At 72.5% G+C, this 57,671-nt stretch carries 48 protein-coding genes (1 of these 48 running past the window's edge); 23 read left to right on the top strand and 25 right to left on the bottom strand.

Annotated elements, in window-relative coordinates; all coding sequences use genetic code 11:
• Positions 1-267 precede the first annotated feature (267 nt).
• On the bottom strand, positions 268-3,750 hold the full coding sequence (locus tag Ade02nite_RS26415; protein ID WP_203769418.1) for an ATP-binding cassette domain-containing protein: 3,483 nt from the start codon (positions 3,748-3,750) through the stop codon (positions 268-270).
• Between the two features lie 120 nt (positions 3,751-3,870).
• Here Ade02nite_RS26415 and Ade02nite_RS26420 point away from each other — a divergent pair, with 120 nt between their 5' ends.
• Positions 3,871-4,914: an aminoglycoside phosphotransferase family protein gene (locus Ade02nite_RS26420; RefSeq protein ID WP_203769426.1), complete on the top strand. Its 1,044-nt coding sequence runs from the start codon at positions 3,871-3,873 to the stop codon at positions 4,912-4,914.
• A gap of 3 nt (positions 4,915-4,917) precedes the next feature.
• Here Ade02nite_RS26420 and fabV read toward each other — a convergent pair whose 3' ends face one another.
• From fabV to Ade02nite_RS26435, 3 genes are read right to left on the bottom strand one after another with little or no spacing between them, the layout of a single operon-like run.
• A complete protein-coding gene (fabV, locus tag Ade02nite_RS26425) occupies positions 4,918-6,075 on the bottom strand; it encodes an enoyl-[acyl-carrier-protein] reductase FabV (RefSeq protein ID WP_203769433.1) in 1,158 nt (385 codons plus the stop codon).
• Positions 6,076-6,085: 10 nt separating this feature from the next.
• The gene (locus Ade02nite_RS26430; protein ID WP_203769435.1) at positions 6,086-6,673 is read right to left on the bottom strand and encodes a 3'-5' exonuclease family protein; all 588 of its coding nucleotides are present in this window, start codon (positions 6,671-6,673) and stop codon (positions 6,086-6,088) included.
• Positions 6,670-7,044: a DUF6223 family protein gene (locus Ade02nite_RS26435; protein ID WP_203769437.1), complete on the bottom strand. Its 375-nt coding sequence runs from the start codon at positions 7,042-7,044 to the stop codon at positions 6,670-6,672. The genes Ade02nite_RS26430 and Ade02nite_RS26435 overlap by 4 nt, the downstream gene beginning before the upstream one ends.
• Before the next feature lie 190 nt (positions 7,045-7,234).
• On the opposite strand from Ade02nite_RS26435, the gene Ade02nite_RS26440 reads away from it, so the two are divergent.
• Both Ade02nite_RS26440 and Ade02nite_RS26445 read left to right on the top strand, forming a co-directional pair.
• Positions 7,235-8,698, top strand: coding sequence for a sensor histidine kinase (locus Ade02nite_RS26440; protein ID WP_203769439.1), 1,464 nt, complete (start codon positions 7,235-7,237; stop codon positions 8,696-8,698).
• Between the two features lie 22 nt (positions 8,699-8,720).
• Complete coding sequence (locus tag Ade02nite_RS26445) at positions 8,721-9,395, top strand: response regulator (RefSeq protein ID WP_203769441.1); 675 nt, start codon at positions 8,721-8,723, stop codon at positions 9,393-9,395.
• Here the strand turns inward: Ade02nite_RS26445 and Ade02nite_RS26450 are convergent.
• The 3 genes from Ade02nite_RS26450 to Ade02nite_RS26460 all read right to left on the bottom strand — a co-directional run bounded on the left by Ade02nite_RS26450 (position 9,347) and on the right by Ade02nite_RS26460 (position 12,320).
• On the bottom strand, positions 9,347-9,991 hold the full coding sequence (locus tag Ade02nite_RS26450; RefSeq protein ID WP_203769443.1) for a hypothetical protein: 645 nt from the start codon (positions 9,989-9,991) through the stop codon (positions 9,347-9,349). The genes Ade02nite_RS26445 and Ade02nite_RS26450 overlap by 49 nt on opposite strands.
• Positions 9,992-10,437: 446 nt before the next feature.
• Complete coding sequence (locus tag Ade02nite_RS26455; protein ID WP_203769445.1) at positions 10,438-11,622, bottom strand: metallophosphoesterase; 1,185 nt, start codon at positions 11,620-11,622, stop codon at positions 10,438-10,440.
• Positions 11,623-11,639: 17 nt separating this feature from the next.
• Positions 11,640-12,320 (bottom strand): nucleoside/nucleotide kinase family protein, encoded by a 681-nt coding sequence (locus Ade02nite_RS26460; protein WP_203769447.1) that lies wholly within the window; start codon positions 12,318-12,320, stop codon positions 11,640-11,642.
• Positions 12,321-12,404: 84 nt separating this feature from the next.
• On the opposite strand from Ade02nite_RS26460, the gene Ade02nite_RS26465 reads away from it, so the two are divergent.
• Positions 12,405-12,830, top strand: coding sequence for a hypothetical protein (locus Ade02nite_RS26465; RefSeq protein ID WP_203769449.1), 426 nt, complete (start codon positions 12,405-12,407; stop codon positions 12,828-12,830).
• Here Ade02nite_RS26465 and Ade02nite_RS26470 read toward each other — a convergent pair.
• Positions 12,819-13,475, bottom strand: a complete 657-nt coding sequence (locus Ade02nite_RS26470) for a hypothetical protein (protein WP_203769451.1) — start codon at positions 13,473-13,475, stop codon at positions 12,819-12,821. The genes Ade02nite_RS26465 and Ade02nite_RS26470 overlap by 12 nt on opposite strands.
• A 398-nt stretch (positions 13,476-13,873) precedes the next feature.
• On the opposite strand from Ade02nite_RS26470, the gene Ade02nite_RS26475 reads away from it, so the two are divergent.
• From Ade02nite_RS26475 to Ade02nite_RS26485, 3 genes are read left to right on the top strand one after another with little or no spacing between them, the layout of a single operon-like run.
• Entirely contained in the window at positions 13,874-14,662 is a 789-nt protein-coding gene (locus Ade02nite_RS26475; RefSeq protein WP_203769453.1) for a polysaccharide deacetylase family protein, read from the top strand.
• Positions 14,659-15,606 (top strand): glycoside hydrolase family 26 protein, encoded by a 948-nt coding sequence (locus tag Ade02nite_RS26480; protein ID WP_203769455.1) that lies wholly within the window; start codon positions 14,659-14,661, stop codon positions 15,604-15,606. Before Ade02nite_RS26475 ends, Ade02nite_RS26480 begins: the two co-directional genes overlap by 4 nt.
• Positions 15,603-16,955 (top strand): right-handed parallel beta-helix repeat-containing protein, encoded by a 1,353-nt coding sequence (locus Ade02nite_RS26485; protein WP_203769457.1) that lies wholly within the window; start codon positions 15,603-15,605, stop codon positions 16,953-16,955. Before Ade02nite_RS26480 ends, Ade02nite_RS26485 begins: the two co-directional genes overlap by 4 nt.
• Before the next feature lie 273 nt (positions 16,956-17,228).
• Here the strand turns inward: Ade02nite_RS26485 and Ade02nite_RS26490 are convergent, their stop codons facing one another.
• The 5 genes from Ade02nite_RS26490 to Ade02nite_RS26510 form a co-directional block, all read right to left on the bottom strand.
• The gene (locus Ade02nite_RS26490) at positions 17,229-17,516 is read right to left on the bottom strand and encodes a hypothetical protein (protein ID WP_203769458.1); all 288 of its coding nucleotides are present in this window, start codon (positions 17,514-17,516) and stop codon (positions 17,229-17,231) included.
• Between the two features lie 917 nt (positions 17,517-18,433).
• On the bottom strand, positions 18,434-20,788 hold the full coding sequence (locus Ade02nite_RS26495) for a hypothetical protein (protein WP_203769460.1): 2,355 nt from the start codon (positions 20,786-20,788) through the stop codon (positions 18,434-18,436).
• Positions 20,788-22,053 carry a glycosyltransferase family 2 protein gene (locus Ade02nite_RS26500; RefSeq protein WP_203769462.1) on the bottom strand — a complete coding sequence of 422 codons (1,266 nt, stop codon included), beginning with the start codon at positions 22,051-22,053 and terminating at the stop codon, positions 20,788-20,790. Before Ade02nite_RS26500 ends, Ade02nite_RS26495 begins: the two co-directional genes overlap by 1 nt.
• Entirely contained in the window at positions 22,050-22,988 is a 939-nt protein-coding gene (locus tag Ade02nite_RS26505; RefSeq protein ID WP_203769464.1) for a glycosyltransferase family 2 protein, read from the bottom strand. Before Ade02nite_RS26505 ends, Ade02nite_RS26500 begins: the two co-directional genes overlap by 4 nt.
• Positions 22,989-23,036: 48 nt before the next feature.
• On the bottom strand, positions 23,037-23,876 hold the full coding sequence (locus Ade02nite_RS26510) for a glycosyltransferase family 2 protein (protein WP_239169068.1): 840 nt from the start codon (positions 23,874-23,876) through the stop codon (positions 23,037-23,039).
• A gap of 730 nt (positions 23,877-24,606) precedes the next feature.
• On the opposite strand from Ade02nite_RS26510, the gene Ade02nite_RS26515 reads away from it, so the two are divergent.
• The 3 genes from Ade02nite_RS26515 to Ade02nite_RS26525 all read left to right on the top strand — a co-directional run bounded on the left by Ade02nite_RS26515 (position 24,607) and on the right by Ade02nite_RS26525 (position 27,281).
• Positions 24,607-25,560 (top strand): sulfotransferase family protein, encoded by a 954-nt coding sequence (locus tag Ade02nite_RS26515; RefSeq protein WP_203769469.1) that lies wholly within the window; start codon positions 24,607-24,609, stop codon positions 25,558-25,560.
• Between the two features lie 124 nt (positions 25,561-25,684).
• On the top strand, positions 25,685-26,596 hold the full coding sequence (locus Ade02nite_RS26520; protein ID WP_203769471.1) for a hypothetical protein: 912 nt from the start codon (positions 25,685-25,687) through the stop codon (positions 26,594-26,596).
• Positions 26,597-26,843: 247 nt separating this feature from the next.
• On the top strand, positions 26,844-27,281 hold the full coding sequence (locus Ade02nite_RS26525) for a response regulator transcription factor (protein WP_203769473.1): 438 nt from the start codon (positions 26,844-26,846) through the stop codon (positions 27,279-27,281).
• Here Ade02nite_RS26525 and Ade02nite_RS26530 read toward each other — a convergent pair.
• On the bottom strand, positions 27,262-28,365 hold the full coding sequence (locus tag Ade02nite_RS26530) for a M20 family metallopeptidase (RefSeq protein WP_203769475.1): 1,104 nt from the start codon (positions 28,363-28,365) through the stop codon (positions 27,262-27,264). The two genes, Ade02nite_RS26525 and Ade02nite_RS26530, sit on opposite strands and share 20 nt — an antisense overlap.
• 763 nt (positions 28,366-29,128) lie before the next feature.
• Between Ade02nite_RS26530 and Ade02nite_RS26535 the strand changes: the two genes are divergently transcribed.
• Positions 29,129-29,641 (top strand): GntR family transcriptional regulator, encoded by a 513-nt coding sequence (locus tag Ade02nite_RS26535; protein WP_203769477.1) that lies wholly within the window; start codon positions 29,129-29,131, stop codon positions 29,639-29,641.
• Here the strand turns inward: Ade02nite_RS26535 and Ade02nite_RS26540 are convergent.
• On the bottom strand, positions 29,632-30,459 hold the full coding sequence (locus tag Ade02nite_RS26540) for a TetR/AcrR family transcriptional regulator (protein WP_203769479.1): 828 nt from the start codon (positions 30,457-30,459) through the stop codon (positions 29,632-29,634). The two genes, Ade02nite_RS26535 and Ade02nite_RS26540, sit on opposite strands and share 10 nt — an antisense overlap.
• Positions 30,460-30,742: 283 nt before the next feature.
• Complete coding sequence (speB, locus tag Ade02nite_RS26545) at positions 30,743-31,849, bottom strand: agmatinase (RefSeq protein WP_203769481.1); 1,107 nt, start codon at positions 31,847-31,849, stop codon at positions 30,743-30,745.
• 88 nt (positions 31,850-31,937) lie between these two features.
• Between speB and Ade02nite_RS26550 the strand changes: the two genes are divergently transcribed.
• On the top strand, positions 31,938-32,906 hold the full coding sequence (locus Ade02nite_RS26550; protein WP_203769483.1) for a serine/threonine-protein kinase: 969 nt from the start codon (positions 31,938-31,940) through the stop codon (positions 32,904-32,906).
• On the opposite strand, the gene Ade02nite_RS26555 is transcribed toward Ade02nite_RS26550, so the two are convergent.
• Both Ade02nite_RS26555 and Ade02nite_RS26560 read right to left on the bottom strand, forming a co-directional pair.
• Positions 32,903-33,757, bottom strand: a complete 855-nt coding sequence (locus Ade02nite_RS26555) for a universal stress protein (protein ID WP_203769485.1) — start codon at positions 33,755-33,757, stop codon at positions 32,903-32,905. The genes Ade02nite_RS26550 and Ade02nite_RS26555 overlap by 4 nt on opposite strands.
• Positions 33,754-35,223 carry an amino acid permease gene (locus Ade02nite_RS26560; RefSeq protein ID WP_203769493.1) on the bottom strand — a complete coding sequence of 490 codons (1,470 nt, stop codon included), beginning with the start codon at positions 35,221-35,223 and terminating at the stop codon, positions 33,754-33,756. The genes Ade02nite_RS26555 and Ade02nite_RS26560 overlap by 4 nt, the downstream gene beginning before the upstream one ends.
• 187 nt (positions 35,224-35,410) lie before the next feature.
• On the opposite strand from Ade02nite_RS26560, the gene Ade02nite_RS26565 reads away from it, so the two are divergent.
• From Ade02nite_RS26565 to Ade02nite_RS26595, 7 genes are all read left to right on the top strand, one after another.
• Positions 35,411-35,761 carry an STAS domain-containing protein gene (locus Ade02nite_RS26565; RefSeq protein WP_203769495.1) on the top strand — a complete coding sequence of 117 codons (351 nt, stop codon included), beginning with the start codon at positions 35,411-35,413 and terminating at the stop codon, positions 35,759-35,761.
• Positions 35,762-35,800: 39 nt separating this feature from the next.
• The gene (locus tag Ade02nite_RS26570) at positions 35,801-36,541 is read left to right on the top strand and encodes an alpha/beta hydrolase (RefSeq protein ID WP_203769497.1); all 741 of its coding nucleotides are present in this window, start codon (positions 35,801-35,803) and stop codon (positions 36,539-36,541) included.
• A 19-nt stretch (positions 36,542-36,560) separates the two neighbouring features.
• Entirely contained in the window at positions 36,561-37,808 is a 1,248-nt protein-coding gene (locus tag Ade02nite_RS26575; protein ID WP_203769499.1) for an ATP-grasp domain-containing protein, read from the top strand.
• A gap of 9 nt (positions 37,809-37,817) precedes the next feature.
• On the top strand, positions 37,818-38,249 hold the full coding sequence (locus Ade02nite_RS26580) for a DUF5990 family protein (protein ID WP_203769501.1): 432 nt from the start codon (positions 37,818-37,820) through the stop codon (positions 38,247-38,249).
• On the top strand, positions 38,246-41,182 hold the full coding sequence (locus tag Ade02nite_RS26585; protein WP_203769503.1) for a DEAD/DEAH box helicase: 2,937 nt from the start codon (positions 38,246-38,248) through the stop codon (positions 41,180-41,182). The genes Ade02nite_RS26580 and Ade02nite_RS26585 overlap by 4 nt, the downstream gene beginning before the upstream one ends.
• Positions 41,175-41,951, top strand: coding sequence for an SWIM zinc finger family protein (locus tag Ade02nite_RS26590; RefSeq protein ID WP_203769505.1), 777 nt, complete (start codon positions 41,175-41,177; stop codon positions 41,949-41,951). The genes Ade02nite_RS26585 and Ade02nite_RS26590 overlap by 8 nt, the downstream gene beginning before the upstream one ends.
• 111 nt (positions 41,952-42,062) lie before the next feature.
• Entirely contained in the window at positions 42,063-42,467 is a 405-nt protein-coding gene (locus tag Ade02nite_RS26595; RefSeq protein WP_203769507.1) for a hypothetical protein, read from the top strand.
• Positions 42,468-42,528: 61 nt separating this feature from the next.
• Here the strand turns inward: Ade02nite_RS26595 and Ade02nite_RS26600 are convergent, their stop codons facing one another.
• Both Ade02nite_RS26600 and Ade02nite_RS26605 read right to left on the bottom strand, forming a co-directional pair.
• Positions 42,529-43,929 carry an SDR family NAD(P)-dependent oxidoreductase gene (locus Ade02nite_RS26600; protein ID WP_203769522.1) on the bottom strand — a complete coding sequence of 467 codons (1,401 nt, stop codon included), beginning with the start codon at positions 43,927-43,929 and terminating at the stop codon, positions 42,529-42,531.
• Between the two features lie 42 nt (positions 43,930-43,971).
• The gene (locus tag Ade02nite_RS26605; protein ID WP_203769531.1) at positions 43,972-44,859 is read right to left on the bottom strand and encodes a LysR family transcriptional regulator; all 888 of its coding nucleotides are present in this window, start codon (positions 44,857-44,859) and stop codon (positions 43,972-43,974) included.
• A 70-nt stretch (positions 44,860-44,929) separates the two neighbouring features.
• Here Ade02nite_RS26605 and Ade02nite_RS26610 point away from each other — a divergent pair, with 70 nt between their 5' ends.
• On the top strand, positions 44,930-45,832 hold the full coding sequence (locus Ade02nite_RS26610) for a DMT family transporter (protein ID WP_203769533.1): 903 nt from the start codon (positions 44,930-44,932) through the stop codon (positions 45,830-45,832).
• Positions 45,833-46,050: 218 nt separating this feature from the next.
• Positions 46,051-46,782, top strand: a complete 732-nt coding sequence (locus tag Ade02nite_RS26615) for an SDR family NAD(P)-dependent oxidoreductase (protein WP_203769536.1) — start codon at positions 46,051-46,053, stop codon at positions 46,780-46,782.
• Positions 46,783-46,787: 5 nt separating this feature from the next.
• Here Ade02nite_RS26615 and Ade02nite_RS50375 read toward each other — a convergent pair whose 3' ends face one another.
• Both Ade02nite_RS50375 and Ade02nite_RS26625 read right to left on the bottom strand, forming a co-directional pair.
• Positions 46,788-51,863 carry an MMPL family transporter gene (locus Ade02nite_RS50375; protein ID WP_275409944.1) on the bottom strand — a complete coding sequence of 1,692 codons (5,076 nt, stop codon included), beginning with the start codon at positions 51,861-51,863 and terminating at the stop codon, positions 46,788-46,790.
• Between the two features lie 58 nt (positions 51,864-51,921).
• A complete protein-coding gene (locus Ade02nite_RS26625; RefSeq protein WP_239169069.1) occupies positions 51,922-52,812 on the bottom strand; it encodes a hypothetical protein in 891 nt (296 codons plus the stop codon).
• Positions 52,813-53,023: 211 nt separating this feature from the next.
• Here Ade02nite_RS26625 and Ade02nite_RS26630 point away from each other — a divergent pair, with 211 nt between their 5' ends.
• A complete protein-coding gene (locus tag Ade02nite_RS26630) occupies positions 53,024-53,632 on the top strand; it encodes an FKBP-type peptidyl-prolyl cis-trans isomerase (protein ID WP_203769538.1) in 609 nt (202 codons plus the stop codon).
• Between the two features lie 7 nt (positions 53,633-53,639).
• Here Ade02nite_RS26630 and yaaA read toward each other — a convergent pair whose 3' ends face one another.
• Genes yaaA through Ade02nite_RS26645 form a run of 3 tightly spaced genes read right to left on the bottom strand, consistent with a single transcriptional unit; the run spans position 53,640 to position 56,494 of the window.
• The gene (gene yaaA / locus Ade02nite_RS26635) at positions 53,640-54,431 is read right to left on the bottom strand and encodes a peroxide stress protein YaaA (RefSeq protein ID WP_203769540.1); all 792 of its coding nucleotides are present in this window, start codon (positions 54,429-54,431) and stop codon (positions 53,640-53,642) included.
• Positions 54,432-54,440: 9 nt separating this feature from the next.
• Positions 54,441-54,812, bottom strand: coding sequence for an STAS domain-containing protein (locus tag Ade02nite_RS26640; protein ID WP_239169070.1), 372 nt, complete (start codon positions 54,810-54,812; stop codon positions 54,441-54,443).
• 38 nt (positions 54,813-54,850) lie between these two features.
• The gene (locus Ade02nite_RS26645; RefSeq protein ID WP_203769542.1) at positions 54,851-56,494 is read right to left on the bottom strand and encodes a copper resistance CopC/CopD family protein; all 1,644 of its coding nucleotides are present in this window, start codon (positions 56,492-56,494) and stop codon (positions 54,851-54,853) included.
• A gap of 117 nt (positions 56,495-56,611) precedes the next feature.
• On the opposite strand from Ade02nite_RS26645, the gene pgm reads away from it, so the two are divergent.
• Positions 56,612-57,671 carry the 5' portion of a phosphoglucomutase (alpha-D-glucose-1,6-bisphosphate-dependent) gene (pgm, locus tag Ade02nite_RS26650; RefSeq protein ID WP_203769544.1) on the top strand. It continues 578 nt past the right edge of the window, so only the first 1,060 of its 1,638 coding nucleotides appear in the window; its start codon is at positions 56,612-56,614; the stop codon falls past the right edge of the window.

The raw sequence follows: 57,671 nt of genomic DNA on the forward strand, positions 1-57,671 counted from the left end.
GCGGAGTGCAGGCGGCCCGGGGTGAAGGCGGGGCGGGGGCGAGACGAGCGCGAGGCGAAACCAGCGCGAGGCGGTCGAAGGGCTCGCGCGGCTCCGCCGCAAGCGAGTGCCGCAAGACAGAACGTTCGTTCTACCCACGCACCGTCGGGACTCAGGCCGCGGAGGCGTCGCACCCCTCGGAAGCTAGGGCGCTGGGAAAAGCAGCCCTCGGTGCGCGAAGAGGCGCCCTCCCCACGGAAGGCGCCTCTCAGCCTCGGTGGTGCTTGTTCAGCCGGCCAGGTGGCCCCAGCGGTCTTCCAAGTCGTGCCAGGTGCCCTGGTCCTCGACCTTGCCGGCGATCAGGACGACCACGTGGTCGGCCTGGCTCAGGGCGGCTCGTTTGGACGTGGAGCCTACGACGGTGACGCCGTGGGTGCGCAGGGCCTTCCACAGCTCCAGCTCTGTCGTCACGTCGAGGGCCGACGAGACGTCGTCGGCGATCAGGAGCTCGGTGCGGGGGGCCAGGGCTCGGGCCAGGGCCAGGCGTTGCAGCTGGCCGCCGGAGAGGCGGGTGCCCTTGTGGCCGATCAGCAGCTGGAGGCCGCCGCCGGCCGCGGCCAGGTCGTGTTCCAGCTGGGCCGTGGAGACCGCGTCGGCGGCGTCGACCTCGTGGCCGAGCTGGATGTTGTCGGCGACCGTGCCGGACAGCACGCGGGGGAGCTGGGCCACGTAGCCGACCTGGTTGGGGCGCAGGAACACCTCCGGCTCGTTGACCGGGGTCTCGTTCCACACCAGCTCGCCGGTGTGGTGGACGATGCCGGCCAGCGCGCGAAGCAGCGACGACTTGCCGGAGCCGACCGGGCCGACCACCAGCACGAGCTGGCCGCGCTCCACTGTCAGGTCGACGTCCTGGGCGCCGACCGTGCCGTTCTCGTGGACGGCGCTGAAGTGGCGCAGCTCGAGACGGCGCAGTGGGTTGCGCGGGGCGCTCGGCGGGGCCGGGGCCGTGCCGGCCGACAGGTCGACGCCGGGGACGTCCGCCGAGTACTCGGCCACGCCGGTCATCGCGACCGTCCGCTTCGTCCACACCCGGGCCGACGGGAACTGGGAGACCAGTGACGCCGTCGTCCAGGCGAACCAGCGGGCCGAGCCGAGCGTCGCCACCGCGATCAGCGTGGCCGCCGACGACAGCGAGCCGGCCAGGTAGAGCGCCCACGCGGCGATCGGCAGCAGGCCGCTGGCGATCGACGGCGTCGAGCGCGCCCACACCTGAATGGCGATCTCACGCCGCTGGAGCTCGCTGCGGGTGCCGTCGAGGCGGGCCAGGTGGGCCAGCACCGGCTCGGTCGCGCCGGCCAGCTTCACCGTGCGCGCCGCCGACAGCGACGAGACCAGCGACGTGGCGAACGCGGCGCGCGCGGCCACCGTACGGCGGGCTGCCTTTTCGAGGCGGGGGCCGAACAGCGTCGCGGCCAGGCCCGACAGCACCATCGTGCCGATGAAGAAGAGCGCGGGCACGATCGACTGCGACGCCAGCGTCATCGCCACGATCATGACGAGGCTGGTGGCGTTGTCGATCAGGTTGTCGGCGAGCATGACCACCCGCTCGGTGTCGCCGCCCTGGGCGACCACCTCGGCCGGCGTGTGCTTGCTGACCCGGCGCGGGCCGATCTGGCCGTGCACCAGGCGCAGGCTGATCCGCAGCATCTGCCGGACCCACCACTCCGGGAACCAGGCGCCCGTGTAGTAGAGCGTCGGGATGGCCACCAGCAGGCCGGCCGCGATGCCGACCGCCGGGTAGAGCGGGTTGCCGACGCCGTCGACCACGTTCGACCAGAGCAGCGGCAGGATCGCGCCGTCGAGCCCGAGCAGCACGAGGATCGCGAACAGCGCGACCGCGCCCAGACCGTACCGCTTGTCGTTGGTCGTCAATCGCGCGATCTCACGGAACGTGCGGGCCTTGGGCGGCTCGGGCAGCGGCGGCGGGTCGACCGGCGGCAGCTTGTTGGCCAGGGCCTCGGCGCCGAGCTCGACCTGGGCGGCCGTGTCCCAGTCGTGCTCCTCGACCAGCACCCCGCCCCCGCCGGACGGGGCCGCCGGCACGGTCAGCGCGCTGCTCGCCATCAGCTCGGCGAAGCGCCGCGACTCGCGCAGCGGGCCGGCCTCGAGCACCTCGCCGTCGGCGAGCACGACCACCTCGTCGCAGCGCTGCACCGAGGAGAGCCGGTGCGCCACGATCACGCCGATGCGCCCGGTGAGCAGCCGGTCGGTGGCGCGCTGCACCCACGACTCGGTGACCGGGTCCATGCGGGCGGTGGCCTCGTCGAGGATCACCACATGCGGGTCGCGGACGAGGATGCGGGCGAACGCGACGAGCTGCTCCTGCCCGGCCGACAGTTTGTACCCGTTCTCGCCCAGGCGGGTGTCGATGCCGTCGGGCAGGCTGCTCACCCAGGCGCCGAGGCCCAGCTCGTCGAGCGCGCCGGGCGCCTTGGGCAGCAGCTCGGGGTCGAACAGCGCGATGTTCTCGGCCAGGGTGCCGGCGAGGATCTCGGTGCGCTGCGGCACGATCGCCGTCCACCGGCGCAGGCCCTCGACGTTCATGTCGTTGAGGTCGACGCCGCCGAGGAACACCGTGCCGCGCGGCACGTCGACCGCCCGGGTCAGCACCTTGGCCAGCGTCGACTTGCCCGAGCCGGTGCGGCCGATCAACGCGTACGAGCGCCCGCGCGCGAAGGTGAGGCTGACGTCGCGCAGCGCCGGGGGCCGCCCGCTGTCGGACTCGCCGTAGCGGAACGTCAGATCCCGTACGACAAGATCGCCGTCGACCGGGGCCACGCCCTCCGTCGGCTCCTGGGGCACGTCCTGCAGCAGTTGGACGCGGCTCCAGGCGCCCAGCGCGTTCTGCAGCTCGGGGACCATGCGGGTGACGTGCTCGAGCGTGCCGCCGAAGCCGAGCGCCAGCAGCCAGACCGCGGTCAGCCGCGCGCCGTCGATGTGGCCGGTGAACAGCGCCCACGCGCCGACGACCACGAGCACGGCGATCAGCGACCGGGTGATCGAGCCGGCGCCCATGGTGATGCGCGCCGAGGACCGCCACACGAGCCGGCCGCGGCGCAGCACCTCGGCGGCGCGGCGGGCGTAGAGCTGCCGGACGTACGGGGCGGCGAGGCTCGTCCGCACGTCGTCCTGCCCGTGGATCGACTCCTCCATGACCGCCGCGAGGTCGGACCAGGACTCCTCCTCCGAGATGCGCAGCGGGGAGATGCGCTGGATCGGCTTGCTCATCGTGACGTAGAGCAGGATCGACACCAGCACCATGCCGACGCCGGCCGGCCACCAGACGAAGAACGCGGTGACGATCGAGAAGACCGCCACGGCCACCGACTGGGCGATCCGCACGCCGCTGCCGCGCAGTTGGGCGCCCACCTCGTACACGTCGGAGTCGATGCGGTCGAGCAGCTCGCCGACGGGCGTGTTCTCCAGGGTCGGGAGGTCCTGGCCGAACGCGACGCGGTTGAGCCCGCGGCGCACCTTGGCGGCCCAGTCGGCGGTGAGCCGGGAGGCGACGAGGCCGACGAACACGTCGCTCAGCACGGACGCGACGAGCGCGGCGGCGAGCACCGTGAACAGCGGCATGGAACGGTCGACGAGCACGGCGCCGGCCAGCGCGAGAGCACCCGCCTGCCCGGCCGCACCGAGCAGGATGAGGGTCGCCACGAGGCCGGTGCGGCCTCTCGACGTGACCCACAGGTCGCGAAGCAGACGCATTGACTAGTCCTTTTGGGAGGGGGTGAACCGGGGGCGGTCTGTCCATCCTTGTCGGCGGCCGGAAGCTCTTCAACGGAATTACGTGGACGCCATATATCGCCTGTGTCACCCTCGGCAGTCGTGCGAGATCTTCCTGCGGCGGTACGGGCGAAGGCCGTGCACACCGGTGCGACGGGCTGGCTCGACGGCCTCCCGGCGCTGGTGGCGTCGATGGCGCGCGAGTGGGGGCTGACGGCCGGGCCCGCGTACGGCGACGCGACGGAGGCGTACGTCCTCGAAGTGACCCGGGCCGGCGGCGAACCCGCCGTGCTGAAGCTGCACCCGTCCCCGCGTGCCGCGGCCGGCGAGATCACCGTGCTGCGGCTGGCCGGGGGAGTGGGGTGCGCGCGGCTGCTGCGCTCCGACGGTGATCGTGGCGCGCTGCTGATCGAGCGACTGGGCACGCCCATGTCGGACATGTCGCTTCCGCAGCCCCGGCGGCTGGAGATCCTCTGCGACCTGGCGGCCGCCCTGTGGCAGGTCGATGCCGCCGCCGAGCCGCCGATGACCGCCGGGCCGTCGATGGGCGCCGGGCCGTCGATGGGTGCCGGGCCGTCGATGGGTGCCGGGCCGCCGATGACCGCCGGGCCGTCGATGGGCGCCGGGCCGTCGATGGGCGCCGAGCCGCCGGCGGGCGCCCGCTTGCCGGCGAGTGCCGGGCTGCCGACGGGTGCCGATTGGGCGGTCCGGCTGGCCGGGACGATCACGCGCCGCTGGGACGAACTGGGCAAACCGTGCAGTCGCGCGGCGGTGGACCAGGCCCTGCGTGCCGCCGAGAGCCGCGGGCGGGGACCGGCGCGGACCCTCTGTCACGGCGACGTGCATCAGTGGAATGCGCTGCGTGACGGCGACGGGTTCAAGCTGGTCGACCCGGACGGCGTCCTGGCCGAGCCGGAGCTCGATCTCGGCGTGCTCATGCGGGAGGACCCGGCCGAGCTGATGACCGGCGACCCGCGCGACCGCGCCCGGTGGCTGGCCGCCCGTACCGGCACCGATCCTCAGGCGATCTGGGAGTGGGGCCTCGCGGACCGCGTCGCCACCGGGCTGATCCTCACCGCCGGCGGCGTGCAACCGGTCGCGTCCCAGATGCTCGCCGCCGCCGACCTGATCGCCGCCCGCTGGTGACGATCAGGGCCAGGGCAGCTCCACCTCGACCGGCGCGCCGTAGTCGACGCCCGGCACGTCGAACCCGTACAGGGCACGGAACTGCGACCGGAACCAGTCGACGTCGCCGATCTCGCCGGCCGCCCACCGCTCGGCCACCTCGCCCTGCACGCGCGGATCGAGCTCCCAGCGGTCGAGCCGGATGCGGCCCGCCTCGTCCAGGTCGAACGGCTCGGCGCCGGTGAGCTGGTCCCAGAGCCGCACCGACTGCGCCACCGGCGACTCGAGCCGGTCGCCGAGCACCGCACGCAGCAGGCTCACGTAGAGCGCGATGCCCGGAATGGCCGTGGACGCCTGGGTGACCGCGGCCCCGTTCACCGAGGTCAGCGCCCGGCCCGCCAGCCGCTTGTCGAGGTCGAGGGCGGTGGCCTCGAGGTGCGCCTTGGCCGCGCCGATCGTGCCGGCGCGGTAGATCGCCGACGTCAGCTCCGACCCGATGTACGACAGCGCGACCGTCCGGAACCCGTCGTGCAGCAGCCCCCGCTCGGCCAGCGCCGTCATCCAGAGCGACCAGTCCTCGCCGCCCATGACACGGACCGTCGCCTCTGTCTCGGCCTCGGTCGCCGGCGCCACGCTGATTTCACGCGCCTCCGGGGTGCCGTCCCGGTCGAACTCCAGCGTCCGCGTCGTGTGCACCGCGCCGATCGGCTTGATCACCGACTGGAACGTCTCGCCGCTGCCCGGGTCGGCGCGCCGCGGCGCCGCCACGCTGTAGATCAGGTAGTCGAGCCGGCCGAACCGCTCGGCGATCAGGTCGAGCGTCTCGGTCTTGGTGGCGTCGGCGAACGCGTCCCCGTTCCGGAAGACGAAGTCGTGCCCGAGCTCGCGCGCCAGGGCGTCGGCGGCGACGGCGCGGTACCAGCCCGCGGTGGCCGTACGCCGTCCCGCGGGCCGCTCGAAGCCGATGCCCACACCCCGGATGCCGTGCCGCACCAGGCCCGCCACGGTGGCCGCCAGCCCGTACCCCGCCGTCGCCCCGACGATCAGCGCGACCGGCCCGGCACCGTCGCGCACCTCCCCGGCCTCGGCCCGCATCCGCGCGACCGTCTCGAAACACCCCGCCGGGTGCGAGTCGAGCAGCAGAAAACCGCGCCCGGTGGCGCCCACGATCCGTTCCGGCATGGAGTGGACCTTATCGCCCGGCCATCCGGAAGAGCACCCCGAGGAGATGGGCGTAGCCGCGCGCGTCGTCGATCGCCCGATGGGTGTGCTCGATGTTGCCGAGCCACTCCGCGGGTAGCTTGGCCGGCGGCACGTCCATCACCGGACGGCCGGTGATCGCCGCGGAATAACTGCGCAGGCAGAGTCCCGGGCGGCCGTCAAAGAGCACATCCTTCTCGTACGGGCCCTGCACCAGCCCGTAGCGCGTGAAGCGCCGCAGGTAGTAGTCGATCCACATCCCGTCGAACGCGATCGGTGAAGCGGTGAAGACGCACGGGCCCGGCAGCGCCTTCACCCAGTCGGCGAAGCGCGCCATCTCCGCGCCGGCCGGCTGAGGGTTCTCGGTCGCGGCCGCCCAGGCCTCGGGAAAGGTCTGGAACCACGCGTACGTGTCCGGGTTCGGCGCGGCGCCGGGCAGCGGTTCGAGAACCGTCTCGAACGTGCCCAGCTCCGTACCGTCGCCGGTCACCGCGACGCTGGCGAACGAGCGCATCGAGTTCGGCCCCGGCCACGGCCCGTCCGCCTCGATGTCGGTCACCACATAGATCCAGTCGGTCAAGACGATCTCCCTCGGACGTCGGCCCCCACATGATCGACCCCGCCGTCAAGGAACCCGCGGCGCCGGCGGAGCAGGGCGAGGGCCCCGAGAGTGGCCGAGGACAGGCCGAACACGATGGCCGCCCAGCCGCCGACGATGCCGTTGCCGGTGCCCGGTCCGCCGTCCGCCAGGGCCACCACCAGGATCCCGGTGATCGTGCCGGCCAGTCCGGTGGCCAGGGCGATGCCGGGCTTCAGCGACCCGGCGGGGCGGACCATCGCCAGGATCCCGGCGACGACACCGGCGAGGGTCGCCAGGGCGGCGGTGGTGGCGATGAGGCGATCTGCGGTCAAGCCGTACGCGTCGGCGGCCAGGATTTCTGCGGCGCTCATGAGTGTCTCCCTCTGTTCGATGGCGTTGCTTGATGCTGTCCGGCGAGGGTGGGGCCGCGCGTCGTGCCGATGTGGACTCTTCGATCTGCTGCGCGCGTGGGAGAAAACGGCGGACTACCGCGTTCGTGGTAGGCGGCGGGGACCACGCCGGTGGGATTCGCCGGCCGCGATGTCCGGCTAGGGTGCCCGCATGGGCAGTGCGCGTGTCGACGCGGCGATCGCGGCGGGGGTCGCCGGCGTCCTGCTGACCGCGGGGCTGGTCGAGCAGCGGCCCGGGGCCGAGACCCATCCGATCGGGTACGCGTTGCTGGTCGCCGCCGGCCTGGCGCTGGCCGTGCGCCGGCGCGCACCCGTGGCCGTGCTGATCGCCGTCGGGGTGTGCACGGTGGGCTACCAGGCGGCCGGGTTCGACGTGGTCGCCGTCGCCTTCCTGGTCGGCGTCTATTCGGCCGTGCGCGCCGGCCATCGCCTCGCCACCGTCGTGACCAGCGTGGCCATGCTGGCCGCGCTGCCCGTCGTCGCGCTCGTGGCCGGTCCGCTCGTGGCCGGTCCGCCCGCGGCCGCGACGGTGAGCGTGACCGAGGCGCTGGCCCAGGCTCGCGGCGTCCTTGAGATCGCCTGGCTGGTCGCCGCCGGCGCCGCGGGCGAGGCGCTGCGGCAGGCCGAGCGCCGAGCCGACGAGGCCGAGCGCACCCGCGAGGAGATCGCCCTGCGCCGCGCCGACGAGGAACGCCTGCACATCGCCCGCGAACTGCACGACTCGCTCACCCACCAGATCTCGGTGATCAAGGTGCAGTCCGAGGCCGCCGTCCACGTGGCCGAGCGCAAGGGCGAACCGGTCCCCGACGCGCTCCTGGCCATCCGCGAGGCCGGCCGCCAGGCGTCCCGCGAGCTGCGCGCGACCTTGGAGGCCCTGCGCGACGACGGCCTGGCCCCGCCGTACGGCATCGATCAGATCCCCGACCTGGTCGAGCAGTCCCGCGCCGCCGGCGTCGACGCGACCCTGACGGTCGAGGGCAGCCCGGCGGACGTGCCCGCGGCGGTGGAGCGCACCGCCTACCGCATCGTCCAGGAGTCCCTGACCAACGTCGCCCGCCACGCGGCCCCCGCCGCCGCGACGGTCAGCGTGCGCTACCGACCCACTGCGATGACCATCCAGGTGGACGACAACGGCGCGGCATCGCGCGGTGCGGCCGCGCCACCACCCGGCATCGGCCTGCTCGGCATGCGCGAACGCGTCACCGCCCTCGGCGGCCACCTGCACGCCGGCCCCCGCCCCGAGGGCGGCTTCCGCGTCAGGGCCGAGCTACCCCTCGAAGGCGACCGCCCACCACGCCGCGAGGTCGGCCGCCTACCGCATCCTGGGGGCGACGGCTCACGGGATCGCGAGGTCGGCCGCCTACCGCATCCTGGGGGCGACGGCTCACGGGATCGCGAGGCCGCCGGCGCCGCGAGCCCCGAGGGTGACCGGGCAGTGGGCAGCGGTGCAGGAAGCCGCGAAGTCGCACGCGCAGCGGGCCGCCAGGCGTTGAGCCGCGAGGTTCAGCGCGGACAGAAGCGTGACGGCGATCCCGCCGACGGCGCGCGCGGAGGCGATGGTGCACAAGGCCGCAGCGGAGAGTGGGCGGAAGATGCCACGGGGAGCGTGGGATGACGCTGGGAGGGGATCGGGGCCTGTGATCCGGGTGCTGCTTGTCGACGATCAGCCGTTGATCCGGAGTGGGTTCCGGGCGCTGCTCGACATCGAGGACGACATCGAAGTGGTGGCGGAGGCCGCGGACGGGGCCGAGGCGGTGGAGCTGGCGCGGCTGCACCTGCCCGATGTGGCGCTGGTGGACATCCGGATGCCGGTGGCCGACGGCATCGAGGCGACACGCCGGATCGCGGCGGACCCCGGGCTGGCCGGGGTGCACGTGGTCATCCTGACCAACTACGGGCTGGACGAATATGTCTTTCAGGCGCTGCGGGCGGGCGCGGCCGGCTTCCTGGTGAAGGACGTGCACCCGGACGACTTCCTGCACGCCGTGCGGGTCGCCGCGCGCGGCGACGCGCTGCTCGCGCCGTCGATCACGCGCCGGCTGATCGACCGCTACGTCAACCAGCCGCGCCAGGCAACCTCCACGCCGGCGCTCACCGAGCTCACCAACCGCGAGCGCGAGGCCGTCGCCCTGGTCGCCCAGGGCCTGTCCAACGACCAGATCGCCGCCCACATGGTGATCAGCCCGGTGACCGCGAAAACCCACGTCAACCGCGCCATGACCAAACTGCACGCCCGCGACCGAGCCCAACTCGTCGTGATCGCCTACGAGACCGGCCTGGTCACCGCCCCGACCACGAGATCACCCGGCTGATCGAAGACCGCCGAGACCACCTGGGATCCCTGCGAGCACGCCCAGGAAGGCCGGCCGTCATACATCCGCGGTTGTCCGCCGGACGATGCGGGCCACACCCCTATTGCGGGGACGAGCGATGAAGGTCCCGAACTTGTCGCACCCTCCCGATACGATCCAGCCGAATCGTTATGGACTCCGTCGGCCGCCTCGAGACCCATATCAGCCGGCTCCAGCCCGCGGACGGCGACGTCCTCCACCGTGACCACACCGGAGGAAAGGTCACCTCCGGCGAAGGGCAGGCTGCGCGAAGCCGGTGGCTCGGACACTTGCACGGCGAGCTCTTCCAGCGGCACCACCACCACGCTCTCGGCGCGCGGCTTGAGGCCACGCAGCAGCACCGCGGCCAATTCTGTTCTTCGCGCGAACATGAGCTGGTGCGCCCACGTCACAGCCGCGACGCCGTTCTCCCGATATACCGTGCCCCGCCATCTCCGCAGGTGCGTGTCGTCGCGAAGATCGAAGCCCGCCCCGGGATTGGCCGCCAAGTCCGCCAGCCAGCCTGCGAACGACACGGCGCCGCAAGGGCTCGCCGCCCCAGCGTCCAGGTCGTCCATGGTCGCTGCCTAGCGGTCAGAGAGGGGGCACGGCGAAAGCCCCCACCAGCGGAGCGGCCGAGCGGTCAGGGGGCGAGCGCCGAAGGATCCGAGCGGTCGAGGGACTGAGCAGTCAGCGGGCCCGAGCGGCCAAGGGCCGAGCGGCCAGGGGGCCGAGCAGTTGAGACGGCGTAGCGGTCGGGGGCCGAGCGGTTGGGTGGCGGAGCGGTCAGAGGGCCGAGCGGTTCAGAGGGCGGAGCGGTCGGGGGCCGAGCGGTCGAGAGGCGGAGCAAGTGAGGGTCAAACGGTCGATGGGCCGAGCGGTCATCAGGGCCGAGCGGCCAAGGAGTCGGGCGGCCAAGGGGTCGGGCGGCCAAGGGCCGAGCGGCCAAGGAGTCGGGCGGCCAAGGAGTCGGGCGGCCAAGGGGTCGGGCGGCCAAGGGCCGAGCAGCCGAGGGGTGGAGCGGTCAGGGGGCCGCGTGGAGGGTCAGGAGGGTGATCTCGCTGGGGGCGAAGACGCGGAAGGGTGGGCCCCAGAAGCCGGTGCCTCGGCTGGTGTAGAGCTGGGTGCGGTCGGAGTGGCGGGACAGGCCCTGGAGGACCGGCTGGTCGAGGCGGACCAGGTAGTGGAAGGGCCAGATCTGGCCGCCGTGGGTGTGGCCGGAGATCTGGAGGTCGACGCCGTGGGCGATCGCGCCGGTGATCTGGGCGGGCTGGTGGGCCAGCAGCAGGATCGGCAGGGACGGGTCGGCGCCGGCGAGCGCGGCCTCGTGGTCGGCGTGGTGGCCGGGGACGCCCGAGCCGGCGGCCGTGCGGTCGTCGACGCCGGCGATGATCAGGGTGGCGCCGTCGCGGGTGACCTCGACGTAGCGGTTGTGCAGCGCCTCCCAGCCCAGCGAGGCCATGTGCTCGACCCAGCGCTGGGCGCCGCTGAAGTATTCGTGGTTGCCGGTCACGTAGACGCGGGCCATCGACGCCCGGATGTCGGCGAGCGGCGCCGCCTGGGTGCGCCGCTGGGCGACCTCGCCGTCGGCGATGTCGCCGGTGTGGGCCACCACGTCGGCGTCGAGCGTGTTGACCACCTCGGTGACCCGGCGCGACCAGCGGGACCTGTCGATCGGGCCGTAGTGGGTGTCGGTGAGCAGCACCAGCCGCAGCCCGTCGAGCCCCCGGCCCAGGCGGGGCACTGTCACGTCGACGCGCCGCACGCGGGGGACACGTCTCGCTTCCGCATACCCCCAAAGGAGCAGGACCAGGGAGACCACGGCGACCACGACGGTGGCGATGCGCGAGCGAGCCGGGGCGCCCACGCCGAAGGCCCAGAGGAGCAGGGTGAGCACCTGGCCGAACAGGGACTGGACGAACAGGACCCAGATGACGCCGAGCGTCGTGTCGGCGACGACCGCGGCGCCGTCGCGATGGTTGCGGCCGTGGCCGGTGAACATCAGCACCGGGAAGGCGGCCAGGGCCACCGCGAAGATCACCGTGCCGGTCACGAACACGCCCGTGGGCCAGTCGTTGCCGGAGCCGAGCAGCGTCCACCACGGCACGCCGAACAGCAGCGCCAGGACGGCGACCACGATCAGCGCGAATCGGACGGCCCGGCCCGGCCGCCGGCGCGGCTCGGTCTCGACTGCTTCACCAACTGACACGCCTGAAGCATGCCACTTCAGGACGGCGCGCTGCCGACCCTGTGGATAACCTCGGCCGGCACGATCAGGTCGGCCCGGGGACGGGAGGCCGCGATGAGCTGGGCGTTGCGTTCGTCGGTGCCGGTGGCCCACGCCTCGGCGTCGGACGGCGGCTTGCCGAACCGCACGTGCCGGTCGATGAGCCGCCGCATCCGGGTCGGGTGGTCCAGGTCGGCGTACCAGACCTCGGCGAACAGGCCCCGCACCGGGCGCCACAGCGGATCGTCGAGCAGCAGGTAGTTGCCCTCGCTGACGACCAGCCGGGCGTCGCGGCCGATCGGGATCGCCCCGGCGATCGGCTGCTCGATCACCCGCTCGAAGCCGGGCGCGTAGACCACGTCGTCCTCGTCGGCGAGCACCCGGCGCAGCAGGGCGGCGTAGCCGAGCGGATCGAACGTGTCCGGCGCGCCCTTGCGGTCGCGGCGGCCCAGCCGTTCCAGCTCGACGTCGGCCAGGTGGAAGCCGTCCATCGGCACGTGCGCCACCCACGCGCCCGCGACCAGCCCGGGCGGTGGCGCCGGGGCCAGCGTGGCGACCAGCTCCTCGGCGAGGGTGGTCTTGCCCGCGGCCGGGGGCCCGGCGATGCCGAGCACCGCGCGCCCGCCGCCCGCCACGAGCCCGCGCGCCCGTTCGGCGAGGCCCTGGAACGTGATGGTCATGGCCGGAACCTACCGGGCCGGCGTCGGATCAAGGACTGCGGTCCCGGCCGGCCTCGGGCAGGGTCGGCTGCACGGGGGTACAACATGATCACATTGGTTGCCCTGCTGAGCGCCGCGCTGCTGGGCGTGCCGGCTCAGCAGGAGGTCGATCCGCGCGGCCGCGTCTATGTCACCGAGGGGTCGTCGCTGGTCCGCCTGGCGCCACGCGCGCGCCGGACGACAGTGGCCGTCTTCCCGTACGCGGGACCTCTCGCCCTGCGCCCGATGGCCAGCGGCGTCGCGCGGGGACCCGACGGCGCCTTCTATGTCGGTGAGGTCGCCGCCGTGCCGGGCAGGGCGCGCCTGTGGCGGGTGGTGCCGGGTCAGGCACCTCAGGTGTACGCGGCCGGCTTCACCGCCGTCGTCGAGGTGCGCTGGTCGGGCGATCGGCTGTCCGTGCGGGAGCGCGACGGCACCCTGCTGCGCGTGCACGCGCGCGGCCGGCACAGCGCGGTCACGTCACCGCGATAGGCCGAGGCGCAGTCCGGCCACGCCCGCGGGCGAGAGCGGCCGGGCGGTGGCACGGGACAGCTCCTCGCGTACGCATGCCGGAAGCTCGTCGGCGAGCGCCCGCAACCGTGGGTAGAGGTCCAGCACGTCCCGGTGGGTCAGCGCGCCCACGCCGATGAGCAGCCCGTTGACCGCGCCGGGCGTGCGCACCAGCTCGACGCAGAGCTCCCGGCGCCAGTCCGGGTCGTCGACGTGGGTGGCCAGCTCGCGGGCGATCCGGTTGCCCGCCGGCGACGGCTCCTCGGGCGCGGCGTGCCGGCCGGCCCGTGCCGGCACCGGGGCGAGGCGGCAGGCGATGCCGAGCAGCCGGGCCAGCTCGGGCACGGTGAGCACGTCCAGCCCTGCGGCGCACGTCTCGCAGAGCCGGTGGTACGTCGCCGCGTGCACCAGGGAAGCGGGCCGCGGGCAGTCGCCGAGCGGCCCGCACAGCCGGTCCAGGATGATCTCGGCGAGCGTGCCCTCGTGGTCGAACCGGCCGACGCCGAAATACGCGGCGGGAGCGCTGCGGTATCGGGTCAGCGCGGTCCGGGCGCTGACGTAGCCGTCGGACTCGACGCTGATGCGCGGGCTGCCGCTCTCGGCGTGCAGGTAGATAAGTCGGAACATCTCGATCGCTCCCGGTGGTGCAGCGGACCGTCGTCGCCTCCAGATACGGGCGCGGCCGCGCGGGAGTTCAAAATGCGGAACGAGTCGAACGTGACCGCGTGCAGCGCGTAGATGCCCGCACTGGTGATCACGAGCATGCCGGCGAGCACCGCGCCCACCGCGCCGTCGAGGCCGCGCCACGCCACCGGAAAGACGGCGATCCCCAGCACAAATGCCGCCTGACCAGTGGCCTCCGCGCAGCGCAGTGGATCGAATGCCATGGCCTCAGCCTTCCGGGTCGGCGCTCCGCGCGCCTCTGCCCGGAGCGGGAGAGGCGACTACGACTTTCGGCAGAGGGACAAAACCGCACAAAAGCGCGGGGTGTTCCGCCTAGCGTGGACCATCAGGAGGTCAACCCCGTGACCGTATTGCCGGTGCTGATGTACCACTCCGTGTCCGCGGTCGGCGGCCCCATGCGTGATCTCGCGGTGCCGCCCGCACTGCTCCGGGAGCAGCTGAGCGCGCTGCGGGCCGCCGGTTACCGCCTGGTGGGCCTGACCGAGGCGCTCGACCTGATCGACCAGGGCAGCACCGACCGGCTGCTGGCGGTCACCTTCGACGACGGCTACCGCGACTTCCTCACCGAGGGCGTGCCCATTCTGCGGGAGACCGGCGCCGGCGCGACCCTGTACGCCTCGGTCGGCCATCTCGGCGGCACGGCCGGCTGGCTCGGCCGATGGGCGCCCGACTTCGGCCCGTTGCTCACCTGGGACGAGCTGAGCGAGGTGGCCGCCGCCGGCGTCGAGATCGGCAACCACAGCATGATCCACCACCCGCTCGACGTGCTCCCACCCCGGCAGCTGCGCGCCGAGATCCTCGACAGCCACCAGCAGCTCGAGCAGAGGCTTCAGACGCGGGTACGGTCGTTCGCCTACCCGCACGGCTACCACAGCCGCCGGGTGCGCGACCTCGTGGCGTCCGCCGGCTACGACAACGCCACGGAAGTCGGCCGCCGCCTGCACACCCCCGGCGAGAAGCGCCTCGCCGTGCCCCGCCTGCAGCCCACCCCCGGCCACCGCGGCGCCGACCTGGTCGCCCTGGCCCAGACGGGCGAGACCGGCCTGGCGCCCAGGCTCAAGCAGATCGCCCAGCCCGGCTGGCGGGTCGCGCGCCGCGTCGCGCGGGCCCTCGGGAAGAACCTGACATGAGGCGCCGCAGCCTGCTCGGCCTGAGCGCGCTGGCCGCCCTGCCCCTGGCCGGCTGCAAGACGTACCGCTCCGACGAGACCCCGCCGCCGATCGAGTCGCCCGCCACGTCCCCGTCCTCGCCGGGCGGCGGCACCGTTCCCGACCCGGGCGGCAAGGTGATGCTCGGGGCGTACACCCAGCTCAAAGGTCTCTCGACGGCGGAAGGCATCGCGCTGCGCGAGAGACAGCTGGGCCGGCCCGAACGGATCGTGCACCGGTTCTATTCGTGGACCGACACGCTGCCGGTGTCGCTGTCGTACGTGACCTCGCGCAGCACCGTGATGATGTCGTGGCGCGGGCCCGGCTACCAGCAGGTCACCAACGGCAGCGCGGACAAGCTCATCGCCAGGGCGGCCCGGCGCCTGGCCGAGCGCAAGGTGCCCACGCTCCTGCGCTGGGCGTGGGACATGAACCGCAAGGCCGTCAGTGAGAACGCCGCGAGCTACGTGCCGGCGTACCGGCGGATCCACAAGATCTTCCAGGACGAGGGCGCCGAGAACGTGAGCTGGGTGTGGAGCCCGAACTGGAACTCCTACCCCGACGAGGACTGGAACGCCTGGACGCGGTACTACCCCGGCGACGGGTACGTGGACTGGGCCGGCGTCTCCGGCTACGCCGACGGCCAGACCCCCGGCGACATGTTCGACCAGTTCTACGAGACGTACGCGGCACGCAAGCCCATCATGATCACCGAGGTCTCGGCGGTCGACCGGGGCGGCAGCACGAAACCCGACTGGATCACGGCGTTCCACGCATGGGTCAAGACCCGGCCCGCGGTCGGCGCCGTCGTCTGGTTCGACACGGACACCCACCCCGGCTCCACCGAGAAGTGGCGCATCGACTCGACCGCCGCGTCCCTGAAGGCGTACCAGGCGATGTCGGCCGACCCGGTCTTCACCGGGTGAGCGGAACGCACCGCGCCGGCCGTTCCCGCCGGTGGCTCGCCCTGATCGCGGTCCTCGTCGCCGGAGGTGCCGCGGCCGCCGGATACCGCTTCTGGCTCTACGAGGCGCCGCCGGACGTCGACGCGGCCGGGCCGGGCTACTGGGTCTCCACCCGCGGCTCCGACGACGCCGACGGCACACCCGCACACCCCTGGCGGTCCGTCGCGCACGCCGTCGAGGCCGCGCCGGCCGGATCAAAGATCTTCGTGCGAGAGGGTACGTACGACCCGTTCACGGTCGCCCGGCCGAACCTGACGGTGATGAGCGCCCCGAACGAGCACGCGACGGTCAAGGGCAGGTCCGGGGTGCGCGACGGCATCCTCGTGACGGCGAGCGGCACGACGATCGCCGGCCTCACGGTCCGCGGCTGCGTGCCGAAGCCGAACGCCGACGTCGACATCACCGGCGACCACGGCAGCGGCATCCGGGTCGACGAGACCAGCGACGTGACGGTGAGCGGCGTGACGGTGCGCGACAGCCACGGGACGAACGCGGCGGGCCTGCCCGTCGGCTGCTACGGCATCCTGGTCACCGACTCCCAGGACGTGCACGTCACCGGCTCGGAGGTGATGCGCAACGGGGCGGGCATCGTGGTCAGCGGCGGCGGCCAGGGCGTCGTGGTCGACGGCAACGACGTCCACGACCAGGACGTGATCGTCCAGAACAGCACGCAGCAGGACGACGACTTCGGCGGCTACGGCCTGGCCGCCACGTTCGTGCAGGCGAATCCGGGCCCGGTCTTCCGCAACAACACGGTCCGCGACAACCACGGCCCCTCCACCGACTACGGCACCGACGGCGGCGGCGTGGAGATCTACGACGCCGCGAACCTGACCATCACCGGCAACACGTTCGAGGCCAACGACGGCGTCCTGGAAACGGGCACGGGCGGCCGCGGAGGCTGCGCGAACAACGTCTTCACCGGCAACCGGGCGATCGGCGGCAACGGGCCGGCCGGCTTCGACAGCGACACGGGGCTGGTCCTGCGCTGCGCGGCGGGAAACACCATCAGCAACAACACCTTCAGCGGCATGCAGAAGTTCACGTTCCTGCTGGCCACGGGCAGCGACTTCGCGGGCAGCATCTCCGGCCTGAAAATCACGGGGAACACGGTGTCGCGCAATTCTGGGACGGTCGTGTATCGCTTGCAGATCGATGCGGGGAAGCCTTTGGTGACGATCGACAGCAATACGTACGACACGGGGGAGAACGCGTTTGCCGTGCTCAACGGGTCGGTGTCGGAGGCTAATGTGCCGTATGACCAGTGGCGGTCTCAGACGGGGTACGACGCGCATTCTACGTTGCGGTAGGCGGGCTGGGATTGGTTGCGGTTGACGGTGGAGGGCCGGGGGTGGGCACTCTCGGCGACAACCATCATGTTCGAGCAAGACGGGGGCGATAAGCCTGGGCGCCGACGACGTTCACGTGCGAGCCTTTCGGTGGCTTCTCGTCGATTCCGGGAAAGGCGGTCACCATGCTGAAGGCGCCTCTGGAAGTCCGGAGATTCCTCTGCGGACCGGGCCGTAAGCGGCTTTACCTGCCTGGGTGAGCGCGGGCCGGCAAGAGCTTTGCGGGATCGTATGTCAAGGCTTTACGGCGTGTCGTAAATCCATCTGGTGAACAGTCGCCATCGTGGAAGTCCGAAGCATTTTGGCATGATCCATTACTGACATTCGGCGATGCCTCCCTGAGAGAATATCGGCATGACTCAGCTGTCGTTCTTCAGTCGAGCGCAATTGGCCGCGATGCGTGATCGGACGGCCGCCCGCAACTTCTCGCCGGAGCGTGATGCGTTCCGCCGCGACCATAAGCGCCGCCGCGACCATGGCAAGGCCCGGCGTCACGCGCTGCGCATCTACCAGCAGTTCCAAGCGTCGTGCCCAGACGAGCCCCCGCCCATCCCGCCACGCCCAGCCCCGAGGCCGCCTCGGACGCGTCCAGCCGCCCTGAGGCCACCCCGACCACGCGCCGCCCCGACGTCGGATGTTCCCCATTCCGGCACGCCCTCCGGCGGCTAACGCAATCGCGCAAGACACAGGCCGAGCCGGCCGATCACCCAACGCGGCCGGCCGGCCCTGGCCTGGGGTGGTCCCTCAGGCCGACGGACAGATGCGCGGCGAGGCGCGGCCAGGCGCGGCCACGGCCAGGCGCGGCCAAGCGTGCGGCGAGAGATGCGGCCGGTGGCCAGGCGTGGCCAGGAGGGGTGGCCAGCCGCGGCCAGGAGGTGCGAGGGCTTGGGCCGGGAGGTGCGAGGGCTGGGGCCGGTAGGTGCGAGGGGTGCGGCCGGGAGGTGCGAGGGGTGCGGCCGGAAGCTGCGAGGGCTTGGGCCGGGAGGTGCGAGCGCTGGGGCCGGGGAGGTGCGAGCGCTGGGGCCGGGGAGGTGCGAGGGGTGCGGCCAGGAGGTGCGGAAGGGGGTGCGGGTCGAAGATGTATGAGACGGCCGGCGGCCGATCGCTCAGCCAAGCCATGCAGCCTGCCCCCGAGACCACCAACCCGCGCAACCGGCCTGGAATTGCCGATGGACCAACAACGAAGCGTGCCTGCGAAACCAACCTGCCCTGGCCGGACCACAGCGCGGCAGCGAACAACGACCCCGACGGCCGAATGGGGACTGCCCAGCCCGGCCACCCACACAGCGGCGAAGTACCACCGACTGGCCGTAACGGAACACCATGCGAGGTGGAGGGCCGGGGGTGGGCACTCACGGCATAAAGCGAAGCCAGCCGCGAGTGCCCACCCCCGGCCCTCCACCGTCAACCGCAACCAAGTCCACCCCCAGAAAGCGCGACTATCCGGCCGCGGACGAGCCGACCAACTGGAAGATGGCCACCCCCGGACCCTGATAGAAGACCTTCCAGTCCGGCGACGCTCGCAGCGCCTTCTCCAGGGACGCCATGGCATTGTCCGGCTCCGTGCCGAAGTAGTCGGTGTAGGCGTCCATGGCCTCGCTGACCACCAGGTAGTTGGTCTTGTAGTTCATGGCTCGGATGTACGTCTCGATCTCCGGGAGGCGGGCGCCGCTCAGGGTGTTCGTGAAGAGCGGGTCGCCGACCAGGGAGATGTCGACCGAGACGTGGCCCTTGTTGAAGGAGCCGTAGTTGCCCGTCAGCTTTGTCGGGAAGTTCGGGGCCACCAGGATCAGGCCCGAGTCGGTTTCGGCGCGGGCGTAGAAGTAGTTGGCCGCTTCGATGTCTGTCGCGCGCATCTGGTGGACGTACAGCTGGCCTTGGAGACCTTGGAGGCCGGCCAGGAGCAGGGCGGCCATCAGGAGGCCGGACAGGATCATGGTGGGGACGCCGCGCCTGCCCTTGCCGGCCCACAGCAGGCCGATGAGCAGGCCCACGAACGGCAGGGAGAAGGCGAAGACGCGGTAGATGGCCTCGCCGCCGTAGTTGCCGCCGGCCAGGGTGGCCATGGGGGCGAAGCCCAGCACCACCGGGACCAGGACGCGGCCGGCCTTCTTGCGGGTGAGGAAGACCGTCAGGAGGGCGGCCAGCCACAGGCCGATCGCCAGGACGCGGGAGACCAGGGCCGAGAACTCCTGCTCGGGGGTGCCCCAGGATTGGGCGTTGCCGCCGGCGTTGTGCAGGAAGTCGAGGCTGAACAGGCTGTACTGGCTGGCCACCGAGACCATGCGGGGGCCGATGAAGGCGACCGCGATGACGATCAGGCCGGCGGTGAGCAGGCGGGGGCGCAGCGCGCCCAGGACCGCCAGGATGATCACCGGGATCATCATGACGACCGGGGTGAGCTGGTGGGAGACCGTGATCGCGCCGTAGATGCCGGCCGCGGCCAGCGACGCACAGAGGCGGGCGCGGGCGGTCGTCTCGCGTGCCGGGGGCATGCCGTTGACCAGCCGGCGGCGCAGGCGGCCGATGCGGCCCCTCGGCTCGCCGGTGAGGACGGGCGGGGCGATCAGCCAGCGGGCCACGACGAGCCAGAAGGCCAGCATGAGCGGGAAGACGAAGGCCTGCGGCGAGAAGTAGCCGATGTCGACCCACATGCATGCCTGGAAGAGCAGCACCGCGACCGCGATGACCCGGCGGTCCTCGGTGAACTGGCGCAGCAGGGCCGCCACGATCAGCGACGTGAGCAGGGCGAAGAACAGCGAGGACCAGGCCGAGAAGGAGATCGCGTCGACGCCGGAGACGTGCGAGATCATCGCTACCACGGCGAAGAAGCCGGGCCACTGCTGGTAGATGTCGCTGCCGCTGATCAGGTGGCCGTTGTCGCGGATCAGGTCGACGACGCCGATGTGCTTGTAGGTCCACGCGTACTCGGTGGTGCCGTCGAGCAGGGGGACCGTCGCCTGCATGATGACCGGCACGATCACCAGGTGGGCGGCGAGCACGGCGCGGCGGGCCGGGCCGAACAGCTCGACGGCGAAGCCGATCAGGAGCAGGACGGCGCCGATCACGAAGGGGACGCCGAGCGCCGCGGTGAAGCCGTACAGGCCCACCTGGCCGGGCTGAAGCCGGACGAGCGCGACGATCCACAGGGCCAGGCCGGCGGCCATGGTGACGAAGGGAACCGCGCTCGCGCCGGCGGTGTCCTCGCGGGTCAGGGCGGGCGCCCACGCGTGCCGCAAGCGGGCGAGCTGCACCGCCGATCCGATCAGGCTCGCCGCGGCGAGCAGGCCGAGCCAGGCGTACGGCTGCCAGACGCGCAGCCACAGCGGCACCACCGCGACGAACGTGGTGACCGAAAGGCTGCCGGCCACGGTGAGCGCCCACGACGTCAGGCGGTTGCGCACGTCGGCGGCCGACAGCAGCGCGGCGCCGGGGCCGAGCGTCACGAAGGCCACGAGCAGCGCCACCGAGAGCGGGCCGGAGAAGGCCAGGCCGAGCAGGCCGATCACCGACGCGGCGATGCCCGCCAGCGCGAACTCGGGGCGGTGGTCGACGGTGACGGTCCGTTCCGGAGAGCCGGTGGTGATCACCGGGGCGGGCAGCATCCGGGTCTCCGACTGGTCGTCGGGGCCGAGCGGGATGCGCAGGGTCCGGTCGCCGACGTCGAGGCGGGTCGTCGCGTCCCGGTCGACGGACGTGATCACCGCCGTCTGGTCCGGGTCCGGCGCGGGGGTGCCTGCCGCGCCCAGCACGATGCGGACGGTGGTGTCCGGCTGGTCCGGCGTCTCGGCCATTACTGTCGGGCCTCCGTGTGTCTCGTGGCGGCGCGGCGGCCCTTCAGGTACGCCCGAGGCCCGGCGAGCATGCCCCGGCGGTTCGCCGACAGCAGCTCCCGAGGGAAATCGTCGCGCAGCGTGGCGGTCCGCGGGGTGTCCTTGCCCGTCATGTCCCGCAGGGCGTGCGGCGCCAGCCTGATCAGCGGGAAGATCAGCCAGGGGCGTTTCATCAGCAGGCTGGTGTACGCGGCCACGAGCCCCGTGCCGTAGCCGACCATCTGCTTCTCGAGCCCCTGGTAGTCGCGGCGGTGGTAGTGGCGGGTGACCGCCGTCGGCTGGTAGACGATCGTGCCGCCGCCGAGCAGCACCTGGGTGAACGCCAGCGTGTCCTCGGAGCCCATGGCCGGGGTGCCCGCGCCGAGCGCGGTGTCCCACATGCCGATCCGCTCGATGACGCCGGGACGGAAGGTCATGTTGGCGCCGGTGCCGAACGGCGGCAGCGGGTAGAGCGGGCTCTGCCGGTGCGCCGTGTGCGGGCCGAAGGTGTCCGGCGTGAAGCCGCGGCCCTTGCTGTGCCCGCCGAACTGCTCGAACCACATCTGGGCGCGGGTCTCCAGCTCGGCCGGGACGATCACGCCGGAGATCACGTCGGCCTCGGGGTGGTCGTGCAGGGCGCGGGCGATCTCGGCCAGCCAGTGCCGGTCGGCCACCTCGTCGTCGTCGATCCAGGCCAGGATCTGCCCGGGCGCGGCCCTGACCGCGGCGTTGCGCGCGTGCGAGAGGCCGGCGCGTGGCTCCAGCAGGTAGTCGACCGGGCCGCGCCGGGCGGCGTCGCGGACCACCCGCTCGGTGGCGCCGGTGACCGGCGCGTTGTCGACGACGAGCACGCGGAAGCTGGGGTATTCCTGGCCGAGCAGGCTGTCGAGGCAGCGGGCCAGCATCTCGGGGTGCTCGCGCGTGCAGATCACGACGGTGAGGTGCGGCGCGGTGGCGAGGACGCGGCGCCGGGACGCGAGGAACTCGGCGCCCGCGGCGAGCCTCGGCCGGATCACGTCGCCCAGCTCCGCGTCGATCGCGGCGGCCAGGGCCTCAGGATCAAGACCGTTCTTCGGTACGTCGACCAGCACGGTCCCCAGCGGCTCGGTGAACAGCCGCACCAGCACCCAGGCCTGTTCGGCGCGGCGCCCGTCGGGCCGGATCGCGGCGACGGCCGGCAGCGGCTCGGCGAGGTCGGCGTCGAGGACGACAGCGGGCAGCGTCCCGGTGCTCGTGGTGGTGCTCATCGGGCGGGCTCCAGCGCCGCCTTGGGCTGCCGCTTGGCAGCGACCGTCTCGACCGCGCCGCCCCAGCCTGCGGCGGCCACCCCGGCGAGGATGCCGCCGGCGCGCAGGAAGCGGCCCGCGCCCAGGTCGCGCAGGAACGCCTTGGGCAGCGACCACAGGTAGGAGCGCTCGGCGCCGAGCGTCTCACCGCCGTCGTGCAGGCCGGCCATCTGCACCTTGCCGCGCCCCTCGGCGTAGCAGCGGTGCACGAAGAACGAGAAGGTCGAGCGTTTCGCGGGGACCTCGTGGCGGATGACGGCGCTCGGCACGTACATCCAATGGCCGCCGTCGAGGGCGCTCATCCGCAGGCAGAGCTCGGTGTCCTCGGGGCGGTTGCGGTCGCCCAGCTTGCCGAAGCCGACCCGGAAGCCGCCGACGGCGTCGAAGGCCGAGCGGCGCACGACCATGCTCGCCGACCAGACGTTGCGGATCGGGGAGGTGACGGTGGGCATCCCGGCGTACGAGCCGCCGACCGCCCAGAGGAACTCGTCGGGCATCCAGCGGGGGCGGCTCGACTCCCACGCGGGCTCGATGCCGCCGCCGGTGCCGACGACCCGGGGGTCGGCGAACGGCGCGATCAGGTTCTCGAGCCAGTCGGGCTGGGCGGTGATGTCGTCGTCCATGAAGGCGACCAGCGGGGTCCGGGCGTGGAAGGCGCCGGTGTTGCGGTTGCCGGAGACGCCTTTGCCGTACGCGTTCTCGAGCACTGTCACGCCGGGAAGCTCGCGCCGGATGCGGCGGAACAGCGCCGGGTTGTGGTCGACGACGACGATGACGTCGGCCGGGGCGGCCCGCTGCGACCGGGCGCAGGCGATCGTGCGCACGAGCGACGGCCAGCGTTCCTCGGTGTGGGTCGGGATCACGATCGACGTGGCGAGCAGGGGGGCGGAAGGCACGGGGAGCGTCTCCTGGGGCGAGGGGAGGGGCGGAACGGGCGCGTGCCGTCAGTCGTCGAGGACCGACGCCCGCTTGGCCTCGGCGTTCACGGCGCCGGACGCGAAGCGGCGCGGGGCCGGGCGCGGGGCGGCGGCCGGGTCCTGGTGCACGACGACCCCGCCGGGGCGGCGCTCGCCGGTGCGCTTGTCGCGCCGCATGCGGCCGTACTCGCTGAAGATGGTCCGCAGGACCCGGAACCCGTCGCGGAAAGTGTTGAGGTTGGTCTCGCCGTGGATGCGGCGGTGCTCGATGCTGCCGACCTCGCCGACCTTCATGCCGTCCACAGCGGCCCGGATGTTGATCATGGTTTCGATCTCGAAGCCGTCGCCCCACAGCTTCGTGCCGTCGGTCGGCCGCGGCAGCCGGACGTCGGGGAGGTCGAGCACCGGTACGACGCTGCGCCAAAACGCGTTGTAGCCGTAGCAGAGGTCGGTGAACCGGGTCCCGAACAGCACGTTCACGACCAGGTTGAGCCCGTCGTTGCCCATCTTGCGCAACCGGGTGATGTCGTGACTGTGCCCGCCGTGGTTGAAGCGGGAGCCCTTCACGAAGTCGGCGCCGGCCACCAGCTTGGCGACGAAGAGCGGGATCTCGGCCGGGTCGGTGGAGCCGTCGGCGTCGATCATCACGATGATGTCGCCGGTGCAGGCGGCGAAGCCGCACGCGAGCGCATTGCCCTTGCCGGTGCGGGTCTGGTGCACCACGACGACGTCCGGGCGCAGCTGGCGGGCCACCTCGACGGTGCGGTCCACCGAGCCGCCGTCCACCAGAACGACCTCGTCGATGCTCGCCGGAAGCTTGGCGAACACGTGGGGGAGGTTGCGCTCCTCGTTCAGGGTCGGGATCACGACGCTCACTGTGGGTGACTTCTTGCCGTTACCGTTCGTGTCGGCAGTGGGCGTCGAGTGCTCCATGTCGATCCCTTCCCAGAAGGCCGATGCGGCAAGAGGCGTAGCGCCTTCGCTTCTGTCGCCCCACCGTAGCAAGCAGCTACGAAGCGTCAACTAGCCGAAAACCTGACCGCTCTCATCCGCCCTGACGAACCTGTGAGCAGGCTGAATTGCCGACCGTCACGCTGAACGATCTTCGTCACACTGTCACCGTCGGTAATGGTCACGGAATGTGAGCCGGGCACGAAACGCTCGGAAGGGCGATGTGCCGCGAACCGGCGCGAAGGGCTCAGCGCGGGCCATAGAAGTAATGTCCGAATACTCGGTGTGATCTGAGTCACCGCATATGAACATCACGGTGTGTGAAGGTCGAGTAGCAGCTCGGTTGCCGAGGTATCGACGAGCTGCGATCGCGGGGTCGCCGAAAGGGCTGCCGCCCGTAGCCTTCGGTCGCGCATGCCGTTGGTGAGGCGATGAACGCTGACGAAGCACTCTGTGTTTGTGGGCATCCGTTGCGCGCTCACCGGCACCACCGCCGGGGGGCGGACTGCGCGCTCTGCGAGCCGCCGGTCTGCCCGCGATTTCGGCGACTGCGGTGGTGGCACAGGCGGGGCGGCCGGGGTGCAAAAACCTACTAGATCTGTAGGCTAAGTGTCACTTGCTCGCACGACAGGCCGGAGGGACTGCCATGCCGCTGCCCGATTTCCTGATCGCCGGGGTGCCCAAGGCGGGAACGACCGCGCTGCACGCCGCCCTCGCCCGGCATCCGGAGCTGTTCCTCCCTGCGGTCAAAGAGCCGAAGTTCTTCCTCTCCGACGGCCCGCCACCCACCGCGGGCGGCCCCGGCGACGTGCAGACCTACCAGGAGCACGTCTGGCGGCAGGAGGACTACGAGGCCCTGTTCAGCCCCGCGCCCCCGGAGGCCACGCTCGGCGAGGCGACACCCTTCTACCTGTACGACCTTCAGGCGCACGAGCGCATCAAGGCGCTCATCCCGTCCGCGCGGCTGATCGTGCTGCTGCGTGACCCGGTCGACCGGGCCCACTCCAACTGGACCCACCTCTGGAACGCCGGACTCGAGCCGGAGGCCGACTTCCTCACCGCCTGCCGCGCGGAGCCGCGGCGCAAGGCGGCCGGCTGGGCGCCGTTCTGGCACTACGTCGGCCTCGGCAGGTACGGCGAGCAGGTGCGCCACCTCTACGAGCACTTCCCGCGCGAGCAGGTGCTGCTGCTGCGCTACCGCGAGCTCAAGGACGACCCGGCCGCCACGCTCGACCGGGTCTGCGCGTTCCTCGGCGTCTCGACCGGGGTGCTGACCGCCATCCCGCGCGAGAACGTCAACCGGCACGTGGTCGAGGACAACGAGGTGAACCGGATCCTGCGCTTCCTCCTGCGCGCCGGCGCCTCGCACGGCCACCGGTTCCCGGTGCCGCTGCGGCTGGCCGCCCGCGGGCCGCTGCTGACGCTGCTGCACCGCAAGAAGGGCACCCGGCCGGTGACCACGCCGCACGAGCGGGCCGAGCTGCTGCCGCTGTTCGCCGACGACATCGCGCTGCTCGAGGAGGTGACGGGGGAGCGGTACGACGACTGGCTCGCCGTCGACCGACACGCGGGCGGCGCGCAATCCCCTCAAATTCCATAGGTGACGCATACTTGAGCACTGTCCCGCCCGCTTGATCCGCGCCGCATGGTTGCCCGCTTGACCGTGGCGCTTGACCCGCCCGCTTGATCCGCCCGCTTGGTTCGCCCGCGCCGAAGGAGTCGCCTTGACCGCCGGAATCTCGACCCTCCCGCTGCCCCGCTGGGACGACGCGACCGTGGTGGTCGAGCCTCCCGGTGACGAGCCCGGCGCCTGGGCCGGCGCCCCCAGCTCGATCGTCGCCGGCCGGCACATCTATCTCGCGTACCGCCTGCGCCTGCCGATCGGCGAAGGGCGGGGCATCGCGAACGTGGTCGCCCGCTCGGACGACGGGGTGAGCTTCACGCCGGTCGCCGAGGTGACCAAGGAGCAGTTCGGCGCCGAGTCCCTGGAACGGCCCGCGCTCGTGCACACACCCGACGGCAGGTGGCGGCTCTACGTCAGCGCCGCCACGCCCGGCACGAAGCACTGGCGGGTCGAGCTGCTGGAAGCCGCCGACGTCGCGGGCCTGGCCACGGCGACACCCCGCACGGTGCTCGCCGGCGACGAGACCGCGGGCGTGAAGGACCCGGTGCTGCACCACGACGAGTTCGGCTGGCACCTCTGGGCCTCCGTGCACCCGCTGGAGAGCTGGGACGACGCGGACCGGATGACCACCGAGTACGCGACCAGCCCCGACGGCGTGCACTGGACCTGGCGGGGCACGGCGCTCGCCGGCCGGCCGGGGGAGTGGGACGCGCGCGGCGTACGCGTGTCGTCGGTGCGGGTCGACGGCGACGAGATCACCGTGGCGTACGACGGGCGGGCCACCGCGGGCGAGAACTGGGAGGAGCGCACCGGAGTCGCCCGCGGCAAGCGGCTCGCCGACGGCAGCTTCGGCGAGCTCGTCGCCGAGGACGCGGAGCCGCTGGGCAGCCCGCACGCGCCGAACGGGCTGCGCTACCTGAGCCTGGTCGCGCTCCCCGGCGGGCGGCAGCGCGTCTACTACGAGGCCACCCGGGCCGACGGCGCGCATGACCTTCGTACCGAATTGTTCTGATCTTGTGAGAGCGTCATCACGATCTCCGGGGTCCGCTCCCCACATTGATCTTGATGGCCTACCGTCGTTGACGACGCAAGGTGCGCGCGGAAAACGGCCGCACCGTCGATGGCCGGAGCCGCCCCCACAAGGGGCGGCTTCGCCATTTCCCGCACCCGATCCGCAACCGTCGTTTCCCTGAACTGTCCTCGCCCGCGGCCGATGGGGCCCACCGCTCGGCAAGCTTCGGACGGGTCAGGAGAGATCAGTGGTTCTCGCAACGGCATCGAAGGAACTCCCCTACTTCGGCGAATGGGCGACCGACGTCAGCGACCCCCGCATCCTGGTCGCCGACGACGACGAGGACATCCGCGAGCTCGTCGTGCAGAAGCTCATGGCGGCCGGCTACAACGTCATCACCACGGACAACGGCAGCAGCGCCCTGCACCTGGTCGAGGCCGAACAGCCCGACATGGTCATCCTGGACGTGGCGATGCCCGGCATGGACGGCCTGAGCGTCTGCTACGAGCTGCACTCCAAGGCGGCGACCGCGCAGATCCCGGTGCTGATGATGAGCGGCCGCGACCGCCCCATCGACATCGACCTGGGCCTCACCGTCGGCGCCGACGACTACCTGGTCAAGCCGTTCCACCCGGCCGAGCTGATCCGCCGCGTCCGCTGGCTGCTCATCGCGAACGGGGACTGACACCCCGGTCCGCCCGCAGAAAAGAGATCAAGGCTTCGCGGTACGGCGCCACGGTGGTCAGATCGGCGTACTCGTCGGCGCCGTGCTGGCCGTCCCCGCCCGGCCCGAAAATGACGGCGTCGACCCCGCGCGCGTAGTAGTGCCGGCCGTCGGCGGCGCCGTGCTTACGCAACAAGGTCCCGGGGAAGCCGGCACTGACGGCGGCCTTCCGCAATCGCTGCACGAAGTCGCTCTCCGGATCGGCCCGATGCGGCGCACCGAGCGCGACAACCTCGACGTCCAGCCCGGTGACGGCGCCCAGATGCTCGGCCACCTGCGCTTGCGTACGGCCGGTGAAGTCAGGATCCTCGGGCGGGAAACGAAGGTCCACCCAGGCGTCCGCCTCGGCCGGCACCTGGTTGATGGCGCGGTTCGGCGTGCCGATCCGCGCCACGTTGGCGGTGGTGCGCCAGGCCGCCTCGTCGGGAACGGGATATCGCGCAACGAGCCGGGCCAGCCCGTCGGCGACGGTGAGCAGCGCGTTCCGGCCCAGCCACGGATAGGCGGCGTGCGCGGAAGTGCCCTTGGCGGACAGCCGCACATGGGCGAGACCCTTGGACTCGGTCACGATCTCCAGCCGGCTCTGTTCCCCGATCACCACGAAATCGGCGGTCACCCCGCGCTCGACCTGGTGCGCGGTCCCGTGAAAGCCGCCCACCTCCTCATCGGTGACAAGCTGAAGCCCGAGCTCGTACGGGAGAACAGGCGCCAACTCGCGGAACACCAGAGCCATGACGAGCGCGGCAACCTTCATGTCCTGAGCGCCGCGGCCGTAGAGCCGGTCGCCGACCCGCCGAGCGCTGAACTGCTCGTCGCTGCCGGGCACCACGTCGAGGTGAGCGTTCAGAATGATCCGAGGACTGGTGCCGGTGTTGCGCGGCCGCACCAGGGCGCTGGGCTTCCCGCCGGACTCGAACCGCTCGACGGCGAAGCCGGGACCGACAACATCGAGCACAAAGGAGAGGGCCCGCCGAAGCTCATCCTCCCGGTCGGCGGTGGAGCGGATGGCGATCAGTTCCGAGGCCAGGTCAACGAGATCGTCCATCGGGCCACGCTAAGCGCCGGCGTCCGCGGACACCACCGTTGGGGGCGCATCCGCCTGGCAGATCGGTCCGCCGCGGTCGTCTGCCGGGAAACTACTCCGTTGGCTTCGGCAGGGTGGGACGGTGGCGGCAGGGTGCGTTGGACTTTCTTGCGGTTGACGGTGGAGGGCCGGGGGTGCGCACTCACGACTGAGGAGCACTTTTACGTCGAGAGTGCGCACCCCCGACCCTCCACCTTGCCTGGTGTCCACTGACGGCCAGTCGGTGGTCCATCGCCGCTTTGTGGCTGGCCGGGCTGGGCGGTCCCCTCACGGCCGTCGGGGTCGTTGTTCGCTGCCGCGCTGTGGCCGAGCCAGGGCAGATCGGTCACGCAGGCACGCTTCGTCGTTGGTCCATCGGCAATTCCAGGCCGGTTGCGCGGGTTGGCGGTTCGGCGGGCGCGGGTTGGCGGTTCGGCGGGCGCGGGGTGGTGGTTTTGGCGGGCGCGGGGTGGTGGTTTGGCGGGCGCGGGGTGGTGGTTTTGGCGGGCGCGGGTTGGTCGTTTTGGCGGCGCGGGGTGGTGGTTCGGCGGGCGCGCTGCAGTGGTTTTGACGGGGCCGCGGCGTGGGTGGCGGCTCGGCAAGCTGGTGCGCCGGTGGAGGTTCCCTCGTGGTGGGAGCGGGAAGCGGATAGGTGGTGGGCGCTGAGCGGATGGTTGTCCGGATCGCGCAAAGGGCACGCGGCTGCGCACTTGTCTGCACCTGACCAGCCACGCAGCATCCAATGATGCCGACCGTAGCTATCCTCGCGCCGTATCAGCAGATCGCCGCCGAGATCCGCCACGAGATCGTCAGTGGGCATCTGCCGGTGGGCGGCAAGTTGCCTTCGGAGCATGTCCTCGCCGCGGAGCATCAGGTGGCTCGCGCGACTATTCAGAGTGCCCTTCGCGTGTTGCGGACCGAGGGGCTGATCGCCTCACGCAAGGGGGCCGGCAACTATGTGACGAGCTTGGCTGCGGCGGACGCCAGTCGGTGCCCGGCGCGGATCGAGCTCGATCATGCGCAGGTGGGGTGGCTGAGCCGGCTGCCGTTGCCGCCGCAGGGGCTGGATCCGGTGCTGCACTGCGAGCTCGACCATCCGCATCCGGGTCCGCATGCGGGGCTGGCGCAGAACGCCAACGGGACCGGGTGGTGGGTGCAGTGGTCGCTCACCGCATCAGAGATCAATCCGTTCCGGGCGTGCGATGAGGAGGACTGCCCGCTCTATCACGGGCATCCCGGCCGGCATCATCAGCCATAGCCGACAAGCTTGCGCAGGGCGTCGGTGAGCAGGCCGTCCGCGAGCGAGCCGTGGATGGGTGGGTGGTCCGCGGGGTGGCGGGCGGCGGAGGATGCGGCCGCGTGTGGGGCCTCCGAGGATGCGGCCGCCAGGGGTGGGTGCGAGGTTGCGGCCGCGTGTGGGGTGTCCGAGGATGCGGCCGGGTGGCTGCGGTCGCAGCTGCGCCTCGATCCCCACCCGGCGGCGAGTGGTGGGTGCGAGGCTGCGGCCGCGGGTGGGGCGTCCTCGGGTGGGGTGGGGGCGTCGACGGGTGGGTCGCCCAGGGCCCGGGGCAGTGTCAGGCCGTCGATCAAGGCCTGGGTCTGTCGTGCGACCGCTTCGGGGGGTGCTGTGGTGGTGAAGGCGCCGCAGTCGAGGCCGGCCTCGATGGTGGTGGCTATCAGGGTGCGCCAGCGGGCTCGGTCCGCGAGCACCTCGTCTCGCAGCTCGGGGTCGCGCAGGGCCCATCGCCATGACTCGACGGAGACGCGCCAGGGGGTGTCGTCGGCCCCGGCTCTGGTCAAGTGCTGGGCGATGGTGACGAGGCGGTGCCACGGGTCGGCGATCCCGGCGGCCACGGCGACGGCGGCCTCGAAATCCTTGCGGGCGGCGTGCTGGAAGACGGCGAGCAGGAGGTCCTCGCGGCTGCCGAAGTAGTACTGGAGTGTGGAGGTCCCTGCGCCGGTCGCCGCCGTGACATCGGCCAAGCGGGTGGCCTCGGCGCCGCGATCGGCGACGATCGCGCAGGCCGCGTCGAGCAGGGTGGCGCGCTTGCCTCCAGCGGCTCGGCCATCGGTCACCGCAAATGTCTATCACGGGTTGTCGCCGGTCACGACACCGTAGGCGGGCGTCATGACGCTCCAAGAGGGTGGTCGCGAATCGGCGGAAAAGGCCGAGAAGGGCAGGTGAGGGCTTTGGCGAAGGGCGGCGAAGGGCGGCGAAGAGCGGGGAAGGGCGGCGAAGGGCGGGGAAGGGCGGGGAAGGGCGGGGAAGGGCGGCGAAGGGCGGGGAAGGGCGGCGAAGGGCGGGGAAGGAGGGCGAGGGCTCAGGGAAGGGGGAAGGCGACGGCTCGGGAAAGGGCGGTCAGGACTCTCCGGAAGGGAGGGAGGGCTGCGGGCCCCGGGGTGAGAGGGAGGGCTGGGAGTCGCGCGTGGCCAGGGGTGGGCGGTGCCGGGTGCCGCGGCCTTCGAGCAGGGGAGTGGATCGGTCCCAGCGAGGGCCGCCGGCGTCCTTGCGGCGGCGGGCCATGCCGGCGAGGGCTTCGAGGACCACGCGGTTGCCGAGCATGGCGGTGATGTCGGCGTGGTCGTGGGGTGGGGAGACCTCCACGATGTCCATGCCGACGACCGGGAGTTCGTGGCAGACGCGGGAGACGCTGTCGAGCAGTTGGCGGGCCGTGAAGCCGCCCGGCTCCGGCGTTCCTGTGCCGGGGGCGTGGCCGGGGTCGCAGACGTCGATGTCGACGGAGAGGAAGACGCCGTCGCAGCCGTCCAGCGCTGTCGCGAAGGCTTGGTCGAGGACCGTGTCGAGGCCGCGGGACACGATCTCGCTCATGTGGAACGACTGCATGCCCTGGTCGGCCATCCAGTCGAGCACGTCGGGGCCGGGCCAGTAGCCGCGCAGGCCCAGCTGGAGGAAGCGGTCGCCGCGGACCGCGCCGGACTCGATGAGGCGGCGCATCGGCTGGCCGTGGCCGTAGAGGGAGCCGAACTCGATGTCGCCGGTGTCGGCGTGCGCGTCGAAGTGGATGACCGAGACGCGGCCGGCGCCGTGGTGGCGGGCGACGCCGGCCACGTCGGGCCAGGTGATCGTGTGGTCGCCGCCGAGGATCAGCGGGACGGCGCCGTGTGACGCGACGAACGCCACCGCCTCCTCGATCGTGTCGCAGCTGCGCTGGATCTCGCCGCTGAAGACCTCGAGGTCGCCCGCGTCCTTCACGGTCAGGTCGCCGGTGAGGGCGTCGACGCGCATCGCCAGGTGGGGGCGGCTGCCGTCGTGGGGCAGGTAGTCCGTACCCCTGATGACCTGGGGTCCGAAGCGGGCGCCGGGCCGATGGGAGGTGCCGCCGTCGAAGGGCGCCCCGAGGATGACCACGTCGGCGTCCTCGTACGTCCCAGGGGTCTGCCAATCGCAGGCGGGCACGCCCAGGAACGTGTAGTCGGGGCCGAACATCGGTCCGTACCGGGTCATGAACGTCGACTGTATCGGAGGACCGGCGTTTCCCCGCCCGGTTCACCGGGTACCGCCACCCGAAGATCAGTGGGAGGTCAGTGCGGAGATGCGGACCCTGGGCGGGCGTTACGAGCTCGTACGACGGATCGGCGTCGGCGGCATGTCGGAGGTGTGGCGCGGTCACGACCAGGTGCTGGACCGGCCGGTCGCGGTGAAGATCATGGCGCCCGCCGTCGAGGGCACCCTGGGCCAGGTGGGCGTCGACCTCGTGCGCACCGAGGCCCGGTCGGCGGCTCGCCTCGCACACCCCAACGTGGCCAATGTGCACGACTTCGGCACGTCGCCGTCGGCGGGCGAGGGGCGCGACGTCCCGTACATCATCATGGAGCTCGTCGAGGGGCAGACGCTGGGCGCGCACATCGCCGCCGGGCCGCTCGACTGGCGCATCGGCGTGCGGATCTGCGCCGAGGTGGCGGCGGCGCTGGCCGCGGCGCACGCCGAGAAGGTGGTGCACCGCGACATCAAGCCGGGCAACGTCATGCTCACCCCGGCCGGGGCGAAGGTCCTCGACTTCGGGATCGCGGCGGCCATCGGCACCGCCGAGCCCGACCCGGACGAGCCGGTCATGGGTACGCCGGCCTACGTGGCCCCGGAGCGTTTCCAGGGCTGCCCGGCGACCCCGGCGACCGACATGTACGCCCTGGGGGTCCTGCTCTACCAGTGCATCGCCGGGCACCTGCCGTGGCGCGCGGACACACCCACCGAGCTGGTGCACGCCCAGCGCTACCTCGACCCGGACCCGCTGCCCGAGCTGGACGGGATGCCGCCCGAGGTGGTCGACCTGTGCTCGCGGTGCCTCAGCCGCGATCCGGCCGAGCGCCCGACGGCCCTGGTGGCGGCGCTGCTGCTCGCGGAGGCCGTGGACGCGCGCGTCTACGTACCGCTGCAGGATCTGAACCCGTCGCCGGTGCGGCCGAGGATCTCGCCGTGGGACGCGCGGGCGGCGGAGGCGCCGACGTCGGTGGCGATCGCCGCGCACGACGACGGGCGCGGCGGGCGCCACCGCGCCGATTAGCCACTTCGCGGTACGACGACCACGGGCAGCCGGGCGCGGCGGATGAGCCGCGTGGAGACGCCGCCGAGCAGCACCCGGCGGGCCGGGCCGTAGCCGCGGGAGCCGCAGAACAGCACGTCCACCTCGGTCAGCCCGGCCAGCTTCTCGACCACGTCGCCGGACTCGACGCGCCAGTCGGCGCGCAGGTCCGGCACGGTCTCGGCCGCCCGGGACAGCGACATCTCGTACGTCTCGCGGGCCGTGTCGAGGAAGGCCCGCTCGGCGTCGTCGCCCACCAGGAACGGCAGGGCCGCGTCCGCCTCCGCCACCACCGTGTAGAGCCGCAGCTCCGCGCCGGTGCCGCGGGCCACGCGCGCGGCCTGCGCGAGGGCGGCCCGGCCGTCCGGCGTGTCCACGTAGGCCACCCCGATGCGGCCGAGCTTGCCGAGCGGGGCGGTCAGCCCGGCCGGCGCCACCGCGACCGGGCACACCGTGCCGGCGAGCAGGCGCTCCGCCGTGCTGCCGCCGGTGCCGACCACCAGCACCGACGCGCTCGTCTCCTCGGCCAGGTCGTGCAGGCCGTGCGCGGCGGACGAGGACGCGACCAGCCGGTAGTCGACCTCGATGGTGGTGCCTTCGAGCACCGCCCGGGCGCCGTCGAGCACGCGGGCGGCGGCCCGGTGCCGGTCGGCGACCCATTCGGCGTCCACCCGGCCGGAGCCGAGGGCGGCGGGCGCGGGGTGGACCACGGCCACGATCAGCCGTACGCCGAGCGTCTGTGCCGTCCAGCTCGCCAGCGTGAGCGCGTCGGCGCCGGAGGGCCCGCCGTCGTACCCGGTGACCACGGGGCCGGTGACCGCGGGCCCGGTCATCGCGGCTCCTCCGGCTCGTCGTCGTGCCCGCGCGCCCAGTTCGGCGTGGACGAGGGCTCGCTGCGCAGGCGGGAGTTGCGGTAGCCGTACAGCCAGTAGATGAGGACGCCGATCGCGAGCCAGACGACGAAGCGGATCCAGGTGTCGAGCGGCAGGTCGGTCATCAGGTAGACGGCGAACGCGATGCCGAGCAGCGGCAGCACCGGCGACCACGGCACGCGGTAGGGGCGCGGCATGTCGGGCCGGGTGCGCCGCAGCACTATCACCCCGATGTTGACCAGCACGAACGCGAACAGGGTGCCGATGTTGACGAGCTTGACGATCTCGCTGAGCGGCACCAGCGCGGCCAGGATCGCGATCAGCACGCCGAGCACGATGGTGAGCCGGGCCGGGGTGCCGTACCGCTGGTTGACCTGGGCGAGGCGCTGGGGGAGGAGGCCGTCGCGGCACATGGCGAAGAAGATGCGCGTCTGCCCGTACATGATGACCAGGACGACGCTGGTGATCGCGACGACGGCGCCGAGCGCGAGCACCGCCGCGGCCCAGCTGATGCCGGCGCCCTGGTCGAGGGCGGTGGCGAGCGGCGCGTCGCTGTCCTTGATCTGGTCGGGTGAGGCGATGCCGATCGCGCCGGTCGCGGTGAGCACGTAGAAGAGCGTGCAGATCAGCAGCGACCCGATGATCGCCAGCGGCAGGTCGCGCTCGGGCCGGCGCGCCTCCTCGCTGCCGGTCGAGACCGCGTCGAAGCCGATGTACGCGAAGAAGATCACCGCCGCGGCCGCTGTCACCCCGTCGACGCCCTCCGGCGCGAACGGCTGGAAGTTGCCGGTGCCGAAGTTGGCGAACGCGACGACGATGAAGAACAGCAGCACGGCGAGCTTGATGACGACCATCACGAGGTTGACCCGCGCGCTCTCGGTGACGCCGCGGACCAGCAGGAACGTGATGGCGAGGACGACGAAGACGGCGGGCAGGTTGAAGACGCCGCCGTCCTCGGGCGACTTCGCGATGGCGTCCGGCAGGGCGAAGCCGAAGGCCGCGTCGAGGAACGCGTTGAGGTTGCCGCCCCAGCCGACGGCGATCGCCGCGACCGACACGCCGTACTCCAGGATGAGGTCCCAGCCGATGATCCACGCGACCAGTTCACCCAGGGTGGCGTACGTGTACGTGTACGCGCTGCCGGCCACCGGGATCGACGACGCCAGCTCCGCGTAGGACAGCGCCGAGAACGCGCACGCGACCGCGGCCAGCACGAACGACAGGATCACCGCGGGCCCGGCTATGCCCGCCCCCTCGCCGATCACCACGAAGATGCCGGTACCGATGATCGCGCCGACGCCCATGGCGGTCAGGTGGGTGGCACCGACCGCCTTCTTGAGCCCGTGGCCCTCTTCCGCCGTCTCGGTGATCAGGGAGCGGACGTCTCGGACCGCGAAGATGCCCGGCCGCCCCGAAGTCGTCGCCATACCGCGTTCACCTCCCGTTATCGGTTCCCGCCGATGTAACGATGTGCCGACACCCGGTCGCGCGCAACCGGAGGGCGAAATCGGACACGCACCGGCTGTCCGCTGTGGCGGCGGAAACACGCGGCAGCCTGCGAGGGTCCGTTCCCCCGGGGTACGGTGTGGCCACGGGAAAGAGAGGTTCTCAGCCATGGGCGAGGCGGTCATGACGGCGCGGCGGCAGGCCGACGGCGCGATCGTCGTCGACGTCCGCGGCAGCCTCGACGCCGCGACCGTCGGCGCGCTTCGTGACCTCCTGCTGGGCACGGTGCAGCGCGAGCGGCCGGTCAGCCTGATCGTCGACCTGACCTTCGTGGTCTTCATGGACTCCCAGGGCATCGGCACCCTGGTCACCGGATACAACGCGGCCCGCGAGGTCGGCACCCGGTTCGTCCTGCGCAACCCGAGCGAGTTCGTGCACCGCCAGCTGCGGGTCACCGGGCTGACCGAGATGTTCGGCCTGCCGCCCTCGTCCTCGTCGACGCAGACCTATACGCCCTGAGCGCGCGCGGTCCCGCCGCCCGGCGGTTAGGGTGCGGAGATGGAGCGCTCGGCCGGCCGTGAACCCGACTGGCTGAGCCTGCCCGCGGCGGCCGGGCGGTGGGACGAGACCGAGCTCAAGGCCCCGCGCCTCGGCGCCGCGCTGACCGTCCGGAGCTGGACGCCGGCCCAGGCCACCAGCCGGGTGCTCGTCGCGCACGACGGCCCCGACTACGACGGCCGCGCGGGGCTCGGGCGCTACGTCGCCGCCTCCATCACCGCCGGGCGCATCCCGCCCTGCCGGCTCGTGCTGCTGCCGGCCGGCGACCGCTTCGAGTGGTACTCGGCCTCACCCGCGTACGCCCGCAGCCTGAGCGGCGAGATCCTGCCGCAGGTGGCGGACGGCCCGGTGGTGGGCGTGGGCGCCAGCCTCGGCGCCCTGGCGATGCTGCACTGCCAGCGGCGCCATCCGGAGCCGTTCGCGGGGCTGTTCCTGCAGTCCGGCAGCTTCTTCCAGCCGCGCTTCGACAAGCAGGAGTCGGGGTTCGCGCGGTGGCTGCGGATCGTGCGGTTCACCGGCCGGGTGCTGCGGGCGGGCGACGGGCCGGCGGTGCCGGCGGCGATGACCTGCGGGCGCGGCGAGGAGAACCTGGCGAACAACCGGAGCATGGCCGTCGCGCTTCGCGAGCAGGGTTATCCGCTGAGTTTCGCGGAAATTGAGGGTGGTCACGACTGGCCGGCGTGGCGAGACGCTTTCGACCCGCATCTGACTTCGCTGTTGCAGAGGGTTTGGCCGCGCTGAATTTCAAGGAGGCATCGCCGTGGCTGACGTCGAGCACACCATCGGACTGCTGCTGGGAACCGAGGACGACTGGCCGCGCGCGTACGAGGCGCTGCTGCGCAGGCTGGGCACGATCACCGGGGCGGACGGCAAGACGCACCGGGTGAACGCCGAGCGCGTCACGATCGAGCCGTTCAACCTGCGCTACAAGCCCCGCCACGAGCTGGTGATCGACCGCCTCGCCTACTGGTACTACCACCCGCGCGAGTGGCTCAAGAAGATCGCGCTGATGGACGACGTGTACCTGCTGAACAGCCCTTTCACGTTCCAGTCGATGGAGAAGCACGCGGCGTACTGCGCGATGATGCGGCTCGGCCTCAAGGTGCCGGAGACGGTGCTGGTCCCGTACAAGAATCCCTTGGACAACAGCCGGTACGCCTACACGGCGGCGCGCTACAACCAGCCCTTCGACCTCGACCGTACGGCCGAGCAGGTGGGCTTCCCGATGTACATGAAGCCCTACGACGGCGGCGCCTGGGTCGGCGTCTCCAAGATCCGTAACCCGGACGAGCTGCACGCCGCCTACGACGCGTCCGGCGAGCGGCTCATGCACCTGCAGGCCTCGGTCGAGGGGTACGACGTCTTCACGCGCTCGCTGAGCATCGGCCCCGAGACGATGGTGATGAAGTTCCGTCCCGAGCAGCCGATGCACGCGCGCTACGAGGTCGACCACAGCTTCCTCTCCGCCGAGGTGGGCGACGAGGTGGTGACGATCTCGCGGCTGGTCAACGCGTTCTTCCGCTGGGAGTTCAACTCCTGCGAGTCGCTCGTACGCGGCGCCGACGTGCACCCGATCGACTATGCGAACGCCTGCCCGGACGTCGCGATCACCTCGTTGCACTACTACTTCCCGTGGGCGATGGCCGCCCTCATGCGCTGGACGGTCTACTGCGTCGTGACCGAGCGCCGCCCGCGCCTCGACACGGACACGGCGGCCTATTTCGCCGTCTCCGACGACCCTTCCCTGTCGTACGCGGAGCGCCTGGGCGAATACCGGCGGCTCGCCGACGCCTACTTCGAGGTCGACCGCTACCAGGACTTCTGCGCGCGCTACCTGGGCCACGTCGACGAGATGGTGTACGAGTGGGTCACCTCCGAGGAGTTCCGGTCGCTGCTGCGCGAGACGGTCCGCGCCACCTATCCGGTGCACGAGCACGAGAAGTTCCTCGCCCACTTCGGCGGCCTCATCGACGCCTGGGTGCGCGATCATGTCGTACCCTCGGCCTAGTCTTGCCGGGTGCGGATCCGCCTCGAAGGACACGACCTGCCCGGTCAGCGTGCCGGGGAGCGCGCTCATGCGCTGCGGCTGGCCGGCGTCCACGTGGGCGTGCAGCGCAAGGCGTCGGCCGAGCTGCTGGTGCCGGCCTGGGCGCCGTCGGCCGTGTGGGAGCTCGAGGTCACGGCCCGCGAGGTCGACGGCCTGCTCGACGTCGGCGGGCCGTGGGTGCACGGGCGGCCCGGCGCCCGGTTCCTCTATGTGACCTGGGGCAACCTCTCCGGCGACACGTTCGCGATGTTCCGGCGGGCCAAGCTGATGTTCGGTGACGTGCCGACGGCGACGCTGCGTGCCGCCTACGAGGGTGCGCTGCTGGTGGGCTCGCTGGGCTTGACCGACGAGCACGGCGACCCCGTCTGCGCCCGCGTGCGGCCCGCCTGGAGCGTCGCATGACCGCCGTCGTCCAGGCCACGGTCCGGGTCCTGCACGGCTTCGTCGGGCGCGACGGCTCGCTGGGCCTGTGGGGCGAGTCGTCCGACCGGCAGGCGTTCGCGCTGCCCGCCTCGGAGCTGCCGGCGGGCGAGGCGCGGCCCCCGGTGACGCTGATCCTGCCCTCGACCAGCGCGGGCCCGCTGCCGTCGCCCCAGCTCGGGCTGCCGCCGCGGCGGGGCACGCCCAAGCTGCGTGCCTGGCAGGTGCCGGCGGTGACCGTGCCGTTCCTCGACGACGACCTGGCCGACTCGTGGGACGGCCGCCTCGGGCAGTCGGTGCTCTGGCTGGTCGAGCTGTGCTCGTTCGCCGCCGACCTGGTGCGGCGCGGCCGGGTGCTGCCGGCTGTCCACCCGCACGGGCCGGTCGCGCGCTGGCGCCCGGTGATCACCGGATTCGACGCGGTCCACCACGCCGACCTGCTGCGCCGGCTGCCCCCGGCCGCCCGCGCCGAGCGCGCCCGCCCCGGCGACGTGGCCGGCCTGCCCGCCGAGGACGCGCTGGCCGCCGCGCTCGCCCGCCTCGTCGACGGCCTGGTCCGCACCCGCCTCGCCGAGGCCGGCGTGCGCATCGGCGACGGCTGGCTCGCCGCGCTCACCGACGAGCCGCGCTTCGTGGCCGCGCCCGCGCTCGCCGACGACCTCGCCGACAAGCTCGACGCGTGGCACGCGGGGGCCGTCTCCGGCGCGGCGGTGCGGCTCTGCTTCCGGCTCAGCCACGTCTCCGACGAGGGCGAGGAGCCCGACGCGGTCAACCCGGCCGGCACCCCGCCGCGCGACGCGTGGCTGCTGGAGTTCCTGCTCCAGGCGGTCGACGAGCCCAGCGCGCTGGTCACCGCCGCCGACGTCTGGCGCGACGACTACGCGCCGCTGCGCCGCTGGACCCGGCACCCCCAGGAGAGGTTGCTCGGCGGCCTCGGCCGGGCGGCCCGGCTCTACCCCGACCTCGAGGCCGCGCTGCGCGTGCCGCGTCCCGTCGACATGGTCCTCGACACCGAGGAGGCCCATCGCTTCCTCACCCACGCCGCCACGCTGGAGGAGGCGGGCTACGGCGTGCTGCTGCCGGCCTGGTGGCGCGGGCGGCCGGGGCTCGGCCTCGGGCTCACGCTGCGGCCCCGCGAGGCGGTGCCGGCGGTGCTGCGCGACCAGGCCGCCGACCTGGGGCACATGGTCGACTACCACTGGGGGCTGGCGCTCGGCGGCGAGATGCTCACCGAGGCCGAGGTGACCGACCTGGCCCGGGCCAAGGTGCCGCTGGTGCGGCTGCGCGGCCGGTGGGTCTACCTCGACGCCGAGCGCCTCGACGCCGGGCTGCGGTTCCTGGCCCGCGGCGGCGGCACGATGACCGCCGGCGACGCGCTGCGCACGATCCGGCTGCTGCCGCCCGAGGAGCTGCCGCTGCCGGTGACCGCGACGAGCGGCTCCGGGTGGATGGCCGACCTGCTCTCCGGAGACCTTCCGCAGACGCTCACGCTGCTCGACCCGCCGGCGGCCCTGCGTGGATCGCTGCGGCCCTACCAGGCGCGCGGCTTCTCGTGGCTGGCGTTCCTCGACGGTCTCGGCCTGGGCGCGTGCCTGGCCGACGACATGGGGCTGGGCAAGACCGTGCAGCTGCTGGCGCTGCTGCTGCACCGGCGCCCGGGGCCGGTGCTGCTGATCTGCCCGCTGTCGGTGCTCGGCAACTGGCAGCGCGAGATCGACCGGTTCGCGCCGTCGCTGCGGGTCTCCGTGCTGCACGGTTCCGAGCGCGTCGTCCCGGCGGACGCCGACGTCGTGCTCACCACCTACGCCACCGCGGTGCGCGACGCCGACCAGCTCGCCGCCGTGCGGTGGGACAGGGTGGTGCTCGACGAGGCGCAAAACGTCAAGAACAGCGCCGGCGCGGCCGCCAAGGCGGTGCGGCGCTTCCCGGCACGGGTGCGGATAGCGCTGACCGGCACCCCGGTGGAGAACAGGCTCGCCGAGCTCTGGTCGATCCTCGACTTCGTCAACCCGGGCGTGCTCGCGTCGGCGCACACGTTCCGCGCCCGCTTCGCCGTGCCCATCGAGCGGTACGCGGACGAGGAGGCCGCCGCGCGCCTGCGCCAGGCCACCCGGCCCTACCTGCTGCGCCGGGTCAAGTCCGACCCGGTCGTCGCCGGCGAGCTGCCCGACAAGCGCCACGTGCGCCACCTGTGCGGGCTGACCGGCGAGCAGAGCACGCTCTACAAGGCGATCCTCGAGGAGATGACCACCCGGCTCGACGAGTCGACCGACCGCTGGAACAAGGGCATCGTGCTGGCCGGCATGACCAAGCTCAAGCAGGCCTGCGTCCACCCTGCGCTGCTGCTCGGCGACAACTCGCCGCTGCCCGGCCGCTCCGGCAAGCTCGAACGCCTCGAGGAGATCGTCGACCAGGCCCTGGGGCAGGGCGAGAGCCTGCTCTGCTTCACCCAGTTCGCCCGCTTCGGCGCGATGCTGACGCCGCACCTGGCGGCCCGCTTCGGCGCGCCCGTGCGCTACCTGCACGGCGGCACCCCCAAGGCCGCCCGCGACGAGATGGTGGCCTCGTTCCAGGCCGACACCCGGCCCAGCGTCTTCGTGCTGTCGCTCAAGGCGGGCGGCACCGGCCTCAACCTGACGGCGGCCAACCATGTCGTGCACGTCGACCGCTGGTGGAACCCGGCGACCGAGGAGCAGGCCACCGACCGCGCGTTCCGCCTCGGCCAGACGCGCGACGTGCGCGTGCACACCCTGGTCTGCCTGGGCACGCTGGAGGAGCGCATCGACCGCCTGCTCGCCGACAAGGGCGTGCTCGCGGCCCGGGTGGTCGGCAACGGCGAGGGGTGGCTCACCTCGCTGTCCACCACCGAGCTGCGCGACCTGCTGCTCCTCGCCCCGGAGGCGATCAGTGACTGACCCCCGGCTCTCGCTGGCCTTCCTCGGCACGTTCGAGTCGCTGCGGATGGGCCCCACCTTCGCGCGCGGGCGGCGCGACGAGCGGGCCGGCCACGTGCGCAGCCTGACCATCTCGGGCAGCCTCGTGGTGGCGCTGGTGCGCGGGCCCGACGACCCCCAGGCGTTCCGGTCGCGCATCGCCGTGCGGGCCTTCGGCGCCTCGGAGTGGGCCCGGGTCGAGGAGGACCTCGTGCGCGAGGCGCGCTACGCGGCCGACCTGCTCGCGGGGCGCATGCCGGCGGGCATCGGCGGCGTGTTCCAGGCGGCCGGGCTGTCGCTGGTGCCGCTGTCGCTCGACGAGGTGGCGATGGACTGCACCTGCGAGCGCTGGCCGATGCCGTGCGTCCACCTGGCAGCGACCACCTATGCGCTGGCGCGCAGCTTCGAGGAGGACCCGTTCGGCGTCTTCACCTGGCGTGGCCGGGGCCGCGACGAGCTGCTGCTGCGCCTGCGGGAGCTGCGCAGCGCCCGGGCGGTCACCGCGGCGCCGGCCCAGGACGAGGCCGGCGAGGCCCGGGCGGAGGACGACCTGGGGGAGCGGCTCGGCGACCCGGCGGCCTTCTGGGGCGAGACGCTGCCCGCCGCCGCGGCACCGGCCGGTGGCCGCCCCGGGGCCGTCACGAGGCCCGACGCGCTGCTCGACCAGCTCGACCCGCCGCCGTTAGCACACGAGGGGCGCCCGATTGTGGACCTGTTGCGCCCGGCCTACCTGGCGCTGCCGGAAGAGTAGCCCAAGTCTGTTCTTCCACGATCGGGTTACACGTAACGAAACCGACCCGTGACAATCCGTAAACGTGATCTCCTTCTTGCGACACAGCGTTTTGTCAAGAGAAGGTGTGAGATGAACCGAATCACCCGTATGCTCACGGTCTCCGGTCTGGGTCTCGTCGCCGCCGCCACGCTGGGCGCCGGGCCCGCCATGGCCGCCACCGGCAGCAGCAGCGCCGGTGTCGCGCCGCAGGCGAGCCAGGGCACGACCCAGCACTGGTACGACGACGATGACGACTCGCGCGTCGTCGGCTACTACCGCAGCCTGCGTCGTTGCATCATCGCCGGCCGCATCGGCGAGCGCTTCGACCGCTGGGACGACTCCGAGTGCGTGCGCGTCGGCTACGGCTTCCACCGCCGCTACGCCCTCGTTGTCGAGTTCGACGACAACGACTGGGACAACGACTGGTACAACTGGGACGACGACGACTACAACGACAACGGCCCGTGGTGGTTCCACAAGTACCACAAGCACTGACACCAGTCAGTCGCCGCACCACCCGAGCCACGGCCCCGCAGGGTCGTGGCTCACCTATTTCTCACCAGGGCATCGGCTCGTAGTCCTTGAGGAAGCATCCGTACAGGTCCTCGCCCTGCTCGCCGCGGACGATCGGGTCGTAGACGCGGGCGGCGCCGTCGACCAGGTCGAGCGGCGCGTGGAAGCCCTCGTCGGCCAGGCGCATCTTGGTGGGATGCGGCCGCTCGTCGGTGATCCAGCCGGTGTCGACGCTGGTCATCAGGATGTTGTCGGTGAACAGATCCACGGCGCTGGTGCGGGTGAGCATGTTGAGCGCGGCCTTGGCCATGTTGGTGTGCGGGTGACCGGCGCCCTTGTAGCCGCGGCTGAAGACGCCCTCCATGGCGGACACGTTGACCACGTAGCGGCGCGGGTAGGGCGAGCGGGTCATCGCCTCGCGCAGGCGGCTGACCAGGACGAACGGGGCCGTCACGTTGCAGAGCTGGACCTCCAGCAGCTCCAGCGGATCCACCTCGTGGACGCGGTCGCTCCAGCTGTTCGTCGAGGTGGTGTCGGGGACCAGGCCGCCGGCGTCGATGGCCGTGGACCGTGCGGTCAACGCCAGGGTGGTGATCTCGCCGGGGGACAGAACGGACTCTATGCCGCTGGTCAGGGCGGCCGCCGGGGAGGTCTGCGCGCCGCCGAAGTACTCCAGCTCGGGCAGGTCGCCGGACGGCAGGGGCTCCTTCTCGGCGGCGGTGATGGCGGAGTACGAGCCGGGCGTACGGCGTACCGTCTGGGCCGCGTTGTTGATCAGGATGTCGAGCGGGCCGCGGGCGGCGACCGAGTCGGCGAGGCCCACGACCTGTGCCGGGTCGCGCAGGTCGATGCCGACGACGTGCAGGCGCTTGAGCCAGTCGGCGCTGTCCGGCATCGCCTTGAAGCGGCGGACCGCGTCGTGCGGGAAGCGCGTCGTGATCGTCAGGTCGGCGCCGTCGCGCAGCAGCCGCAGCGCGATGTACATGCCGATCTTCGCGCGGCCGCCGGTGAGCAGCGCGCGGCGGCCGGTCAGGTCGGTGCGGGCGTCGCGGCGGGCGTGGTTCTTCTCGGCGCACGACGGGCAGAGCTGGTGATAGAACGCGTCGACCTGCGTGTAGCGCTGCTTGCAGATGTAGCAGCCGCGCGCCTGGCGCAGCACGCCGGCGACGGCCGACCGCACGCTGGTCTTGAGCGGGATGCCGGCGGTCTCGTCGTCGATGCGGCCGGGCGCGCCGGTCGCGGTGGCCTCGGTCACGGCCCGGTCGTTGGCGAGGATGGCCTCCCGGCGGTCGCGGCGGCGCTGCTGCTTGACGGCCTTGTAGATGCCGGCGGTGGCCCGGCGCACGGCGACGGCGTCGGGGTGCTCGGGCGGAAGGGACTCGACCTCGGCGAGCACGGCGAGGCAGAGCGCCAGGCGCTCGGGGTCGACCCTGGTGTCCGTCATGTGGCTCTTATCCCTCTGGTAACCCAACCTTCGCACGGCACTCTACTTATCGAGTGCGGAGACCGTCTTGTGAAGGGCATCGCCGAGAATCTCCGCGAGCGGGTTGGGACGGCGTTTGGGCATGATCAGGCCGATGTAGCGGGTGGGGCACGGCGGCGCCAGCGGCACGCAGGCGGCGCCGTGGGTCAGGGCCACCCGGGGGATCATGCTGATGCCGACGCCGGCGGCCACGAGCGACTGGGCGAAGACGTAGTCGGTGCCCCGGCAGGCCACCCGCGGTTCGAAGCCGGCCATCGCCGCGTAGTGCTCCAGCAGGTCGCCGACGACCAGGCAGCCGTGCACCCAGCGCTCGCCGGCCAGCTCGGCGACGGTGAGCTCGTCGCGGCCGGCCAGCCGGTGCCCTGGCGGCAGCACGATCCAGAAGGGGTCGTCCATCAGCGGGAGGTAGGCGAGGCCCGGCGGCGCGGGCGGCGGCCCGTCGAAGTGGTAGATCAGCGCGACGTCGGCGGCGCCCTCACGGACCAGCGCGATGGCGTCCTCGGGCTCGTTCTCGAGCACGGCCAGCTCGACGCCGGGCCGCTCCTCGGCGAACCGGGTCAGCGCCGGCGGTAACAGGCGCTGGCCGCCGCTGGTGAACGTGGCGACGGTGAGCGTGCCGCTGTCCGCCTGCGCCAGCCGGCCGATCTCGTGCTCGGCGCTGGCCAGCTCGGCCGCGATCGCGTCGCCGGCGTCGACCAGCACCCGGCCGGCGTCGGTGAGCTCCACGCCGCGGGTGCTGCGCCGGGCCACTGCCGTGCCGAGCGAGCGCTCCAGGGCGCTGATCTGCTGGGACACGGCCGACGGGGTGATGCGCAACGTGGCGGCGGCCCGGTTGAAGCTGCCGAGCCGCGCCACCTCACGCAGGACTTGCAGTCGTCGCACGTCGATCATAAGTATTCCTAATCGATACATCAGCAGGCTGGTACTACCGCTTACTACCGTAGGCGACGAGGCTCGAGGTGTGAATCGTCGTGCCTGGCTTCTCTTCCTGCTCGTGTCCGTGCTCTGGGGCATCCCCTACTTCCTCATCAAGGTCGCCATCGAGGACCTGTCGCCGCTGCTCGTCGTCGCCGGGCGCATCGCCATCGCCGCCCTCGTGCTCCTGCCCCTCGCCGCCGCGCGCGGCACCCTGGCCGGCCTGCGGGGCCACCTCGGCTGGGTGGTCGTGCTCTCCTTCGTGCACGTCACCGGGCCGTTCCTGCTCATCACGTACGGGGAGACGCACATCAGCTCCTCGCTGACCGGCCTGCTGATCGCCATCGAGCCGGTCGCCATCGCCCTGCTGATGATCCGCCAGGAGCCGCTCACCCCGCTCCGCACGGCCGGGCTGGCGCTCGGCTTCGGCGGCGTGGCCCTGCTCGTCGGCCTCGACGTCTCCGGCGACCGCTGGGGCCTGCTCGGCGCCGGCATGGTGCTGGTGGCGGCGCTGAGCTACGCGGTGGCGACCATCCTGGTGCAGCGCAAACTGGCCACGGTGCCGAGCGAGGCGCTGACCGGGGCGACCACGGGCATCAGCGCGGTGGTGCTGGCGCCCTTCGCGGCGTTCGCCCTGCCCACGGCGCCGGTCGCGGCGTCGGCCTGGCTCTCGCTGGTGGTGCTCGGCCTGCTGTGCACGGCGGTGGCGCTGCTCGCCTTCTACCAGCTGATCGGCCTCGCCGGGTCGACGCGGGCTGGGCTCGTGACCTACGTGAACCCGGTCGTGGCAGTGCTGCTGGGCGTCATCCTGCTGAACGAGCACGTGGGCGTGAGCACGGTGGCGGGCTTCGCCCTCATCGCCGCCGGCTGCTGGCTGTCGACGCGGCCGGCCCGCGTCGTCGAGCCCGCACCGGAGCCATCGCTGCTGGAGGCACCCGCCGGCCGGTGAGCGGCCGCGTTCTCCTTCCGCGGCCGCGGCTTGCGTTCGTGGCCGCGGCTTGCGTTCGTGGCCGCGGCTTGCGTTCGTGGCCGGGGCTTGCGTTCGTGGCTGGGGCTTGCGTTCGTGGCCGCCGCTTCTTCTTGTGGCCGCCGCTTGCTTTCGTGGGCGTCTTCTTTCGTGGTGGTCGTGCTTCTGGTGGCGGCGGCCTGCCGCATAGGGTGATCGGCATGCGGATCCTGATCACCGGCGCGCGACGGGGTATCGGCGCGGCCATCGCCGTCGGCCTCGCCCGCCCCGGCGACACCCTGCTGCTGCACCACCTGAACGCCGCCGCGGAGACCGAGGGAGTCGCCCGCCTCTGCCGCGACCTGGGCGCCTCGGCCTCCCTGCTCGACGCCGACCTGAGCGACCCCGAGGCCGTGCGCGACCTCGCCGCCCGATCGGCTCCCGTCGACGTCCTGATCAACAACGCCGCCCGGGCGTCCAACGCCGCCTTCCCCGACCTGTCCCACGACGAGTGGCAGCAGACGTTCGCCGTCAACGTCACCGCCCCCATGCTGCTGGCGCAGGCCCTCAGCCCCGCCATGGCGGAGCGAGGCTGGGGCCGCATCATCAACGTCGTCTCGCCCACCGTCGTGATGGGCGGCCCGTCCGGCCCGGCCTACGTCTCCAGCAAGGCCGCCCTGATCGGCTTGACCCGATCGTTGGCCCGCGCCCTCGGCCCCGCCGGCATCACCGTGAACGCCCTGTCACCCGGCGCCATCCGCACCGAGGGCGAGGCCGAGCTGGCCCAGGGCCACGACCAGGAGTCCCACGCCCCGTTGGTGGCCCGCCAGGCGGTGCCCCGCCCCCTGCTGCCGGAAGACCTGGTCGCCACCGTCCGGCTCCTCGTGTCGGACGGATCCGGGGCGCTCACGGGGCAGGTGCTGGAAGTGGGCGGGGGTCTGGTCTTCCGCTGAGGCCCTCAGCCCTCGTCGCTTTCGGGGTCGTCGGGGTTGCCGGTGGGGCGGCGGGTGGAGATCTGGTCGGCCAAGGTCGCGGGACGACGGGTCGGCTTGGCCTCGGCGAGGGTCTCCGGCCGGCGGGGGCCGGGTGGGGTCTCGTTCGTGGCCGGGCGCGGCGTCCGGTCGGCCGGTGGGCGGGTGCGGCTGTATTGCGCCAGGTCGGCGGGTCGCGTCTCGCGCAGGTGCTCGCCGAGGTCGGCGGGGCGGCGTGCGGGGGCTTCGGGTAGGGCGGGCGCCGGAGCGGGGAAGGCGGTCTCGTTACGGCCCGAACGGTGGGGCAGCGGCTGATCGGCCAGGGACGCGGGGCGCCGCGGGGGAGCGGGCTCGGCGGGCTCCTCGGGGCGGCGCTGGGCCGGGATCTCGGTGCGGCGCGGCGGGAGGTAGCTGCCGAGGTCCGTCGGGCGGTCGCTGCGGCCGGTCGAGGGGACGGGCGCAGCGGGCGGCGTCGGGACGGTCGGGACGGTCGGGACGGTGGGCGGCGTCGGGACGGTGGGGGCGGTCGGAACGGTGGGGGCCGTCGGGACGGTGGGGGCGGTCGGAACGGTGGGGGCCGTCGGGACGCTGGGGGCGGTCGGAACGGCGGGCGGCGTCGAGACGCTGGGAGCCGTTGGGACGGTGGGGGCCGTCGAGATGGCGGGCGGCGTCGGAATGGTGGACGTGGACTCCGCCGGTGCGGCCACGGATTCCGGCCGGGACGGGCGGCGGGGGAGGTTCGTGCGGAACGGGTCCTGGTCGGCCGTCGGCTGTCGGCGGGGCAGCGGGTCCGGCTGCGGTGGGGTGGTCGGCTGTGCCTCCACGGGAGGGGTCGCCGAGCGTGAGGGCAGGGGCTCGGCCGGGCTCGTCCGGAGCGGGGCGGGCTCGGCGAGCGGGGTGCGGCGCGGCAAAGCCGAGAAGTCCGGCGTGGGCTGGGCCTCGGCGGCGATCGGATGCGGTGCCGCGGGCTCCGCCGGAGGCGTGCGCTGAGGGAGAGGCTCGGGGAGCGGCTGGCGGCGTGGCAGCGGCTGGGGCTGGGGGGCAACCGCTGGGTCGGTCGTCAGCGGGGATGCGGGCTCTGCCGGGCGCGGGGCATCGGCGGGTGCGGGACGTTCCGGCGGCGAGACCGGCTCGATGCGGGCGGGGTGGTCCGGCATGGAGCTGGGTTCGGCCGGGGTGGGGCGCTGCGGCGGGGAAATGGGTGCAGCCGGGGTGGACCGCTGGGGCGGGGAAATGGGTGTGGCCGGGGTGGGCCGCTGGGGCGGGGAAACGGGTGCAGCCGGGGTGGACCGCTGGGGCGGGGAAATGGGTGTAGCTGGGGTAAGCCGCTGCGGCGGGGAGGCGGGGGCGGGCTGCTGCTGCGGCGACACGGGCTCGGCTGGGGTGGGTCGCTGCGGCGGGGAGAAGGGCTCGGCTGGGGTGGGCTGCGGCGGGGAGGTCGGCTCGCTGGGAGTCGGGTGCTCCGGCGCGGAGGTGGGCTCGGTGGGGGCCGGGCTCTCGAGCGGCGGGGTCGCGTCGGTGGGGAGGGTGATGCGGGTGGTGGCGTCCAGGTCGGGGGCCTCGAAGGTGCGCGTGACGTCCAGGCCGGGCTCCGGGGCGCGGACCAGGTCGGAGAGGTTGCGGGTGCGCTCGAAGTCGGTGTCGGCCAGGTCGTGTTGGCGGGTGGCGGGCGGGATCGGCGGGAGGGCCAGGGGCTCGCGGAAGAAGGTGGGGGCCTCGGGGCGGTCGCCGAAGAACGGGGTGGGCGCCGAGGTGTCCACGGGCTCGGGTTCGGCCGGGAGGGCGAAGGCACTGGTGAAGGTGCTGGACGGCGACGAGGAGAAGAAGAACTCGTCGGGGGCCGACCAGTCGGTGTAGTTCGTGCTGCTGTAGGTGGAACCGCGCGCGGGCTCGGGGGAGTGGAAGAACTCGGTCGAGCTGGGGTAGGGCGTGCCGCGGTCCTCGTCCGGGTCGATGATCTCGGCGTCGACGACGTCGTCGTCGGTCGGATCATGGCCGGCTTCGGTGCTGGCCTCGACGGTCACCGGGCCAGGGGCGTGCGCAATGGCGGCGTCGGCCTCGTCGGCGGCCATCTCGGCCTGGGCGCGCTCGATGCCGGCGCGCACAGCCTCGGCGGCAGCAGCCTCGACGCGGTCCGCGTCGGCAACCTCGGCGGACCGTGCCTCAACGGACTGTGCCTCGACGGGCTGGAGATCAGCAGGGGCGACCTCGACGGACTTGGCCTCGACGGACTGCGCCTCGACGGGCTGGGCCTCGGTAGGGGCAGCCTCGGCGTCGGTGTCCTCGAACGGCTCGGCCTGGGCGTCGGTCGGTGAAGTGCCGGCCGTGGTGGTCGAGGTCTCGCCGCGGAGGCCGACGATCGGATAGGCGGCGGTGCGGTCGCTGGAGCCCGCGAAGTCGGCGGCGGGAACCTCCTCCGACGCCTCACCCGTCTCATCAGACAAGACGGAAATGTCGGAATCGTCCGAAGTTCGAATGGGAGAAGGCGTGGTGGAGGAGGACGGGGCAGAGGAAGGCGAGGTGGGCGAGGACGAGGCAGAGGAGAGCGACGCGGAAGAGGGCGTGGCAGGCGAAGCGGGCGAAAGCGACGACAGGTCCGCCACGACCGCCGTCGCGTCGGTCTCGGGGGAGGCCGAAGGGGAGGCGGCAGGGGAGGCGGCAGGGGAGGCGGCCGGGGCGGCGCTGATCGGGGTCGGATCCACCAGTTCGGCGTCCACCGGCTCATCCTGGTCGGGGGTGGGGGTCCTGTCACCCACCACGTCGGGGATGATCTCGGCGTCGATGGGCTCGTCGTCGGTGATGCGGGGGATGACCTGGGTCGCCGCTTCCGGGCCGGCCGGCAGGGCGTACGGCCCGGACGCGGGCAACGCGGGGGACGGGCGCACCCAGGACGGGCCCGCCGGCAGCGCCAGCACCTGGGTCTCGTCGGAGGCGGCGTGGCGGCCCGACGGCAGGGCGTGACCCGAGTGCTCGGCCAGGCCGGCGCGCTGCTGGAGGCGCCGCAGGGGGCCGGGCGCCCACCAGGCCGCGTCGCCGAGCAGGCCCAGGACGGCCGGGACCAGGAGCATGCGCACGACGGTGGCGTCCAGGAGGAGCGCGATGATCATGCCGACGCCGACGAAGCGCATCGTGGTGACCGAGGAGAGGGCGAAGGCGCCCGTCACGACGATCAGCAGGAGGGCCGCCGCGCTGATCACGCGGCCGGTGCGGGACAGGCCGACGGTGACCGCCTGCTTGGTGGTCGCGCCCTGCGAGCGGGCCTCCACCATGCGGGAGAGCAGGAACACCTCGTAGTCCGTGGACAGGCCGAACACGACCGCCGCCATCAGCACCACGATGCCCGCCTCGAGCGGTGCGGGTGTCACGTTCAGCAGGCCGGCGCCGTGGCCGTCCTGGAAGATCCAGACCAGGATGCCGAAGGTGGCGCTGAGGCTGAGCGCGCTCATCAGCACCGCCTTGATCGGCAGCAGGACGGAGCCGAACGCCAGGAACATCAGGATCAGCGTCGCGCCGACCAGCAGCGCCACCATCAGCGGGAGCTTGTCGGCGGTGGCCTGGAGGCTGTCGATGTTGCGTGCGGTCGTGCCACCGACCAAAAGCTCGGTCTTGGCCGGTACGGGCAGAGCACGGATCTCGTCGACCACGTCGCGGGCCTCGGCGCTGAACGGGTCCGTCGACTTCAGCGTCGCCGTGAAGACGGTCGTGCCCTTGGCCCGCTGCGCCGGCGTGAGCTGCTGGATGCCGGGGATCTGACGCAGGCGTACGGCGAAAGCGGAAGTGTCCCCGTCGCCGCGGAGCACGATCTGCACGCCGTCGCCCGCGAACTGCGGATAGCTGCCCTGGAGCGTCTCGATCGCCTGGCGGGCCGGATCGCTCGCCGGCAGCGTCCGCTCGTCCGCCTCGCCGAAGCGGACCCCGCCGATCGGCAGCGCGAGCAGCAGCAGCGCGGCGAGGATCGGCACCGCCACGACGACCGGGCGCCGCAGCACGCCGGTCGCCAGCCGCGACCAGATCGACTTGTCCGGGTCGCCGGCCGCGAACGGCAGCCGGATCGGCAGCTTGTCGACGCGCGGGCCCAGCACCGCCAGCACGGCGGGCAGCAGGGTCAGCGACAGCAGCGCCGCGAGCCCGACCGCCGCGAGACCGCCGTACGCGAGGGAGTTGAGGAAGCCCTGCGGGAACAGCAGCAGGCCGGCGAGCGCGATCATGAGAAGGCACGCGGAGAACAGCACCGTGCGGCCCGCGGTCGCCACCGTGCGCTGGACGGCTTCGAACGGCGTACGGCCCGAGGCCTGCTCCTCGCGGAACCGGCCGACCATGAACAGGCCGTAGTCGATCGCCATGCCGAGGCCGAGCAGGGAGGCGACGTTCACCGCGAACGAGTTGACCTCGTGGTGCGCGGCGATCGCGTGCAGGATGCCGAGCGAGCCCAGCACCGCGGCGCCGCCGACCAGCACCGGCAGCGCGGCCGCGACCAGCGAGCCGAAGATGAACAGCAGCAGGATCAGGGTGATCGGCAGCGAGATCGCCTCGGCGGTCGCCAGGTCGGACGTGGAGCGCGAGGTGGACGCGTCGGCGAGCACGGTCGCGCCGGCGAGCTGCACCTTGGCGCCCTCGACCGCGAACTTGTCGTCGATCTCGCGGTACGCGTCGAGCTTGGCGCCGTCGTCCGCGCCGGCCAGGGTGATCAGCGCGACGGCGCTGGATTTGTCCTTGGCCGCGTACTGCGCCGACCTGCTCTGCCAGTACGACGCCGAGCCGGTGACCGCCGACTTGGGCAGCGCCGCGAGCCGCTCGCGGATGCGCTTGCCGAGCGCCGGGTCGTCGATCTTGCCCTTGACCGGGGTGTAGATGACGACGAGGTCGCCGCCCTGCGCGCCGAACGCCTCCGTGACCGCCTCGGCAGCCCGGGAGGACTCGCTGTTCGGGTCGTTGTATCCGCCCTCGGACACCTGGCCGAAAACACCCAGCCCCCAGATGCCTGCGCTGATCACCGCGACGAGCGCGACGGCCAGCACCGGCCACCGGAAGCGGGCCACCCACGATCCCCAGCCCGCGAACACCAGAAAACCCCTCTTGTCGCCCTCTACCGGCCCAGGGCCGGCTCGTTATGCAAGCACGTCATCGAAGCGTCGCCGCTTCCAGGGCCACCCCGCCGCAGCCGTTGCCGTAGGCCGCGTCGGTGGTCCAGGTCAGCTGCACCTGACCGCTCTTCGGAGCTTGGTAGGTCACGGCCAGCACCGCCGTGCGGAGCGTCCCGGTGCGCTGATCGAGCACCATAGAGGCGCCGGCCGCGCCCGTGGAGAGCCGGGCGGTCAATTTTCCGCGGGCCGCGAGGGAACCCACATACAGCCTCAGGGTCCTGGGGGTGGTGCCCGCCGGGGCCGAGAGGGTGAAGCCGTTGCCCTTTCCGCAGGTGCGGATGCCTGTGGGGGTGCCGGTGCTGGACGCCACCGGGCTGCCGCCCGTCCAGGTGAACTTCTGCGGGCTGAGCTCGTGGCGGAAGCGCGGCGCGGTCGGCGCCCCCTCCAGGATCTTGAAGCCGCCGCCGGAGTCGCGTTCCAGGGAGAAGGTGCCGTCGAGCCCCCAGTGCACCCAGTCGGCCGTGCCCTCCGCCGACAGGTCCACCACGGCGGGCACGGCGGACTGCTCGATCCGCACGGTGGCCGGCGGCGGCGTCGGGCTGCGGAAGACCGGCGACTTGGGGGCCGCGGGCGACGGCGAGGGCGACGGGCTGCCGAGCGGGATCAGGCCCTGCGGGCCCACCGAGGGCAGTTGCACGTCGCCGAGCGCGGGGGCGGGCGGATCGGCCGGCGGCTCGTCCTGGTGCACCATCGCCCGGGTCGCCACGAAACCGAAGCCGATCACCAGGAGCACGCCGGCCAGGATCACCGCGGCCGAGGAGAGCACCTCGTTGCGGCGGCTGCTGCCGTCGAGCCCGTCGAGCGGCGGCGCGGCGGCCCGCCGGCGAGGACCGGCCCGATGGCCCGTCAGGCGTCGGCGCGGGGGCAAGCGGAACTCCTGCGAACGATGGGGAGGGTGATTGACGAACGCAAACGATCTCACTTCGATCTGTGACGGTGAAGAGCGGGTTCGGTGACCGGCCGGACGGATGATCACACGCATCGGCGGTTCGGCCGAGGTTTCACGCGGCGTATCGGCGTGGAGCGCGTATCGTGTCCGAAGTTTCCGGACCGGCGGCAAACAGGAGAGTCGACGACATATGAGTACTGAGACTGCCCGACCGATCAGCACGAACTCCGCCAAGCGGCGCGGCCAGGCCATCGCGGGCGGTGTCGCCGGCGTCGCCGTGATCGCCGTGCTCGTCGGGGTCTTCATCGCCGTGCAGGGCGGAGACGGCGAGAAGCTGCCGGTCGCCGCGGCCCCCGCGTCGGTCGAGGCCACTCCGGAGGCGGCCGCGCCCACCGAGACCGCGCCGGCCGAGCCCGCCGCGCCGACGCCGGCCCAGGTCGAGACGCCCGCCGCGCTGTCGAAGGAGCCGGACGTCAAGGGCGGCGAGGGCAAGCTGACGAAGCTCGGGGTCACGGCGCTGGTGCCCGGCACCGGCCCGGCCGTGCAGAAGGGCCAGACGATCACCGCCAACTACAAGCTGGTCAGCTACCGGACCGGCCAGGTCATCGACTCGTCGTGGTCGCGCGGCGAGCCGTTCAGCACCCCGATCGGCGTCGGCCAGGTCATCAAGGGCTGGGACGAGGGCATCCCGGGCCAGAAGGTCGGCAGCCGCGTCCAGCTCGACGTGCCCGCGGCCCTGGCCTACGGCGAGCAGCAGGGCGACCTGCGCTTCGTCGTGGACATCCTCGCGGCCCAGTAGCCGGGCGTCACAGCTCCGCGACGACGATGTCCAACTGGCGGGGCTTGCCGGGCGCGCTGGGCTGCTCCTCGACCGTGTATTTCAGGTCGCGGAGGGCGGCGATCATCTCGTCGGCCGTGGCCGGGGCGGCGCCCGCCTCGGCCAGGGCGCGGACGATGCGGCCCTTGGTGGCCTTGTTGAAGTGGCTGACCACCGAGCGCTTCGTCTCGCCGCCGACGACGCGCTCGTGCAGGACCCGCACGGTGGCGGCGTGGGCGGCCGGCGGCGCCCACATCGCGGCGTACGCGCCGGAGCGCAGGTCGAGGATCGGTCCCGGCAGGGCGTCGAGGGCCTTGGGCAGGGCCTTCTTCCAGTACGCGGTGAGGCCGCCCACCGACGGCAGCGTCACCCCGACCGAGCAGCGGTACGCCGGGATGCGGTCGTCGAGGCGCACCACGCCCCACAGGCCCGAGAACACGACGGCCGTCTCGTCGAGCCACGCGCGGGCCTCGGGGGCGAGCGAGGGCGCGTCCAGCGCTTCGTACAGCACCCCGCTGTAGATCGAGGCGGCCGGCGCGGCCGGAGCCGACAGCAGCTCGGCGTTGCGCCGGATCTCGTCGCTCTGGCCGGCACTGAGCCCCAGCGTCGCCAGGGAGTCGGCCATCGACCGGGCGCTGGACCGCTTGCACATCGCGACCAGCCGGGAGAGCACCCTCGTGCGGGCCGGCGCCAGGGCGGGAAGCCAGTGCGCGGCGGGGTCGACGGGTGGACCGGAAGCGGCGGGGGTCTTGCCCTCGGACGGCGGCAGCAGGATGAGCACGCCGCGAGACTAACCGGGGTTTCTGTCCGCCAGCGCGTCGGCCACCGTGGCATAGACCGGGATGCGCGGGGTCAGCCCCACCGTGTCGAGCAGCCGGCCGAGGAACTCGCTCGGTGCCGCCAGCCGCAGCCAGCCGCCACCGGCGCGGGCCCGGTTGTGGCCGACGACCAGCGCGCTGAGCCCGGTCGAGTCGCAGAAGTTCACCCCGGACAGGTCGACGATGATCATCGGATGGTCGCGGTCGAGCACCTGGCCGAGCGTGGTGGACAGGACCGTGTTGCTGTCGATGTCGAGGTCTCCGCGCACGGTGACCACCACCGAGTCGTCGGGATTACCCACCACGGACACGTGCACGACTTCCTCCCGGCTTCCGGCATCCACGGGCGTCGCCATGTCACTGCCCAATCGGTGACCGAAAGTCACCTGGAAGCCGGAACGGAACCCGAGCCGTCGACGGTCACCGTCGTCTTCACGGTCGCCTGATCGAGCTCGCCGATCCGGACGGTGAACTTGATCTCGTACGTGCCGGGGAGCGGGAAGGCGATCGCGCCCACCGCGTGGTGCCGGGGCACCAGGCCGAGCAGCGGCTGCGTGACCGGCTCGAGGTCCTGGTCGAGCAGGCGCGACGTGACGCTCCACTCGTCGGCGGGCAGCGGCGCCCCGGCCGGCGTGTAGACGAAGGCGTGGATGGTGTTGCTGTCGCCGATCTCGACCGGATAGATGTTGAACTGGAGCGTGTAGAGCGGGCTGGTTAGCGTCTGCGACACGCCCTCCTCCCGGACGGCGCCCTGGTCGACCGTCGCGCTGCGTCCCGGGTTCACCTGCACCAGCACGGCGCTGAGCCCGAGCACCACGACCGTGGCGAGCACCTCGGCGCCGACCGTGCGGCGCATCCCGGCGGCGCCCGGCGAGCGGTGCACGAGCTTGCGGGCGTACCCGGCGAAGGTCAGCGTCACCGCGAGCACCGCCACCTTGGCGAGCAGCAGCCGCCCGTACCCGGTCTGCCAGAGCGCGCCGACCGACCCCACCTGGACCACCGCCTGCACCACGCCGCCGGCGACCAGCCACACGACCGCCAGCGCCGCCCACCGCGACCAGACCGGCAGCACCACGCCGAGCACGCGCGGGTCGGTGCGGCGCAGCAGGAAGACCGTCAGCGTGACCAGCCCGCCGAGCCAGACCGACATGGCCGCGATGTGCACCACGTCCGCGGCGACGATGACCGCGGCCAGCGGCGAGGCGGACGCGTGCCCGGTCAGCGGCCACGTCGTCATGCCGCCCAGGGCCAGCGCGATCACCCCCAGCGCGCGGAGGCGGCCGGCCGCACCGCGCAGGACCGCCGGCAGCAGCCCGGCGAGCACGGCGAGCACGCCGAGGCGGGCGAGGAGCGTGATGCCGTACGCGCTGCCGAGCACCTCGCCGAGCTCGCGCGCCGAGACGTCCCACACCGCCGCGCCGCTGCTCGCCGGCGCCTGCACCCACAGCGAGAGCAGCGTCGCCACCCCGATGAGCCCGAGGCCCGCGTACGTGAGCCGGATCGCGGCGAGTCGCGAGCGGCGGCGGGGCCACAGCAGCGCGAGGAAAAGAGCCGGCCCGGCGGCGAGCGTCAGCCCCGCGTACCCCAGCAAGCGCGTGACCGGCGTGGTCAGGGTGACCGACCGATGGGTCCCGGCCTCGCCGGGATCGGCGGGGCGCGTGGAGGGCGCGCCCACCGAGAAGGTCAGGGCGCCGCCGATCGGATGGCTGTCCGCCGAGATCACGCGATAGCTGACCAGGTACGTGCCGAGCGGCTGATCGGCGCGGCGCACCGGGATGCGCAGCGTGGCGCCGTTCGCCTTCGCCTCGCCCGAGATGCGCTTGCCGTCCGGGGCGATCACCTGGATCCGGCCGGCGACCGGCGTGACGGCCTCGCTGAACGTCACCACGATCTCGGCGGGCGAGGTGCCGACGATGCTGCCGGGCGCCGGGACCGCGCCGAGCAGGGACGCGTGCGCCTGCGCGGGGGAGGCGGGGACGGCGAGCACGCCGAGTGCCACCAGGAGCAGCAGGAGCACGCGTTTCACGGAAGGTAGTTCGGATCACGGGCCGAAAAGGTTCAACCCCTTACCGCCCGGATGCCCGGGGCACCCGATATGGATACGCTCACGGCAGGTCCACGCGCCACCGAAGAGGAGACCGTCATGTCCGTCAACCCCCGCGCCGGGAAGCCCGCCGAGCCGCGCGACCTGATCGACGTGCCCAAGGTCGTCTCGCGGTACTACACCGAGCACCCGGATCCTCAGGTGGTGGGCGAGCGGGTCACCTTCGGCACCTCCGGCCACCGCGGCTCCAGCCTGCGGACCGCGTTCAACGAGGACCACATCGCCGCGACCAGCCAGGCGATCGTCGAGTACCGCAAGGCGCAGGGCACCGACGGCCCGCTCTTCGTCGGCCGCGACACCCACGCGCTGAGCGAGCCCGCGATGATCACGGCGCTGGAGGTCTTCGCGGCGAACGACGTGACCACGCTGATCGACAGCCGCGACGGCTACACCCCGACGCCGGCGGTGTCGCACGCGATCCTCACGTACAACCGGGGCCGCTCGTCGGGTCTCGCGGACGGCGTCGTGGTCACGCCGTCGCACAACCCGCCGGACGACGGCGGCTTCAAGTACAACCCGCCGAACGGTGGCCCGGCCGACACCGACGCCACCAAGTGGATCCAGGACCGGGCCAACGAGCTCATCGCCGGGGGCCTCGCGGGGGTCAGGCGGATCCCCGCCGCCCGCGCCCGGGACAAGGTCGACACCTATGACTTCCTCGACTCGTACGTGGGTGACCTGGCCGCCGTGATCGACATGGAGGCGATCCGGGCGGCCGGCGTGCGCATCGGTGCCGACCCGCTCGGTGGGGCCAGCGTCGCCTACTGGGGCGCGATCGGCGAGCGGTACGGGCTGGACCTGACCGTGGTCAACCCGAACGTCGACCCGACCTTCGGCTTCATGACGCTCGACTGGGACGGCAAGATCCGCATGGACTGCTCGTCGCCGTACGCGATGGCGTCCTTGATCGCCCAGAAGGACCGGTTCCAGCTGGCCACCGGCAACGACGCGGACGCGGACCGGCACGGCATCGTCACGCCCGACGCGGGCCTGATGAACCCCAACCACTACCTGGCCGTCGCGATCAACTACCTGTTCGGCGCGCGCCGGGACTGGCCGTCCGGCGCCGCGATCGGCAAGACGCTGGTCTCCTCCTCGA

It is taken from the genome of Paractinoplanes deccanensis (assembly GCF_016862115.1).
GTDB classification, from domain to species: Bacteria; Actinomycetota; Actinomycetes; order Mycobacteriales; family Micromonosporaceae; genus Actinoplanes; species Actinoplanes deccanensis.

Bases quoted from the DNA above. Each gene is read 5' to 3' on its own strand.
- Ade02nite_RS26415 (WP_203769418.1), bottom strand. From the start codon at position 3,750: ATGCGTCTGCTTCGCGACCTGTGGGTCACGTCGAGAGGCCGCACCGGC.
- fabV (WP_203769433.1), bottom strand. From the start codon at position 6,075: ATGCCGGAACGGATCGTGGGCGCCACCGGGCGCGGTTTTCTGCTGCTC.
- Ade02nite_RS26435 (WP_203769437.1), bottom strand. From the start codon at position 7,044: ATGAGCGCCGCAGAAATCCTGGCCGCCGACGCGTACGGCTTGACCGCA.
- Ade02nite_RS26440 (WP_203769439.1), top strand. From the start codon at position 7,235: ATGGGCAGTGCGCGTGTCGACGCGGCGATCGCGGCGGGGGTCGCCGGC.
- Ade02nite_RS26450 (WP_203769443.1), bottom strand. From the start codon at position 9,991: ATGGACGACCTGGACGCTGGGGCGGCGAGCCCTTGCGGCGCCGTGTCG.
- Ade02nite_RS26460 (WP_203769447.1), bottom strand. From the start codon at position 12,320: ATGACCATCACGTTCCAGGGCCTCGCCGAACGGGCGCGCGGGCTCGTG.
- Ade02nite_RS26465 (WP_203769449.1), top strand. From the start codon at position 12,405: ATGATCACATTGGTTGCCCTGCTGAGCGCCGCGCTGCTGGGCGTGCCG.
- Ade02nite_RS26470 (WP_203769451.1), bottom strand. From the start codon at position 13,475: ATGTTCCGACTTATCTACCTGCACGCCGAGAGCGGCAGCCCGCGCATC.
- Ade02nite_RS26480 (WP_203769455.1), top strand. From the start codon at position 14,659: ATGAGGCGCCGCAGCCTGCTCGGCCTGAGCGCGCTGGCCGCCCTGCCC.
- Ade02nite_RS26495 (WP_203769460.1), bottom strand. From the start codon at position 20,788: ATGGCCGAGACGCCGGACCAGCCGGACACCACCGTCCGCATCGTGCTG.
- Ade02nite_RS26500 (WP_203769462.1), bottom strand. From the start codon at position 22,053: ATGAGCACCACCACGAGCACCGGGACGCTGCCCGCTGTCGTCCTCGAC.
- Ade02nite_RS26515 (WP_203769469.1), top strand. From the start codon at position 24,607: ATGCCGCTGCCCGATTTCCTGATCGCCGGGGTGCCCAAGGCGGGAACG.
- Ade02nite_RS26530 (WP_203769475.1), bottom strand. From the start codon at position 28,365: ATGGACGATCTCGTTGACCTGGCCTCGGAACTGATCGCCATCCGCTCC.
- Ade02nite_RS26535 (WP_203769477.1), top strand. From the start codon at position 29,129: ATGCCGACCGTAGCTATCCTCGCGCCGTATCAGCAGATCGCCGCCGAG.
- speB (WP_203769481.1), bottom strand. From the start codon at position 31,849: ATGACCCGGTACGGACCGATGTTCGGCCCCGACTACACGTTCCTGGGC.
- Ade02nite_RS26550 (WP_203769483.1), top strand. From the start codon at position 31,938: ATGCGGACCCTGGGCGGGCGTTACGAGCTCGTACGACGGATCGGCGTC.
- Ade02nite_RS26555 (WP_203769485.1), bottom strand. From the start codon at position 33,757: ATGACCGGGCCCGCGGTCACCGGCCCCGTGGTCACCGGGTACGACGGC.
- Ade02nite_RS26560 (WP_203769493.1), bottom strand. From the start codon at position 35,223: ATGGCGACGACTTCGGGGCGGCCGGGCATCTTCGCGGTCCGAGACGTC.
- Ade02nite_RS26565 (WP_203769495.1), top strand. From the start codon at position 35,411: ATGGGCGAGGCGGTCATGACGGCGCGGCGGCAGGCCGACGGCGCGATC.
- Ade02nite_RS26570 (WP_203769497.1), top strand. From the start codon at position 35,801: ATGGAGCGCTCGGCCGGCCGTGAACCCGACTGGCTGAGCCTGCCCGCG.
- Ade02nite_RS26585 (WP_203769503.1), top strand. From the start codon at position 38,246: ATGACCGCCGTCGTCCAGGCCACGGTCCGGGTCCTGCACGGCTTCGTC.
- Ade02nite_RS26595 (WP_203769507.1), top strand. From the start codon at position 42,063: ATGAACCGAATCACCCGTATGCTCACGGTCTCCGGTCTGGGTCTCGTC.
- Ade02nite_RS26600 (WP_203769522.1), bottom strand. From the start codon at position 43,929: ATGACGGACACCAGGGTCGACCCCGAGCGCCTGGCGCTCTGCCTCGCC.
- Ade02nite_RS26605 (WP_203769531.1), bottom strand. From the start codon at position 44,859: ATGATCGACGTGCGACGACTGCAAGTCCTGCGTGAGGTGGCGCGGCTC.
- Ade02nite_RS26615 (WP_203769536.1), top strand. From the start codon at position 46,051: ATGCGGATCCTGATCACCGGCGCGCGACGGGGTATCGGCGCGGCCATC.
- Ade02nite_RS26630 (WP_203769538.1), top strand. From the start codon at position 53,024: ATGAGTACTGAGACTGCCCGACCGATCAGCACGAACTCCGCCAAGCGG.